Origin of the sequence: Sphingomonas pollutisoli (assembly GCF_029167165.1) — a bacterium.
Classification (GTDB): domain Bacteria; phylum Pseudomonadota; class Alphaproteobacteria; order Sphingomonadales; family Sphingomonadaceae; genus Sphingomonas; species Sphingomonas pollutisoli.
The window spans coordinates 171,010-219,037 of record NZ_JARFNJ010000009.1 but is presented as its reverse complement, the minus strand read 5'-3'; the positions used below and the strand labels follow the sequence as shown (position 1 = coordinate 219,037).

The window sequence follows — 48,028 nt, the reverse complement described above, 5'->3', positions numbered from 1 at the left end:
TTCAAGTGCGCGCGATCAAATCGGAACGCTGCGCGGCATCAGATTGGAATGCCTGCGCGCGATCGTCGGAATCCGCAACAGGCCCAGCGTCGGCCAGGAATAGCCAAGCCCACGTTGCAGGAAGAAGGGCAGAACGTAATTGTTGGCGCCTAGCAGCACATAGCTGAACGCAAAAAGGATAACGCCGGTGACATATCGGGTGGTCCCCAGTTCGCGCATGCGAAACAGACTGCGGTCCTCGCGCTGTTCGTATCGGACGAAGATCAGGAGCGCAGCCAGCGCCAGAATCAGGAAGGCAATGATGATCAGATCGTCGTTATAGAAGTCATAGTAGGAGCGCTGGAGCGCATAGAGGAAAACGAACGATCCCAGCGCCAGTAGCAGGATCTGCCCTGCATTGCTCTGGCTGCGCACGTCGCTCGGCTCGACGTGATTGGGCAGGAAGGAGGCGGCCAAGACGGCGCCGACGAGCGCCAGTCCCCCCAGGATCCAGAACATCATTTGCCAGTGGTCGCTCGTTACCGAAACCGATGCGAGCAGGGGCGCACTCGCTGAGCCGGTCGCCAGCGCCACGGCGAAGACCCGGATACCCGTGAACCGGCCAGGGCCTGGCGCGATATGGCTGATCAATACGCGAGACATCGCCATAAATCCGCCGCCTCCGCACGCCATGATGATGCGGCCGATGCCAAAGGTTGTGGCATCACTGCTGATGCCGCACACCGCCGCCCCGATAATGTAGAGCGCGACCGCGGCGAGCACATAGGAGCGCCAGCCGATGCGCTCGACCGCCCATTGCATCTTCGCGATCACGATGACCGCCACGCAGGCGTAAAACACGCCAATGAGACTATATTCCTCGGGGCTGGCGTCGATTTCGCCCATGATCGGTGCGGCGGCGAAGGCCATCATGCCGGTCTGGAGAAACTCCAGGCAGCAGAATATGGCAACCGTAGCCAATAGTGGAAGGGAAGGGCGCTGCATGGCTTAGCGTTCGCGCGCGCCGCCGACATTGGCGCGGATGATCTTTTCCACCAGCGCATCGGCATCGGCGAGTTCGCGGTCGAAGACCTTGGTACCGTATTGCCTTGCGGGCTTGCCGATCGCGCTCAGATAAGGGCCGGAACGGTCGGTCGTATCGGCGGTTGCCCGCATAGAAAGGCCGATCCGCAGAGGATGGGCCGCGATCTCGTCGGCGCGAAGGCGGACGCGCACGGGAACACGCTGCGTCACCTTGATCCAGTTACCCGTCGCATTCTGCGCGGGCAACAGGGCAAACGCACTGCCGGTACCGGCAGAAAGGCCCTCGATCGTCCCGTGATACACGACATCGTCACCATAGACGTCCGCTGTCAGCGTGACAGTCTGGCCGATGCGCAGGTTCCGGATCTGCGATTCCTTGAAGTTCGCCGTGACCCAGATGTCGGTCAGCGGGACAATCGACATCAGCGACAACCCTGGCGTGATGCGTTGGCCGACTTGCACCGATCGCCGGCTGACCGTTCCGCCAACAGGTGCCGCGATGGTCGTGCGCTTTAGCGCGACATATGCGGTTTTCAGCGATGTCACCGCCGCAAGGACGTCGGGATGCTGGCGCAGCGAGACATTGTCGACCATTGCCCGGCGTTGAGCGCGGGCCGAGCGCGCAGCATCCAGCGCCTGACGTGAATTCGCCAATATGTCGCGGCTGTGGGCAACCTCTTCACCGGTGATCGCACCCACCGACACCAGTTGAAGCCGCCGCCCGAGATCGCTTTGAGCCTTGCGAACGTCATTTTCCCGTGAGGCAACATCTGCGTCTGTCTGGCTAACCTGGTGATATTGAACCCGGGTACCGCGGACCGCCTTGGCAAGCACGGATTTCGCGGTATCAAGAGCAAGTTCAGCATCGGACGCGTTGAGTTTGACCAACGCAGCGCCGGCCGCAACGCTGTCCGTATCGTCCGCGCCGATCTGCGTCACCGTACCTGTAACCTGGGACGTGACCGGGACGAGATTCCCCTCGACATAAGCGTCAGCCGTCCGTTCCTCGAAACGCGTGAGCAGCAGCCAGATCGCAATCGCTGCAACGATTGCGAGCAGCCCCGCGATCAGGATGGGGTTGCGATGGCGCGCGAAGAAGGAAGCACGTGCTTCTTCCCGTGTTTCGGTTGTCATTGCTGGTTCTCTTCGTTGGACGTGTGGCGATCGCCGGTGAGGTTCGGGACGTCGGGGTCGGGAATGAACCCGCCTCCAAGGGCGCGGGAAAGGTTCGCCTGAAGGGAAAGGCCCCGCATCTGGAGTGCCACCAACTGGCGCCGCTGCTGCAGCACCGCGCTTTGTGTCGCGAGCACCTGCAGATAGGTCGCGAGACCCGCTGCATAGCGGTGTCGGACCAGATTTGCGGTCCTTGTTGCTGTAGCAACGGCGTCCTGCTGCTCGGCGAGCCGCCGATCGAGCCAGTTGAGCCCGGTCAGCTGATCGGCGATGTCGCGCAGCGCATCGATGAGGGTCGTGTTGTAGCTCTCGACAGCCAGGTCGTAGGCGGCGTCACTTGCCGCCAAGCCGGCGCGAAGGCCGCCGCCCTGAAAAATCGGTAGGCTGATGGCCGGTCCAATGCCGGCCGTGCCGCTGCTCAAGTCAAAGAAATTGCTGAGACCGAGGCTCTGAAGGCCGACCATCGCGCCCAGATTGATGTTCGGATAGAAACGCGCTTTTGCGACGTCGATCTCCCGGCTTGCAGCCTCGACGCGCCAACGCTGCGCGACAATGTCGGGACGACGTCCGAGAAGTTCCGCCGGCAATCGGGACGGCAGCGCAAATCCCGCAGCGCGGTTCATCGCGGGCGGACTGATATCGCGCCCACGATCGGGGCCTTTTCCCAGTAACGCGGCCAGGCGGTTGCGGTCGAGTTCGATCTGCTCGGACAAGGCCGAGATTTGGGCACGCGCAGCGGGGATAGCGGCCTGCGCCTGCTCGATATCGACCTGGTCGCCCAGTTCCGCCCTTGCCCGGCGCCGGGTGAGGTCGGCTATGCTTTCCTGCTGGCGAAGATAATCCTCTTCGATCGCGCGTTGTTCGAAATTGGTCTGCAAAGACGCGTAGGCTTGCACGATCGCGCTTGCGAGCATCAGCCGTGTCGCCTGACCGTCTATCTCGGCCGCTTTGGTTCGTCCGATCGCCGCGTCGAGCGCGGCGCGGTTCTTGCTCCAGAAATCGAGCTCGTAGCCGACGGCGAGATTGCCTTCATAAACCGTTTGCCAGGTTCCACGGACGGGACTGGGAGTGGTCCCGTTCGCGCTGTAATGATGTTCGACCGTCGACATTGAACCGGAAACATTGGGGAGCAGTGACGCACCCGCTGCGGCCTCCATCGCCTGGGCGGTCCGGACCCGCGCCTCGGCGGTGCGCAAGGTCGGGCTGTCCGCCAGCGCTTCCGCCACGATCCGGTCCAGTTGCGGGTCGCCGAAGGAGGACCACCAGTCCGACCGCGGCCAGGCGGCCGGCGACAGCGCGACATTCCCCAGTGTCTGTTCGGCGCGGAGCCTGGCCGGCTGCAGCGCCGTCGATTGCGGGCGAAGGCCGCCGGTGGAACAGGCGCTCAGGGCCATCGTGGACGCAAGCGTCATGATTGCAGGGAGGCGGCCATGGAGGCGGCCGCATCCTCGAACCAGCTCTCGCCAATCAACACCAAGGGTGTCTATATGAGCATGATAAGACATCGTTCTCAGTTTCTTCTCTTGACTGGATCAGGCCGAGGTCAGGCCCGCCGCTACGATTGAGGCAGCGGCAGCGACCCGTTCTTCTGCATCCAGGCTCGCCGTAAGGAGATGAAGCCAGGAAATCCCGGTCAGAAGTTCGATCGCAGCGTCCATTCGTTTCGTGTCGGTGATCTCCCCGCGATCGGCCGCGCGCTGCAGGATGGTACGCAGGATGCGGCTGCGCCGCTCCATGAAATTGCCACGAAATTCGACAATGAGATCCGGATGAAGGTGGAGTTCGGTCAACAGACTGCGAAACACCTCGCCAGCGCGTGATTCACGCCACCAGCGCCACAGATCCTTGATATGGAGCGTGAGATCGTCCCCCAGGTTTCCGGTGTCCGGCAAGCGAAGAGATGCTTCTCCCGAATGCTCGTAGACATCGCGGATCAGCGCACCTTTGCTGCTCCACCACCGATAGATGGTTGGCTTGCTCGATGCGGCGCGGCGTGCCACGGCATCGAGCGTGAACCCGGAATAACCTTCTTCTTCGAGGAGTTCGGCGGCAGCCTTGAGGATCGCGTCGGTCGCTTCCTGGCTCCGCACGGCTCCGATCGAGGTTCGACTTCTACCGGCCATATCCGAGATCCTTGTGGCCGTATGGCGGTCAGCGCCTCCGGCTTCCGAAAGGATATAGATACTAACGGTATCGTTTGCAAGTGATGGATGGGCGGTTCAGTTTCGATGTCCCTTTGGGATGTCCGTTTTTTCGAATGGCCGACCGAACCTGACCCCCAAAAAGACGGAATCCAACCAGAGGGCCTATCGGCACCTACCGTGGCGCGCCTCTTGCCGCTCAAGTGCATATCCTATACCCCACAACGATACCGTTGGTTTTTATTGGTGAGTCTATGGCCGATTTCATGGTGAATGCCGGACGCTGGACCGTAGCCGGCATCTTCGTCCTTGCGGGATTTGCGCATTTTCCCCAATTCGGGCCGCTGCGCGATGCGATGGCGCAGCGCGGTATTCCATTCGCCGCGGCGGTTCTGAGCGCCGGGTCTGTCTTCCAGATCGTGGCCGGCGCTATGTTCGGCTTCGATGTAGAGCGCCGCTGGGCAGCCATTGGCCTGGTCGCCTTCACCATCGCTTCGTCGCTGATGATGCTCGATTTCTGGAACCTCCAGGGAATGGAGAAGGAGCGTGCGCTCGGTGCCTTCATGAACAACATCGCCTTGTGCGGTGCCCTCTTGGCCATCGGCTTCGCGGTGCGCTGAGCCGTCGCTCATCCATCGTCACGGCCACAGGGATTAGCGAAGTATTCTAGCGGAAAAAGCAGGGTAGCACGACCAGCGCAGTCCGTATTTCCATACCGCCCAGCGTTTGCCGCAATCCTGATCATGCAAGGTGTGTGGACCCGCAACAGCGCTCACAATCTTCTCGGTGCCGGAAACGGGTTGAGGGGCGCGCTAGGGCAATTGAGATCCCCGCGTTCGATGCCGATGGCCACGCCGCTATCCATACGGCAGACCGGCTCCAGGATCGCGGAGACGCCATTCCGGCGGTGTTCCAATCCCTATTCGACAGGTTCGATGGCCCCCACCAGATAGTTGAGGACGGTCTGCACAGCGAGCGACCGGTAACGCTGGGGGCTGCTGACGATCCAGGCATCCGCCTGCTCCATCGGATAGTCCGGCAACAGACGGATCAGGACGCCCCGCTCCAGATCGGCTTCCAGCATGAAATCAGGCAGCAGTGCAATGCCATGGCCGAGGCGCGCCAGTTGATGGGCCACCAGCATATTGCCCGCCGCGATCGTCCATCGCATCGCGCATTCCCACCCTCCATCGAAGCGCCACGTATTGAGCGCTGCGCTGGTTACAATGGCGTTGTGCGCGGCAAGATCTGACGGTGCCACTGGCGTGCCGGCCCTTTCGAGATAGGTATGCGACGCCACGAGCACGCGCCTGACCAGGCATAACCGGCGCGCCACCAGATCGCTGTCATCGAGCGCACCCATGCGGACTGCAAGGTCAATGCCGTCACTGACGATGTTGACGCGCCGCTCCGTCAATCTCAACTCGATCTGCACATCGGGATAAGCACCGGTTAGCTTGGCGAGGTGCGGAGCGACAAGATACTGTCCCAGTGCTGCTGTGGTCGTCAGCGAGACACGCCCTGCCACGAGCCGTTCTCGTTCCGCAATAGCCTGCGCGGCATTGTCCGCGGCTGTGATCGAAGGCTTCGCCATATCATAGATACGCCTCCCTTCGTCGGTCAGCGAGAGTGCTCGGGTCGAGCGACGAATCAGCGAGGTGCGCAGCAACAGTTCCAGATCCGCCAGCCTGCGGCTGACCGTCGACTTGGGCAAGCCCATTGTCCTGGCGGCAGCTGTGAAACTGCCTTCATCGGCAATGGTCACGAGCAGGGCGAGATCATCGAGCGAGGGCTTCATTGTTCTGAAAATGGAACATTATCGTCCCGTCTGCAAATCTTATCGGGACAGTCGGACGGGCGTATATCGGTGTCAACGCAATGAGGGAGATATCCCGTGATCCAGTTTTCACCCGTCTATACGCCGACACTGGCCCGCCGTGGTGCCGTGTTCTCGGCTCGCCAATATCCTCGCCAGGCTTTTGAGAACCTTATCGATCCTGTGCTCAACATCGACTGGTTCGAGATGAGCGGCCCGACCTTTCCGCCGCACCCGCATGCGGGCTTTTCCGCTGTCACTTATCTGTTCGCGGATTCCCCCAACGGCTTCATCAACCGCGACAGCATGGGTGATGTGCAGGATATTCATCCCGGCGGGCTGCACTGGAGCCGGGCCTCGCGCGGGATGATGCATGAGGAAACCCCGGTTCCCGGCGCGGGACCGGTGCAGGGATTGCAGATCTTCATCAACCTGCCCGCCGCCCGCCAGGCCGATCCAGCCGCCGCCTTTCCGGTCCCGGCCGGTCTGGTCGAAAGCCGTTCCGGCCCTGGCTGGGAAAGCCGCGTCGCGGTCGATGGAACGACGCTGGGTGAGGCCGTTCAGGCTCTCCCGTCTCCGGTTCGGATCGAGGAAATCGCGTTGGCCCCATCAGCGACGCACGACATGGACGTGCCCGAAGGCTGGGGCGGCGTCCTCATCGTGCTGGAAGGCTCGGTGGTGATTGGCGAAGAGACACTCGCCTCCACCCAGGCGATCGGTTTCAGCGCGGACCTCGATGATCGCTTCCCGATTACAGCCGGCCCGGCTCCGGCCCGTATCGCTGTGATCTCCGGCGCGCAGCTCAGGCAGCCGGTCTTTGCTTTTGGCCCGCTCATGCTCGCCAGTCCGTCAGCGCTCGATGAAGCGCGTCGGCATGTCGCCGCCCTCAGCCTGTAACCTGCTGATCCCACTGTTCCCACCACCCAAGCACCATCGACCGGCGTTGCCGCCCGACAATTTCCGAACGTAAAGGAACTTTGCAATGACTACCCCCAAAACCGCCAACTACTTCACCGCCGAGGATTCGGCGCTTCTCCTGATTGATCATCAGGTCGGCACGATGCAGCTGATCAAGAACATCGACAGCGAATTTGCCGGCAAACAGGCGATCGCCCTCGCCAAGATGGCCAAGATCCTCGACATGCCGGTCGTGATCACCTCCAGCCAGGAAGACCGTGCCCAAGGTCCGATCATGCCGGAAATCGCCGAGATTCTGCCCGAAGCCCACGCGGCGCGGGTCAAGCGCCCGGGCGTCGTCAATGCCTGGGCCTATCCCGACTTCCGCGATGCGGTGCTGGCCACGGGCCGCAAGAACCTCATCATGGCGGGCGTGACCACGGACGTCTGCCTGATCTTCCCGGCGATCGACGCCGCGCTCGAAGGCTTTGGCGTGCAGGCCGTGCTGGATGCGTCGGGATCGCCCAGCGATCTGTCCGAGGAATTCTCGCGTCAGCGCATGCACGACGCGGGCGTGGTGCTGACCGCAACCAATACGCTGATGGCGGAAATCGCGCAGGACTGGTCCACGCCCGCCGGGCAGCAGCTCATCACCCTCCTGTTCAGCGATGTGTTCCCGGCCCTTGGCGCCGGCATCGCATAAGTCGCAAACAATGGCCTGTGGACCGAGGCCCATTGCGCTTCGGTTTACAGGCCGGAAATCTGAGGGCCCACGGCAAGGGGACGCCTGTGTATCATCGTCGTCAGTTCATCGCCTTGTCGACCAGCGCGGTGCTGGCGTCCGGCCTGCCGCGCATTGCGCTCGCTGCCGAAGCTGTTGTTCCGTTGTCGGCCACGGCGATCACTGATGTGTTCGGGCACGGCTTGCGCCTGATCGGCGTGGCGCTGGAATATGCTCAGCCGATCGGCGGCCTTGCACTTTCCCGCGATGATGTGTCGGTCGAGGGGCGGACAGTAACCAATGTGCTGAGTTCCACGACCACCAATCCCGCGGATGCCGCGCCATCGGGCAGGTTCGTGATCATCCTGCTCGATCCGGAGGACGAAGGTGCGCGCCTCTATGCCACGCACGGACGCGAGGTCGTCCGCGCCGAGCGTGCCGCGAGGGTCAACATCAGTGGGCGGCAGATCGACACGAGCACGGTCAACAACCTCGTGGTCGATGATTTCCGGCCGCTCGCCTTCACCGACCCGCAAAACGGCATCGTGCTGAAATATAATCTCTTCGTCCCGCGCGACTATGACCCCTCGAAGCGCTATCCGCTGGTCAACTTCATGCACGATGCATCGGCCACATCGGGCATCGTCGATACGACGCTCATCCAGGGACTGGGCGCGGTGATCTGGGCAAGGGCGGAGGAGCAGACGAAGCGGCCCTGCTTCGTGCTGGCGCCGCAGTTTGACGTCGCGGTTGTCAACGACCAGTCTCAGGCGACCGCGCATGTCGACACCGTCAAGCGCCTCATTGAGACGCTCGCGGCCGACTATCCAATCGACACCGGCAGACTTTACACCACCGGCCAGTCCGGGGGCGGGATGCTGTCGATCGCGATGAACATCAAATATCCGGATTTCTTCGCCGCATCGCTGCTGGTCGCTTGCCAGTGGGATGCCGCGCTGGTCGGCCCGATGGCGGACGACAGGCTCTTCATTATCGTCGCGGAAGAGGATGCCAAGGCCTATCCAGGGCAAAACGCGATCACTGCGGAGCTGGAACGGCTTGGCGCGCGCGTGAACAGAGCGGTCTGGAACGGGCGCTGGTCGGCGGCGGAATTCGATCAGGCTTGCAGCGCGATGATCGCGGAAGGGGCACACGTCAACTACGTCATGCTGAAGAAGGGCACGGTGATCCCGCAGGGCGTCGACACCGGTGGCGCGGCCGGACATATGAACACATGGCCGATCGCCTATACGATCGACGGCGTGCGCGCTTGGCTCTTCGCGCAGGCCAAGACCTGACAGGCTAAGTCCGCGCTCCGAAGGCCGCATTGGCAAGGCGCCGGTCGCGATAGTCTGTCCGGCGTGGTGCGTCGCGTCGCGGTGAGGTGGCTCACCTTTGCCACCTGCAAACATGCATCCCTTTGTAATTGCACTATCGACAACCAGTGTCTCTATGTGCAAATACCTGAGAGGTAAATGGGAGCGAGTTTCGACTCCGCCTCCGCAATCAAATTTTTCCCGACCGGGCTCGATAGAGGGGATATCTGTGGCAAAAGCTCCGACTGCGCACGCTTCGAACCCGAGCGCCACGGCTGATCGACCTTTGCCCCGGGACCACAACCGTGAGCGGCCTGACCTCCCCGAGGCCTATAAGGCGACCAAGGAAGAGCTGCTGGAATTCTACCGGCAGATGGTCCTGATCCGCCGGTTCGAGGAAAAGGCGGGGCAGCTCTACGGCCTGGGTCTCATCGGTGGCTTCTGCCATCTCTATATCGGCCAGGAAGCGGTCGCGGTCGGCATCCAGTCGGCGCTCGAGCCGGGCAAGGACAGCGTCATCACCGGCTATCGCGACCATGGCCACATGCTCGCTTACGGCATCGATCCCAAGCTCATCATGGCCGAACTGACCGGCCGTGCCGCCGGAATCTCGAAGGGCAAGGGCGGGTCGATGCACATGTTCAGCGTCGAGCACAAATTCTACGGCGGCCACGGCATCGTCGGTGCGCAGGTCTCGCTCGGCACCGGCCTGGGCTTCGCACATAAGTATCGGGGCGACGGTGGCGTGTGCGTCGCCTATTTCGGGGACGGCGCGGCCAACCAGGGCCAGGTCTACGAAAGCTTCAACATGGCCGAGCTGTGGAAGCTCCCCATGATCTTCGTCATCGAGAACAATCAGTATGCGATGGGTACATCGGTCAGCCGTTCCTCGGCGGAGGACCAACTCTATCGCCGAGGCGAGAGCCTTCGCATTCCCGGTTTCCAGGTGAACGGCATGGATGTACTCGCCGTGCGGGGCGCGATCGAGGAAGCGCTGGTCTGGGTAAAGTCCGGCAAGGGGCCGATCCTGCTGGAGATGAAGACCTACCGCTATCGCGGGCACTCCATGTCTGACCCGGCGAAGTACCGCTCTCGCGAGGAAGTACAGGAGATGCGCGACAAGTCCGACCCCATCGAAAGCGCGAAGAAGTATCTGGAAGCCGTCGGCGTCAGCGAGAACGAGATCAAGAAGCTGGATCAGGATATCCGCCGCATCGTCGGAGAGGCGAGCGATTTCGCGGGATCCTCGCCCGAGCCGGAAGCTGGCGAACTGTATACCGATGTGCTGGTGGAGCAATATTGATGGGTGTCGAAATCAAGATGCCGGCCCTCTCTCCGACGATGGAGGAAGGCACGCTGACCAAATGGCTCGTGAGCGAAGGCGATGAAGTGAAGTCCGGCGACATCCTTGCCGAGATCGAGACCGACAAGGCGACGATGGAGTTCGAGGCGGTCGACGAAGGCGTCGTCGGCAGGATACTGATCCCGGAAGGTACCGAAAGCGTCAAGGTCGGCACCGTGATCGCCACCATGGCGGGCGAGGGAGAAGAAGCGCAAGCCGCTCTGCCGGCCGTGCCCAAGACGCAAGAAAGCGCGCCACCCGCCGAGCCTGAGGCCGCTCCGGAGGCGCTCGTAAAGGCGGAATCCGGCACCTTCAAGCTTGCGAGCGAGGCCCGCGCGCAGGTGGCCGATCCCGCCATTCCTGAAGGCACCGAATTTGTGAAGACCACGGTGCGAGAGGCGCTGCGCGACGCTATGGCCGAAGAGATGCGCAGGGACGACCGCGTTTTCGTGATGGGTGAGGAAGTCGCCGAATATCAGGGCGCCTACAAGGTGACGCAGGGTCTGCTCGAGGAGTTCGGCCCGCAGCGTGTGATCGACACGCCGATCACCGAATATGGCTTTGCCGGGGTCGGCACCGGCGCGGCGATGGGTGGCCTGCGTCCGATCGTCGAGTTCATGACATTCAACTTCGCCATGCAGGCAATCGACCACATCGTGAACTCGGCGGCCAAGACCAATTATATGTCCGGCGGCCAGATGCGGTGCCCGATCGTGTTCCGCGGCCCAAATGGCGCGGCTAGCCGGGTCGGCGCGCAGCATTCGCAAAATTACGGCCCTTGGTATGCGGCCGTGCCCGGCCTGATCGTGATCGCGCCATATGATGCGGCCGACTGCAAGGGTCTGCTGAAGGCCGCGATCCGCAGCCAGGACCCGGTCGTGTTCCTGGAGAATGAGCTGGTCTACGGCCGCAGCTTCGACGTGCCCAAGATTGACGATTATGTCCTGCCGATCGGCAAGGCACGCATCGTTCGCTCGGGCAAGGATGTGACCCTGGTCAGCTATTCGATCGGCGTGGGCGTCGCGCTCGAAGCCGCCGAGACGCTGGCCGGCGAGGGGATCGACGCGGAGGTCATCGACTTGCGCACCCTGCGCCCGCTCGACACGGTTACGGTGCTGGAGAGCCTGAAGAAGACCAACCGCCTGGTTGTGGTGGAAGAAGGCTGGCCGACTTGCTCGATCGCGTCGGAAATCGCCGCCGTGGTCATGGAGCAGGGCTTCGACGATCTCGACGCTCCGGTGCTGCGCGTCACCAACGAGGACGTGCCGCTGCCTTATGCCGCGAATCTCGAGAAGGCGGCTCTGATCGACGCCAGTCGCATTGTCGTGACCGTTAAACTGGTTTGTAACAGGCGCTGACGCATGGCGATCGACATCCAGATGCCCGCACTTTCTCCGACTATGGAGGAGGGGACACTATCGAAATGGCTGGTGAAGGAGGGGGATTTGGTGAGGTCCGGCGACCTCCTCGCCGAAATCGAGACGGACAAGGCAACGATGGAGTTCGAGGCGATCGATGAAGGCACGATCGCGAAGATCATGGTGCCCGAAGGTACGGACGGCGTGAAGGTCGGGACCGTCATCGCGGTGATAGCGGAAGAGGGCGAGGATTCGTCACTCGCCTCGGCACCGAAACCCGAGGTGAGGATGGAAGCAGCACCGAAAGCCAGGGCTGCTGCACCCCAGGCCGATCCGATCCCGGTCAGCAAGTCCCAAGGCGGCCGGATGAAGGCCAGCCCGCTCGCCCGTCGCCTCGCCGAGCAGAAGGGTGTGGATCTCGCCTCGATGACGGGCTCCGGCCCGAACGGCCGCATCGTCAAGGCCGATATCGACGGCGCCAAGCTGGGCGCCGCCGAGACGGCCGCCAAGGCCCCGGAAGCCGCGCCTGCTGTCGCCCCGGCTGCCGCTGTACTCGCTCTCGCGCCCGCTGCCCCACAGGATTTCGGAAGCCCGCACGAAGCGGTGAAGCTCTCCAACATGCGCAAGACCATCGCCCGCCGCCTGACCGAGGCGAAGCAGACGGTGCCGCACATCTACCTGACCGTCGACATGCAGCTCGACAATCTCTTGAAGCTGCGCGGAGAGCTGAACGCGGCTCTCTCGGCGCAGGGCGTCAAGCTGTCGGTCAATGACCTCCTTATCAAGGCGCTGGCCGCTTCGTTGATGCAGGTGCCGGAATGCAACGTGCAGTTTGCCGGCGACACTCTGCTGAAATTCAGCCGCGCAGATATCTCTGTCGCGGTATCGATCCCCGGCGGCCTGATCACCCCGATTGTCATCAACGCCAACATCAAGGGCGTCGGCGCCATCGCGACCGAGATGAAGGACTTGGCCGCGCGCGCCAAGGACGGCAAGTTGAAGCCCGAGGAGTATCAGGGCGGCACCGCGAGCCTCTCCAACATGGGAATGTTCGGCATCAAGCAGTTCGCGGCGGTGATCAACCCACCACAGGCGATGATCATGGCGATCGGCGCCGGCGAGAAGAGACCCTATATTGTCGGAGACGCACTGGGCGTCGCCACGGTGATGAGCGCAACCGGCAGCTTCGATCACCGTGCAGTTGATGGGGCAGATGGCGCCCGGCTCATGCAGGCGTTCAAATCCTTCGTGGAAGCGCCCATGGGGCTGTTAGCCTAGGCTGGATTTCTTCTTTGGCAAAATCACAGTCATGGGCGGGTTATTCCAGGTGCGGTGCGTACGCCGTTATAGATATCAGGACGATTACGTCCTTCTCTGACGGCCAGTAGTTCGATGCGATCGCCGTGGCGCTTAGAGCCCGGAAGGCAATGACTGACGACTCAGAACCAATCCGGTCAGCACAGGCAAGCGAATTCGACGCTTCCATCCAAGCGACCAGCCAAAGCGCGGTCCAACAGCTTCTTGATCTGCTGGAGATTGAATATGAGGCGCTGCTGACGCGCCTCTCGGCGCATCTTCGCTCCCAAGAGGCCGCAGCCGAAGCGCTCCACGATGTCTATGTGAAGCTGAGGGCCGAGCCGTCCATCGGCGACGTCCACAACCCACGCTCCTACCTTTACCGGATGGCTGTCAATCTCGCAATGAACCGGCGTCGGAACGACTGGCGCTCGGTGAACATGGACAATGCCGAGCTATCCGAATTTCCGGATAGCGCCCCGGACCAGGAATCTGCTGTCCTCGCCATGGATGAGATGGGTCGGGCTCTGCAGGCGCTTCATGCTCTCCCGATCAGGCGCCAGGCGATTTTTTTGGCCAAGTGGCGCGACGAGAAATCGCAGGCAGAGATCGCCGCAGAGTTCGGTTTGCACAAGCGCTCGGTTCAAAAGGAACTCGTTCGCGCGGAAACCCATCTGCGGAAGATTCTGCGTCGCCCGATGCGGCCGGTCTGACGGGGCCCGATCCCCGATCGGCTGATCGGCGGTCCTTGTGGAGCGGCCTGGCACCCAACTCAGACAAAAAGTGGGGCGCCTTTTGGCTCGCCAGTGTGTCCTCCCATTGGGAATAGTAGGGCTTCCCCCTTCGAGCGCGCGATGGGTCACGTCATCGCGTCTCGCGGTGGTGGCCGATGGGGCAGAGCGCTGAAGTTCCCGGCGCAAGCAATCTGCCCTGCAACCCATTGGGGGTCGCCATGGCGGCTTTTGGAAGTGCGAGTGGGCGCGCGACGCCCTGCGCTCGACCGGCACAGGCCAAAGTACATTCAATATCAGCTACGCGGCAGAGGCATTTCAGTGAGCGGCGGGCGGGCGCGGCCCGCAGCCAGCCGATGCTTGCTCCCTGGCAGGTCAGCCTCGCCATGCGAACGATGCGCCGCAATCTCAGCGGCCCGATCTCGATCTCTCAAGTAGCATCTCTGTGCAAATTGTCGCTTTGCTACTTCGTGCGAGCCTTCACGAACACAGTTGGGATCGCCCCTTATGCCTGGTTCGTGCAGCAGCGCATCATGTGGGCAAAAGCCCTCTTGGCAGATACAGCGTTGCCTTTGGTGCAGGTCGCGTTGGAATGCGGATTTTCCGACCAAGCTCACTTCACCAAGGCATTTGCCAAAGCGTCCGGCATCACGCCTGCAAAATGGCGTCGCCAGATCTGCACGTCCTGATTCTCGGCCGCGCCAGCGACCGGTCGATATGATGACGTTTGGTGGCTGTCACGCTACCGTCCGCCCGCCTAGCATAATGCTCAGCCCTTCCTTTTGCTTTCCTCTCCGAGCAGTTGCACAGCGATTGGCCAAGGCGAGCAGGGCAGAGTGATGCTCAGGGATTGAAGTCGAACCTTCACTTCAGAGCCGGACGGTGGCTCCGATCCTGATCATGCGTGGCTCGACCGTGCGGCTGTGAATGCCCTCCACGCCGTCCAGGGGCTCGCCGGGAAGGCGTGACGCATAATAGTAATCGGCATCGGCGCGGGCGGTGTCGAACAGGTTGAGCAGTTCGAGATCGACATCGATCGGTCCGAAATGGCGCCCAACACGCAGGTTGACCACCGTTGTCGCGGGCGACCGCACGCTGTTGTCTTCGATCAGCGCATGGGCCCCAAGATAGCGCACGCGAACCGCGGCATTGAATTTCTCGAAGGCGGCGGTCAGTCCGAACTCGCCTGCCGACTCCAGCGCATTGGGGATGTGATCGGCGCCGGAGGCATCGACGAAGCGGGCATGGTTGGTGGCATAGACGCCGTCGATCGTCAGCCACCGGGTCGCCCTGATATTGCCGACCAGCTCGAATCCGCGCCGGTGGCTGGGGCCGGTCGGCGTGACGGTGCCGTCATCGCCCGAATAGATGAGTTCGCTCGACGAGCGGCTCCACCAGTGGGTGAGCGAGAGGTTGAACGGCCCGCGCTCGAACCGACCACCCACTTCATAGCCGGTCGCTCGGGCAAAGGCGGGCGTGGCGTCCTGCGGTGTGATGATTCCGCGAATGGCGTTCGAGTGGAAACCTTGTCCGTAATTGGCATAGAGCGCGATGCTCGGCGTCACCGTGATGTTCGCGCCCAGTTTTGGGGTAACGATCGTGTCCTGCGCTGAGCCTGCGGACGCGTCGCCGCCGCGGGCAACGGTGCGGAAGGCAAAATGATCGGCCCGCGCGCCGGCGAGCAGTTTGAGGGGATCGATCGGGTTCCAGTTTGCTTCGACATAGCCGCTCACCGACGTCTCGGTGGCATCGACCAGGCTGCGTGTTTCGAGCCGGAGGCCTTGCTCGGTATGGTAGAGGCCAAGGCCGTCGATCTTGTCGGTCTGGGCATCGACCCCGACCGTCAGGCCGAGCCGATCGGTCAGCGTGACGCGCCGCGCGACACGCCCGCCAAAGGTCCAGCGATCCTCGGCCTGTTCGAGCTCGTCGCCATGCACCGGATCGTCGAGGAAGAAGGTGAAGTTCGACAGCAGATCGAACCTGTAGTGCTGGGCATAAGCGGTCAGCGTCCACTCCTTGCCGGTGATCCCGATGTTGAAGACCTCGCGATTGGTCGAGCCGCGCAGATAGGGATCGAGCGTGCCGAAGCGATCATCGAGGATCGTCCCGATCGCGCGGACGGGAATCTGCTCGGTCGGCCGCCAGCTTGCGTCGTAGATCGAGAGGCTGGCGCGTAGCGTGCCGAGCGGTGTTTCCTGGCTATATTTGCCGAATGTGCTGACATGGCGCAGATGCTCGGCAAGTGCCCATGGGCCGTCATTCGCGGTGAGATCGGCGGCAAGGAGCATCGTGCCTGACGCCAGGTTGAACGAGCCGCCTCCCGCCGCCCGCCGATAACCGTAGCTACCCGCGGTGATTGTCGCGAAAGGATGGTCGAACCGATCCTTCGTTTCGAGCGATGCGGCACCAACGAAAGAGAAGTCGCCATCGGCGGCGCGATAGGGGCCTTTGCGATAGCCGATGTGATCGACCGTCTCGGGGATCAGGCCGTTGAGATCGAGATAGCCGTGCCCGTGCGCCTGGCTGCGCAGGTTGAACGGCATATTATCGACCGCGATGCTGAAATCGGTCCCGTGATCGAGATTATAGCCGCGGATCAGATATTGCGCGGCCTTGCCGCCGCCGGAATGCTGGACGGCGATCATACCCGGCACGGCTTCGGCCAATTCGCTGGTGCGAAGAATAGGGCGCGTCAGCAGTTCGGCACCGCTTACCGCGCCCTCGCTCGCCGATTCCGCATGGCCAATCTTCCGATCGGAGCGCGCGGTGACGACGATATCGCCGGCTTGATCATCAGCGATAGAGGCGGGCGCTTCGGTGATCGTTCCCACCGACGCGCCCGACGCCAACAACAGTGCCACCATCCCCACCCCGCCCATGCCGTCCTCGCCAATATGCTGCACCTGCTAAGACATGATATATCGTATCCTTTAAGTCCACTTATTTCGGGCGGGGGCGACTTTTCTGCCGATGGGGACCTGGCGCTTGCAGGATCAAGTGTAGGCAATCCAGCCGCGCCAGGCCATACCCACGTAGAAGACCTCCAGTTGCTTGAAGCCGCTTCATTCTCGCCGGCGGACCGGCGGCGCGCATCGTTTTCTCCTGCCGAAGGCGTGCCGCCGAATGTGCTCGCCCGGTCAAGCATGACTAGATCCGGGTGGGGTTTGGCAGGCCCGCATAGATGGCGGCGGCATCGAACGCGAGATCGGTCTCGATTTGCCGGACGCGGACCGGGTCCGCGCCCTTGACGGTGCCCATGTCGATCTCGCGATAGAAACAGGACCGGAAGCCCACATGGCAACTTCCCGGTCCGTTGACACGAACATGGAGAACAAGCGCATCCTGATCATCGTCGACGAGGATGCGCTCGACGGTCTGGGTGAAGCCGCTATGCTCGCCCTTGCGCCAGATTGCCTGACGGCTCCGCGACCAGAAATGCGCTTCGCGGCTGTGAAGCGTTCGCGCGAGAGCCTCGGCATTCATATAGCCAAGCATCAGGATCTCGTGGCTCTTCGCGTCGACCACGATGGCCGGGAGGAGGCCATCATGGTCAAACCGCGGCGCCAGCTCATCGCCCAACTCCACCTGCTCGATCGAGCGGCGTTCTGCAAAGAACGAGGCGAGAGAAGCGGCCGTCACGCCGCTTCCTCCTGGCGGCGCCATGCCGGAAACGGATCAGCCATCCGGGCAAAGTCGCGGGGCTCGAAACGATCGTCCGCGCCGACAAGGCAAGCGTCGAGCCGGGCACGAATCACCGCTTCGTCCATGACATCGGCCGCGCCGATGAAGACCAGCTGCTGACGGCGATCGCCATAGGCCGCATGCCAGTTGGCAGCGATGAAGGCTTCCCATTCCTCGCCCTGCGGCCAGCGCTGCCGCGGTACCGAAGCCCACCAGCGGCCGAAGCCCAGGGTGCGCACGAGCGCGCCCGCCTGGCTCAGCTCGCCGACCCAGTCCGGGCGCGTCGCCAGCCAGAAGAAGCCCTTGGCGCGCACCACGCCCGGCCAGCTCTGGTTGGTGAATTCATGGAACTTCGCCGGATCGAAGGGCCGCTTGTCGTGATAGGTGAAGCTGCGGATGCCGTAATTCTCGGTCTCCGGCACATGGTCGGCAAAGCCGTTCAGTTCTTTGAACCAGAGCGGGTGCTGCTGGGCGCGCTCGAAGTCGAACAGATCGACGCCGAGCAGCTGGTCGAGCGGCGCGCGCCCGAAATCCGTCTCGATGATCCGTGCTTCGGGATTGAGGCCGTGCACGATGGTGAGCGCATTGCCCAGGGCCTCGTCGGTCGCCGTGGACACCTTGTTGAGGACGACAATATCGGCAAATTCGATCTGCTCGACGAGCAGGTCGACCAGGGCGCGCGTATCGCCGTCGCCGGCCGTTTCGCCGCGATCGCTGAGGAAGTCGTGACTCGAATAATCCCTGGTAAGCTGGGCGGCATCCACCACCGTCACCATGGCGTCGATCCGCGCCAGATCGCCCAATGAAAAGCCTTCTTCGTCGCGAAAGTCGAAAGTGGCAGCGACGGGAAGGGGCTCCGAGATGCCGGTCGATTCGATCACCAGATGGTCGAAACGCTTCTCGCCGGTCAGGCGCTTCACCTCGGTGATCAGGTCATCGCGCAATGTGCAGCAGATGCACCCATTGGTCATCTCGACCAGCGTCTCTTCGGTGCGGCTCAATTCCACGCCGCTCTCGCGCAGGAGCGCGGCATCGATGTTCACGTCCGACATGTCGTTGACGATGACGGCCACCTTGAGACCGGCACGGTTGGCGAGGATGTGGTTGAGGAGTGTCGTCTTGCCAGCGCCGAGGAAGCCGGAGAGGACGGTGACGGGAAGTCGCGAGTCTGCCATGGAAGTCACTGCTTTCATTGATTGCATGAATGATATGTAATGATATATCGTCTCTCAATAGGCCGACGCGGTCAAGCAGACTCGACACAAAGAGGATCAGATCATGAGATATTTGAGCAAGACAGCCGGGGCGGGCCTTCTCGCCGCCGGCCTTTTTCTCGCCCCAGCGGTGTCGGCCCTGTCGCTTCAGGCCCCGCCGGTCAAATCCGACGGCTCCTCGACGCTCGCCGATCCCGATGAGTCGGTCGAGCGCATGGCCGACCAGCAGCGACCGACCAATGGGCGGTGGCGCTTGCGTGCCTTCAGCGACAGTTCGATGGATGCGCGGGATGCGGTGCGCTCGCAGGCGAGCGATAGCCGTGTCTTCAGACCGTTCCGGTGAGAGAAGCAATGCGGAGGCGGTTGACGTGAGTCGTCGGGAGGCTCTTGGCCCCCGCCTGTCCAGGCTGGACCGGTGGGGGATCGTCATCTCGAGCGCCTGCCTGGTACACTGCCTGGCGCTGCCGTTTGTGATCGCGCTTCTTCCCGCGATCGCATCCTCGCTTCCGCCCGATAGCTGGGTCCATCCGGTCCTGATCGGGTTGGCGTTGCCCGTGACGGGTGCCGCTCTCTGGCGCGGCTACCACTTGCACAGGCGCACGAGACCCGCGCTGATCGGCCTCGCTGGACTCGGTCTCATCGCCTCCGCACTGCTCGCGAGGGGTGGTCTGGCAGAGCCGGCGCTGACCGTGTTGGGTGGTCTCCTGGTTTCAGCGGCGCATATCCTCAACTGGCGAGGCCATCATGCTGGACCGGCACATCAACCATAGTTGCGACCGTGCGTGGTGCCGGGGCGGTAACTTGCGGGAGGGTCCCTGTTGCTTTATAGAGGATATGATATATCGCATCTTAGAATGAGAGCGGGTCAATTCAGCAAATCATGTTCGGCTGTCGCAGTGGCCGGATTGGTCGCGTCGGCGTCCGGAGCATCCCTTGCCGCTCCGGCGCTGCGCTTGCCGCTGCGCGTGGACGGCGCCAACGCCGCACATTCCGGACCCGCAATCGTGGTGCTCTGGGCGACCTGGTGCGCGAGTTGCATCGGGGAGCTCAAGCGTTTGCCGGCTCTTGCGGCTGCCGCGAGGCCGCTCCCGGTTGTGACGCTCGCAATCGATCCGCCGCAGCGAGCACGACGGGCCATGGAACAGGCGGGGCTCGATACGCGCAACGCATTTGCCGATCCTGGTGAGCCTGCGGCGGTGCTCGCCAAATGGGGCGGAACGGCGCTGCCGCTCGCGGTCGCGATCGATGCGCATGGCAAGGTCTGCGGCCGAAAGCGCGGCCTGCTTGGCAGCGATCAGATGAAGCAATGGGCCAAAGCATGCTTGAGCTGAGCGATCTCGTGGCCGGCTATGGTCGCCGCTCGCTGGCGAAACTTGGGCACTTGCAGGTGAAAGGCGGCGAGGCAGCATTGCTGACCGGACCTTCCGGCTCAGGCAAGACGACATTACTGCTCGCCATTGCTGGGCTGGCCGACGTGATCAAGGGGCATGTCCAGGTCTCGGGGCGCGATATGGCGACCTTGCAGGCGCGCGAACGCGACCGCCATCGCGGGCGGCATATCGGTATCATCTTCCAGGATCTCCATCTGGTGCCGGGTCTGAGCGCGCTCGACAATCTGCTGCTGGCGCCGTTTGCCAGCGGTCAGCGGCAGGATCGCGTGAGGGCCACCGCTTTGCTCGAGAGCCTTGGCCTTGCTGACCGTATCCATGCCCGCGCGGAGACGCTCAGTCGCGGTGAGGCGCAACGCACGGCGATCGCGCGCGCCATGCTCATCGGACCATCGCTTATCCTTGCCGACGAGCCGACAGCCAGCCTTGACGATGAATCCTGCGAGGCTGTGTTGACGCTGCTGCTCAACGCCACGCGCGAGAGCGGGGCTGCGCTGGTGATCGCGACCCATGATGCCCGTGTGAAAGTGCGCATCTCCAACATTGCCATGGCGGAGGCCGCATGAACGCCGCCAAACTCGCCTTTGCTTCCGTCCGCCGTAAGCCGCTCGGATGGGCCTTTCATCTTCTGTCGCTGGCGCTGGGCGTAGCCGTGGTCGTCGCCTTGCTGGCGATCGATGATGGCCTTGATCAGCGCTTCGCCCATGATCTGGGCGGCATCGATCTCGTTGTCGGCGCCAAGGGAAGCCCGTTGCAGGTCATCCTGTCCTCGGTGTTCCAGCTCGATGCGCCGACCGGCAATATCCCGATTGCCGTGCTGGCGCGGCTCAAGCGCAACATGTTGGTCAAGGCGGCCGTTCCGGTCTCGCTCGGCGACAATATCGGCGGCTACCGGATCGTCGGCACAAGCCCCGACTATGCAGGGCTCTATGATGCGAAGCTCGGGGGCGGACGCTGGTGGAGCAAGCCGTTGGAAGCGGTGCTGGGCGCGGAGGTTGCGCGGGAGGAAAAGCTGAAGATCGGCGATGTGTTCGTCGGCGAGCATGGGCTGGCGCGGGGAGGGGAGCGCCATGAGCACAGCCCCTATCGCGTGGTCGGTATATTGGCGCCCACAGGTGCGGTGATCGACCGGCTTGCCCTCACCGACACGGCCAGCGTCTGGAAAGTGCATGAGCATGAGAATGCCGAGCATGCCGCCGCAGTCGCGGCCGAGACGGTCGAGCATGAAGGACCGGACAGCTATCCGGCGGTCGGGCAGGAAGTGACCTCGGTCCTGGTCCGTTATCGCTCGGCGATGGGCGCACTCATGATCCCTCGTCTTCTCAAGAACGAACCGAATGTCCAGACCGCCGTGTCCGCTGTCGAGATGATGCGGCTCAACAGCTTGCTCGGCACGGGGAGTTCGGTCCTGCGCGGCTTCGGCATCGGTCTGCTTATCCTCTCCGGCATCGGTTTCTTCGTGGCGCTGCTGTCCGCCGTCCAGGAACGACAGCGCGAGCTTGCGCTCTTGCGGGCGCTGGGCGGCGGGCCGGGTCTGCTGCTGCGGCTTGTACTGATCGAAGCGCTGATGCTGGGGCTCGCCGGAGGCCTGCTCGGCTTGGCAATCGGTCGCGCCGCAGCCCATGTTGCGGCCACGATTGTTGCACGGGGCGGAGGGCCAGCCCTTGCCCTTCCTCCGGTGGGCATGCGTGATGCGGCAATCGTCGGTGCCGCCGTCCTGCTCGCCGGTGTGGCTGCACTGTCCCCGGCGCTCTCCGCCTATCGGTTGCGGCCGGCGCAGGTGCTGCGCGCATGAGGACTGGCCGCGCGCTGGTGCCGGTGCTGGTATGGCTGATGACCAGCGCGATGACGCTGGGTGGCATGGCGCCTCGCACTCCGGGCACGCTCGATCATGAAGATGATCTGCGCTGGGTCTTCTTCCACGACGCGCGCATCACCGCCGACGAGGCCAAGGGCGAGTATCGCGCGACGTTCAGCCCTTCCCTTGCAAAGATGGAAGGCCGGAGCTTCAGCATCACCGGTTATATGCTGCCGATCGAACCCAGCACGCACTCGGCGCATTTCGTGCTGACAAGGCGTAGCGCCGGCTGTCCCTTCTGCCCGCCCAATGAGCCGACCGAGGCGATCGAGATCTTTGCGGCGGCGCCGGCCGATTATCGCCAGACCCCTGTCACCGTCGAAGGCCGTCTCCACCTGGTCGCGCGCAGCGAGACCGGCCTTTTCTATCGTCTCGAGCGCGCGAAAGTGAGTTGAGTCCATGACCCGAGCCCTGCGTCTGCTGCTTCCCTCGCTCATCCTGATCATCCTGTCTTCGCCCGTGGCGGCGCAGTATCAGGAGGACGGCGAGCGCTCATCCCAGGCCAGGCTGCCTCAGGGGCGCTCGCCGCTCTGGGCAACGCTCCGCCAGACAAAGATCGGCGTCAACGAAGCGCAGGGCCTGTTCACCGCCAGCTATCCGGCCCCGGTCAAGGCACTGTCGGGCAAGACGGTCAGTCTGGCCGGGTTCATCATGCCGCTCGACGCGCAGACCCGCGGCACGCATTTCCTGCTCTCCAAATACACGCCGGTCTGTTCCTTCTGCCCGCCGGGCGAGCCGAATGAGGTGATCGAGGTGCGCACCGCGAAGCCGGTCGCCTTCGTCCAGAAGCTGGTGACCGTGACCGGCCGGTTCGCCCTTCAGAACAACGGCGAGCAGGGGCTCTTCTTCCAGATGGCCGGCGCGACAGTGCAGTGATCGCATGGCCGAGAAGCTGGTGATTTCCCGCCCGCCCGGTCACCGGGAACGCCACGCGCTCGGGCTGCACCCGCAAATGGGGCGGAACGCCGCCGCGAACTTGCTGGGATTGGAATAGCCGACCGACAGGGCGACATGCGTGACCGGCATCCCATCGTCGAGCAGTGGCTTGGCCCGTTCCATCCTGCGCTGTGTGAGATACGAGCGCGATCGCTGGTCGCTGCGGTTGTTCAGCGAAGACCTGACCAATGTGCGCCGTTTCAGCGGCCTGGCGTTCGACAATCTCGCCTTCGGGGCGGATGGTAATCACTATGGCCCGCTGGAGGCGCCGCGCGTCATCGGCGCGGAACTAGAGAGGAAGTTCTGAGAGCCGGCCGACGTGCAGACCGCATCTCTCAGGCCTTGCTGCAATCCCGGCATTGGCCGTGCACCTCGATCACCGGATGCTTGACCCGGAAACCGTCCCGCGAGGCGGCCTTGCGGACGGTCTGGCCGGTCTTGTCATCGTCGATGTGCGTCGTCGCGCCGCAATCGTCACAGACGAGGAAGATGCAGTCGTGGATGCAGCCCGGATGGTCGTTGGCGAGATAGGCATTCCGGCTCTCGACCCGGAGCGCCAGGTTGTGCGTTACGAACAGGTCGAGGATGCGGTAGATACTGTTGGGCGCGACACGGCGGCCGAGCTCCCTGCCCAGGCGCTCAGCAATATCGTAAGCGCTGGCCGGCTTGGCGAAGCTTGCAAGAACCTCGAAGGTCTTGCCGCGCATCTCCGTCCACTGCTCGCCACTGGCGAGCAGGACTTCACGAGCGGCTTCGGCCAAGGGTGCGCCCTGCTGCTTGAGATGAGAATGATGTGAATTACCCATGACTTTATATGGGCGGCCTAACGGCCCGTCTCAAGATGATTGCCGATGGGTCGTTGGCCGGACGGCAGTTTGCCCGCTTGCAAATGGCAATACCGGCAAGCGCTATGGCGTATCTTGCCGAGCTTGGGAGACGCGTTCCTCCCGGCCCGGATTGATCACCAGGACGAGACGCCGCGTGCCGCTTGCCGCGATCGGCGGCGAACGGTGGATGATGGCCGTGTCGGGCGCCCAGAGCCGGCCCTTGAACAAGCCGACATGTCCGGTGCTGACACAGTTGATAGCGAGCGCTGAGGACGGCGCGCCCGCAGCATGGGCTGCCGCATCGGTCTGGCCAAGCCATTGCGTGCCCGGTCCTGCATAGGTGGTGATGAGACGCGCGGTCACATAGTCCGCATGGAATCGGCGGCACGCATCGTCCTCCACGACCTCGAGGCGGATCACGACATGGTCTTCCTCTGCGATCTTCGCGAGCTGCCGGGCGAGAGCCGCAATATCGTCCGTGAGGGCTTCGCGGGCGAGATGTTCGGGATAGCCGGCCTCGCGCAAGCCATCGCGAACGTCGTCCTGGAGCATATTGACCGACGTCTCGAAACGCAGATCCTCGATCGCGCCAAGGTCGACATTCGCGATCCAGCCCGCAAAGCTTTCAGGCGTCCGGCGTCGCCAGATAGCGAGCGTGATCGCGGGGGTGCGGATTGCGCTCAGGATCGCCGGATGCGTCCCGAAGACGACATGCGGGACGCTCTTGGATGGCGCTTGCTGAAGATCGGCTGCCATGGCCTGAATGAAGCTCATCGCGCGGAGAGGGCCTTGCTCAGCCCTGCCGCGAAATCCGCGCCATGCGGCACCTGCGCCGTCGAGGCCTTCAGCGTGTCGCCGATGGGCTCGGCGCGCCCGCCAAGGCAGGTCTCGAGGAAGTTCTCCGCGATCCCGTTGAATGCGATATTATTCTCTGGCCGGGCGAAGCCGTGGCCCTCGTCCGGGAAGAGAACATAGGTAACGGGGATATTCTTGGCGGCCATTGCCGTGACGATCTGGTCACTCTCGGCCTTGTTGACGCGCGGATCATTGGCGCCCTGGCCAATCAGCAGGGGCCGCACGATCTTGTCGGCGCTGTTGAGCGGCGACCGCTCGACGAGCAGTTTGCGGCCAGCTTCGGTGGTCGGATCCCCCATCCGCTTGTAGAATTGCTGTCGACCCGCTTCCCAATAGGGCGGGATGGTCTTGAGCAGGGTCTGGAGATTGGAGGGCCCAACGATATCGACCCCGCAAGTGAAGGCCGTCGGCGTGAAGGCAAGGCCGGCAAGCGTCGCATAGCCGCCATAGGATCCGCCCATGATCGCGACCTTCTCGCGCGTTGTCACGCCTTGGCCGACCGCCCAGTCGACCGCATCGAGCAGGTCATCCTGCATGCGCGTGCCCCATTGCAGGTTGCCTGCACTGGTGAAGCGTTTTCCGAAGCCGGTCGAGCCGCGATAATTGACGGAGAGGACTGCATAGCCGCGATTGGCGAGCCACTGATGCTCGCCGTCATAGCCATAGTCGTCGCGGGCCCAGGGACCGCCATGGACGAGCAGCACCATCGGCACGGGATGATCGGCCTTGCCGTTGCCATCCACATCGGCCTCTTTGGGAAGAGTTAGATAGGAGACGAGCGTGAGGCCATCGCGCGAGCGGATCTCCTCGGGATGCATGGCGGCCAGAGGTGCGCCTTCGAGTTCGGGGCGGGAGACGAACAGCCTGGTGAGCGTTCGCGCCTTGCGGTCGAATAGATAGGATGCGGAAGGCGCCACCACCGGATCGACCGCAACGATCCAGCGATCGTCGGCGCGCGTGCGCGAGGTCACGATCGGCTCGCCCTTGAGCTGGACACGCAGCCAGTCAAGATCTGCGCCGATCGTGGGGTCGATAGCGGTCCACTCGTCCTTCAGATAGTCGATCGAATAGGCCTGTATGCTGCCGGTTTCGGGATCGGCCATGACCCCGCCGATATCCGCCCTGGGATCGCTGGCGATCAGCGTCATCTTCCCCGTCGTGACGTCCTGCGCGAACAGGGCGGCGGTGTCGCGATTGCGGGAATCGGTCCAGTAGAGCGTCTTGCCATCGGTGGTGAAGCCGGCCGGGCCGGTTGTCAGGCCGTCATCGAGACCGACCGAAACATAGGGGCAGGGATCGACCTTCGTGCCCGTGACGTGGAAATAGTCGGTGCCGCCATCCTCGCGCTCCTTGCTGGCGATCCGCAGGGCCAGGCTCTCGTCGGCGATGAAGCCGGCATAGCCATTGTTCTGGAGAACGAGGCTCAGCTTCCCGGTCCTGAGATCGAGGCTGTAGACATCGTGCCAGCGCGGATCACGGTTGTTGAGCCCGACGAGGATGCGGCCAGGGACATGATCGCTGGTCGCGACGATCTCGACCCGCGTTTTTTCAAAGGGTGTGAGCGCACGCTGCCCGCCCGAGACCGGATCGACGCTGTAGAGCAGGAAGTTCTCGTCACCGCCCTTGTCATTGACGAACAGAATCTGCGAGCTGTCCGGCGCCCAGAAATAGCTGCGGATCGGCCTTGCCATCTCGGCGGTCAGGGAACGGGCATTTGTCGGATCGCCGAACGGCGAGACCCAGATGTTGAGCACGCCATCACGCGGCGCGATCCAGGAAATCCATTTGCCGTCGGGGCTGAGCCGCGCCTGCACCTTGCTCGGGTTGCCGAACAGGCGCGCACGCTCGATCAGTGGCGGAAGCGTCTGGGCCGCAAGAGGGATGGGGGTTGCGGTGGCAACCAGGGCGCACAGAGAAAGGCCGGTGAGCAGACGCATGAAGGATATCCGTGAGCAATGATGACTTGTCTGCCGGCATCAGTAGGATATGATGTATCATATCGCAAGTTGTTGCCGTCGAATGCATCGGACGGCTCATCTTCAGGCCCGTCGATCAGGAGTGTTCCCGATGAAGCTTTCATTGTTCGCGTTGATTCTGGGAGCCTGCGCGTCCGTCGCCGCAGCGGCAGAGCCAGGTGTGCTGGTCGATGGGGCAGGGAAGGGGATCGGCACTGTCAGCGTGACCGAGACGCCGCGCGGCGTGCTGCTGCGGGTCGAGGCGCGGGGCCTTCCGCCCGGCTGGCATGGAATGCACTTCCATGAGAAGGCCAATTGCAGCGACGCGGCCTTCAAGAGCGCGGGCGCGCATGTCCATGCCATGACGCCGGTGGTCCACGGCTTCCTTGTCGCCGACGCCAATGATGCAGGCGATCTGCCCAACCTCTATGTCGCGCCGGATGGGACCGCGACCGTCGAACTCCATTCGACGCTGGCGTCGCTGACCGGCAGCGGCGGCCGTCCGGCGCTCAAGGATGCCGATGGCTCTGCCCTCGTGATCCACGCCAATCCCGATGACTACAAGACCCAGCCGATTGGCGGGGCAGGCGACAGGATCGCCTGTGCGGTCATTCCCTGAACGCCCACTGCTAGCTCTCCTTACGACCCTCTCCGAAAGACCTGATATGAACCAATTCGACATGTGCCGTTCGTATCCATTCGGGAGGCTGGCGTGAGCCTGATCCTGTCCGGTGCGTCGTCGCTGATCCCCGTCTCGGTTCTCACGGGTTTTCTCGGCAGCGGGAAGACGACTGTGCTTAATCATCTGGTGCGCGATCCGGCCATGAGCCGCGCGCTCGTCATCATCAACGAGTTCGGCGCGATCAGCCTCGATCACGACCTGATCGCGCGCACGAGCGAGGACCTTGTCGTGGAGATGATGGGCGGCTGTTTGTGCTGCACTATCCGGGGCGATCTGCTGCGCACCTTGCGCGATGCGCCATTCCGTTTTGCGCGCGACGGCGTCTGCTGGTTCGATCGGCTGGTGATCGAGACAACAGGCCTCGCCGACCCGGCGCCGATCCTGCACACGCTGATGACCGACGATCATCTCCAGACCCTCTATCGCCTCGATGGCGTCATCACGACCGTCGATGCTGCGACGGGCATGCGTTCACTCGACACGCAGCAAGAGTCGGTCAAGCAGGCGGCCGTCGCCGACCGGATCCTGCTCACCAAGACCGATATTGCGTCCAGCATGGACGTCGATGCACTGGAGAAGCGACTGGGGGGGCTCAATCCCGCCGCCCCCATCCTTCGCGTGACCAATGGGATGATCGAGCCCGCGCGACTGTTCGATGCGGGCCTCTACAATCCCGCGATCAAGAGCGTCGATGTCCAGCGCTGGCTCAATGCCGAGGCGTTCGAGCCTGAGGCTCATGATCATCGTCGCCATCACGGCCACGACCATGGACATGACCATGACCACGGACATCATCACCACGATGACCATCGTCATGACGTGAACCGTCACGACGATCGTATCCGGGCGGTCTGCCTGACGTTCGAGAAGCCGCTGAAGGATACCGCGTTCGATCGATGGATCAGCATCCTCACGACCTTCAAGGGCCTCGACGTGCTGCGCATCAAGGGCATCGTCAATATCGAGGGGCTGGACAAACCATTGGTCATTCACGGCGTCCAACATGTCCTGCATACGCCGGTCACGCTCGACGAATGGCCGAGCGAGGATCGCCGCACGCGCATGGTGTTCATCGTGCGCGACATGGACGAGGCCGACCTTCGCGGCACCCTCATGCTCATGACGATGGGGATCGAGCAGTTTTCACTGGACGGCATGAGCGGAGTGGATCTGCCAGTGGGCCGAGGTTCGATCTGGGATAGGTCTCCAGTGCCGCTTATCGGCAACTGAATCTTGTCGCCTGAGCGACTTCAGCCAACAATATCTGGATGGCACTGGCCGGGCCTTTGAAAGAAGCTATTGGCCGCATAGCACGAACACGCACGCTTGGTTCGCAGACTATCGGGACAGGCAGTCTCGTTTTCCGTTGGGAGGTTCCAGTTCGACCCAATTCGGATGTCGCGCCCGGAACGCGGGTGCGGGTTATCCGACCATGCTCACTTTACCAAGGTGTTTGCCAATGCATGCGGCATCACTCCTGCAAAATGGCGTCGCCAGATCTGCACCCGCAGAAACTCGGCGGCCTTCACGGGCAGATCTCTCATTCATTCCTTTCACCATCCACCCCCCGGGCAGCCGCACGGCGATTAGCGAAGGCGAGCAAGGCAGGGTCATGCTCAGGCCGATTCCAGCGCGCAGAATCGCGCAGAACCACCACATCCTCAAGGTGGGTCAGGAACGTGTAGACCTTATTGACGATGTCGATCATCAAGGCCTTCATCTCCGTATCGGAGATTCGAGAAGCCTGGGTCCACGGGATCTCGCCATAGGGCGTGACCACCTTCACATCGCTATAGTCACCGATCAGGCTGTCCGGCACGGTGCCGGCATGGATTTCTTCGAGCCGAGTATTGCGGACGCAATGTTCCACGAGTGCCAGCGCGACCCTGCGCAGTGCTTCGTCAGGCACTTTCTCTTCGGGCATAAAGTCCTCCCGCCCCCGGCATTGAAAGCATCGGTCTCCTCAATTCCGGGAGGGCCCCCTGGTGCTTTAAAACTGTGCGCGCAGCTCCGACAGCCTCTCCTGGCAGAGTTCGTTGACGATCGTACCAAGCACCTCAACCCGCTCGGAGAGGAAGGCGAATTCCTCTTCCGTCATCTTGAAATGCTCGGAATGCCTAGCCTTCACATAGGCATCCTTGAGCTTGTTGAAATAGGCTTCATGCTTTCGTGTCTCCCTTGGCCAGGCATCCACTAGCCGCGCGGAAAGCGTTTCAGCGCGCGTCCGGAGGAATTTGATGTTGTGGCTATAGGGCGTGTAAAACGTATAGACGAGCAGAACGCAGTAATAGAGACGCTCGCACGCCTGCTGAAGGTTGTAGGCCGCGTCCGGAAATTGCTTATTGTCGTAAGCGAACTGATAAAGCATCCTCGACGATACGGCGAGGTCGAACCACTGGTCGAAATATTCTTTCGCCATGTCATAGGCTTGTTGCGGCGTCTTGGGCTTGGGCTTGTGCAATTCGCTGTTGTCGACTTGATACAGGGCGATGCCGTCGCGCGCGATGTCCATGAAGAAATATCGTCCATGGGCCAGACCGTCATTCACCTCCTGCAGAGTATGCACGATGAAATTGACGGGTGTGCGTAACCGGTTGAGGATCATGGTCTCCCGGTCGAGGCGCTCGGCCGCCTTTTCCCAATATTCAATCTGGTCCGTCAGTTCCTTCTGATTGACGATGATGAGCAGATCGAAATCCGATCGGTAGCCTCGCTTGGTATGAGGCTCGTGCACCCAGCGCCCGGTCGCATAGGAGCCGTAGAGAATGATCTTGAGGATGCGGCCGAGCTTCCGAGCGCCGGTCGGTTCGCCATGGGCATCCTCGAACTCCTCGAAGAGGATCTGGACGACCCGATCGAGTTCGCGTCGCTTGTTTGCCGGAAGGTGATCGAGTTCTGTTTTCATCGTCTCATCGTCATTCTGGTCAGGTGAGCGGGAAACGGGCTTGCTCGTCTTCCCATGGATTGAAGATCACGGCGCCGCTGTGCCGTATATCCTTGATGTTTCGCGTCACGAGGAAGAGGTCGTGTTCGATCGCGGTTGCCGCGAGCAGCGTGTCGATCACCGGCGGGGCCTGCCCGGTCCGCCGCTTTACCTCACCCGAAATTGCGCCCCAACGGTAGACGATGGCGTCGTCGACGGAGAGTAGCCGGTCGCTAAAGCGTTCAGCGAGGGCGTCGCGGGCAGCGATATAGCGCGAACGATCCGGATAGTCCGGCTCAAGGTTATGGATGCTCTTGTCATACTCCGCGAGTGCCAGCACGCTCAGGAACATCCGGTGCTCGGGTTGCGCCGTTGCCCACGCCTTGACACTCGGCGCACCGTTCGGGTTCGCCACTGCAGATAGGACATGGGTGTCCAGCAGCCAGCCTTTCACAGGGCGACGTCCCGCCCGCGGTCGATCTCGCGCTCAAGGTTGAGGCCATCGAGTCCAAGGCTCTCGAGGAACGGAACGAAAGCAGGCTTGCCCGCATCGTTGGGCAGAAGCCGGTCGAGTTCGTCCACGCTCATCACAACCACGGCCTCCCGGCCGCGGACCGTGACACGTTGCGGTCCCTCGCTCTGGGCGCGTCTGACGACCTCGCTGAATCGGGCCTTGGCATCCTCGAGTTTCCAGGTGCTGCCAGGATTGGACTTGTGGGGGGCGCCCTTGTGAATGACTGTGCCCATCTTGCATTCTCCTGACTAGCTAGTCAGATATAGCCTTTCCGTCCAGTCTTCACAAGTCGAACTCTCTCTTCATTGACTGAGTCAGACGTATATATTCGCGCCGACCGAATGGCTCTTCCGCAGCCTCTCATTGTGCCGCCTCCCGATAGCCCGCCGATCGATCGGTCAGTCTTTCTCCTCCTCACGTCCAAGAGTTTGCCGGCAAGTTCCTCCAACGTGAACGGTTTGGTTAGGAAATACGTGCCGGCATCGACTGTACCGCTATGGTCTTGGTATTGCGCATCTGACCGGTGGCGGTAGCGGCTTATGTGTGCGTACGGGCGCCAAGGCACTGACATGCGCCGAGGACTATTTTGGGAATATCACTGATCTTTCCCGACGGCGAGGTTTGGCCGATTTTGGGAACGGCCAGGTTTCAAGGAACGTGAGCGACCTGCTGCCGTTGGCGTACGCCTTTCAATCCGCCATCCGTCTCAGATCTGTCATGCCGATCGCCCAACCGACCGATCACCGCGACGGGCGACGCACATGCCAAAGATAGACCGGGAGACCTGCCGCCACGATCGCTATGCTCGCCAGCGCGCGCCAGGGCGTGGCGACCAGCGTATTCACGAGCAGGAAGCCGGTTCCGGCCAGAAACAGGCCGGCGACCAGAGGGTAGGCTGGCACGCGATACGGGCGCGGCGCGTCCGGAAAGCGCCGCCGCAGCACGAAGATCGCCGCCACCGCCAGGCCGTTGAAGACTAGCAACATGAACACGATGATGTCGGTGAGCGTGTCGAAGCTTCCCGAAAAGGCAAATCCGATCGCCACGGCGCCCAGCGCCAGGACGGCCCGGCCGGGAACCCGTGTGCGCGGCGAGATGACCGACAGGGTGCGCGGCAGCAACCCGTCGCGCGCCATCGCGAAGGGCAGGCGCGACACCGCGAGGAAGGTGGAATGCAGCGCGCCGAGATTGGCCGTCAACAGGCCGAGGGTGAGCAGCCAGGCGACGCCCGCGCCGAAGAGCGTCGTCATCACGATGCCGGCAACGGACGCGGATTCGGGCAGGTTCGCGATATCCATGGGACTGAGCGCAAGGAAATAGCCGAGATTCACAAGAAGATAGAGGCCGATAATCAACATGCTGGAGCCGATGATCGCGCGCGGAATATTGCGATCGGGATCCTCCACTTCCTCGGCCACCATGCTGAGGTCGTTCCAGCCATTATAGGCCCATAAGGCTCCGATCATCGCCGCGCCGAAGCCGGAAAGGCCGAGCCGCGCGGTCTCCGGCACGCCCGCGCACGCACCATGTCCTGCGTCGATCGTAAGATGGGAGACATGAGCTCCCAACAGGAGCCCGGCAATCCCGATGCCCGCGACCAGCGCCACCTTGAGGGCGGTGACGATGCTCGCTACCCAGCCGTTCGCCCGCACCGGCGCAAGGTTGAGGAGCATGCGGGAGCCGATCGAAAAATGCCAGAAAACCGCCGCGAAGGCGAGAAAGCCGGTGCATTGCACGGTCGAGATCGGGCCGGAGTCATAGCCCGCGAGTCCCGCTAATAATATTGCGAATGCTTCGCAAATCTCCATTGTTGCCTTGTATGGTACAGTGTTCATGACGGGCGATCGATCAGGCAGCGATCGGCAGGATCAGCGACGACGCCATTTGTTGTAGTTCCGACCTGCGCCGCACTCCGGTCTTTTCATAAACCCTCAAAAGATGGGTTTTTACCGTGCTTCGCTCGACGCCAAGCTGGGCGGAGGCCTCCGCGACCGTTTTCCCGCCGGCGATACAGTCGAACACGCGCGATTCGGCGGGCGTCAGGTCGAACAGAGCGGCCACGATCTCTGTCGGCGCGACGAACGGCGTGCCGGTATGCGCAACAAAGATCGCTACCACCGCGCGCGGCGCCAGCGCGGTGCCCTGGCGCAGCGGCAGGACGTGGAGCGCGCCGTTCGCGCCGCCGTCGCGCCGCACCGGGATGCCCAGCCCCTTGCGGCCGAGTGAGCTGATATCGTTGGCGGCGCGTTCGATAGCGATTTCCAGCGCGTGGGTGACAGGCCGAGTCGCGGCGCCCAGCACGCCGCCTTGTTCATGGATCAGATCGCCACGCTCCAGCATCCGACGCGCCGCCGGATTGGCATGGACGATGCGCATCAGGTCGTCGGTCAGCAGGACGGGAACGCTCAGCGTGTCGATCGCCGCTTCGAATGTCGCCTTGGCGATCGCCGACAAATCGAGCATGCGATTGATCGTGGCAGCGCGCTGCAAATGCGGAATAAGCAGGCGGACGATTTCCACCTCACACTCGCCAATCGGACCAGCGTCGACATTGCGCCCGAACGCCAGCGAACCCAGCGCGTCGGCATCTCTCGCCAGGCCGATGGCGATCACGTCGTTCAGGCCCTGTGGCTTGCCCCATTCCAGAGTGTAGCGGTTGGTCGATCGCTCAAAATCGACGGCGATCGGATTGATCCGTGACAGCACTTGCGGCTCACTGATGGGCAGCGCCATAACGGCATCGACACCGCCCCATTGCTCCATCACGTCGGCGGCATAGCTGGGTATCCGGTCGATATAATGCTGGGGAATGTTGGTCGCGACGTTCACTATGACTTGGCCGCTCGGCATCTTTTGCAACGACAGCGTCGAGTTCGCGCAGTTCAACTCAGTGCGGATCGCCTCCATCGCGATCGGCCAGCGCGTGGTGTCGATCGCCGCGTCATAGATCAGCCCGATCAGGTGCGAGAGACGACTCGGGTCGATCCATGCTTCCACAGCTTGCTTCCAATCGCGTAATCGGCCCGTCATCGTATCACTGCGGTGCAGCATGAGCCATATCAGCTTTCGGCCGACGCGGCTTCGATGGTTCGCGCCTTTCAGGCAAGAAAACATCAAGCCTCCACCAAGTGGTGGACGCGCGGGAAAATCGGCTTCCCTACGATGGGTCACGCCGAAGCGCCTTGTCCAGACTATCGGCAGCCCAAAATCTGTTCGGATGTGTGCAATGCAATATCGTAGGCGCTTCACGCAAACTACCTCGCAAGATCGCGAACGAATGTTGATGGCGCGTCTTATGGAGATCACGCGAGCGGCGACGCATCTCCCATCAGGTCTCGATAGTGACGGGAACGAAGCCTGATGCTGCTTGCACAGGAGGAAACGCCAGCGGCTGAAACCGAGCCGTCACGCGAGACCGACCTCGCCACGCCGCCTGCGGCGAGTTATTCCTTTTCCGCCGGGATGATCGACCGGCTAGCCCGGCTGGATATCGCGCTGGCGTTCACCTCCTACCAATCGGGCCTGCTCTACATGCTCGGCTCCCACCCCGAATTTGGACCGCAACTTCATCAGTCGGCGGTGCCCAAGCCGATGGGGCTGACCGCCAGCGGGGGCGCGCTGATCCTCGCGGGGGAGTCCACGATCGCCCGCTATCGCGACGTACTCCGGCCCGGCGAGCGCATCAACGCCACGTTTGACGCCTGCTACATGCCGCGCGAAACTTGGCTGACCGGCGGGCTGGACGCGCATGATGTGGCGGTGGACGCGGACGGACGCATCCTGTTCGTCAACACCGCCTTCAATTGTCTCGCGACGCTGTCGCCGGTGCACAGTTTCGAACCCGTCTGGCGCCCACCCTTCATTTCCGCGTTGGTGAATGAAGACCGCTGCCACCTGAACGGGCTGGCGATGGACGCCGGGCAGCCTGCCTTCGTCACAGCCGCCAGCCGCTCGGATACGATCGACGGCTGGCGCGACCGGCGCGACGGCGGCGGGGTAGCGATCGACGTGGCGAGCAGCGGAATCGTCTGCACCGGGCTGTCCATGCCGCATTCGCCGCGTGTCCACCGCGGCCGGCTGTGGCTGCTCAATTCCGGTACGGGCGAGTTGGGCCAAGTCGCGAGCGACGGCCAATTCGAGCCGGTCGCCTTCTGTCCCGGCTTCACGCGCGGACTCGCCTTTCACGGCAATCTCGCCTTCGTCGGACTATCCAAGCCGCGCTACCAGCGGTTCGAAGGGCTGCCGCTCGACCGGCGGCTGGCCGACGCGGATTCGGAAGCCTGGTGCGGCATCCAGGTGATCGACCTCGACAGCGGCGCGTGTGTCGACTGGTTCCGCATCGATGGCGGGGTCGCCGAAATTTACGACGTCACGCTGATCGCCGGGCATCGCTGCCCGATGGCGGTCAGCCCCAGCTCGCCCGACGCGACAACACTTCTCACCTTCACCGATCCACCGTCCAGCCGCCCGTCGGATTAAGCGCGGTCAAGCCAGCATTGGGGGTAGCATGAACAACCGTAATCGGAAGATTTCGCGTGGACAATTGGCCGCGAGCGCTTCGGCCATCATGACCTTCTTTGGCGGCTATGGCAGGGCGTTCGCCCAGAGCGCTTCGAACTGCACGCTCCAGTCCGATGGGACGACCTATCTCTGCTCGGGCGCGGCGACGACGACGCAGACGATCACGCTCGACGGCACCAAGGACAAGATCACCACCGCGCCGGGTTTCAGCATCGACACCACCACTGGCGACGCCATTGCGCTCAACGAGCCGAGCACCGGTTCCTTCAGCTCCCTATCGCCCAGCTTCACTGACGAGAATCACTCGTCGATCAGCGGCCAGCATGATGGCATCCTCCTTTCCGCGCCGGGCAACTTTCCCACCCGCCTCACGATCACCAGCAATGGCACCATCACCGGCAAGACCGGGGACGGGATCAACGCCAGAATCATGGGCAGCAACAGAAATCTGGGTATTTCGATCAACGCCGCCGATGTCAGCGGTGGCCAGAACGGCATCAACGCTTACGGTGCCGGCGCCGGCGGCGTTTCGATCACCACCAGCGGCCAGGTCGTGGGCACCGGCGCCAGCGGCATCTATGCCGGGCTGTACAGAGGCGCCACGGGCAACATCTCCATCCAGGCGGCGGACGCCAGCGGCCACTCTTACGGCATCGTTGCGATCAACCAGGGGACGGGATCGACGACGATCACGGCAACCGGCGCCGTCAGCAGCGAAGGCGCCGGGGGCGGCCTCAACCGCAGGGACGGGGGCGGCTCCATCATCAGCGATCTGGGTCCGGCGGCGATCGCGGGGGTGAACTTTTCCAACGGCACCGATCTGACCATCACCAGTTCAGGTCCGATCAGCGGCAGCGGCAATGGCATCCTCGCGATAAACAACGGGACCGGAGCGACCATCGTCACCGCATCGGGAAGCATCACCACCCAGAACGGGGCCAACGGCATCGGCGCGTTTGCCCGGAGCGGGTCGCTGGATGTCCATCTCACCAGCACCGGCAGCCTGACGGGCGGAACCCTCTTCGCAGTGGGCAGGGGTGGGCCTATGACCGTCACGATCGACGGGCCGATCACGTCCGATATAAACAACAACGTCAATCCGATATTGGTCGCTGCTATCCAATATGGCAGCAGCAGCGATCTGACCGTGACAGTGAATGCCTCGCTGCTCGACAAGAGCGGCAAGGGAATAGGTGTCCATGTCGGGAAGGAGCCGGGCAATACGGGCACCGGCGACACCACGCTCACCATAGCCGAGGGCGTCACTGTCGATGCCGGACATGGCATCACCGCCGACGGCCGGGGGACGGGAACCCTCACCATCACCATCGACGGGACGGTGATCGGCCGCGACATCGACAGCGTCAGCGGTGGCACCTATGCCCCCGGAACCGGCGTGGGCATCGATTTCAACGGCTCTACCGACAGCGCCACCGCGCTGCATCGGCTCACCGTCAGCCAGTCGGGCAGTGTGTCGGGTGGCATCTTCGGTGCCAGCCTCGGCGGGCAGGCCGGCCCCGTCGAAATCACCAACGCCGGCGCGATCAGCGGTGGCATTCTGATGGGCGCAAGCGGGGACAGCACGAGCCAGGTGACGGTCACCAATACCGGCTCGATCGCCGCGAGCACCAACAGCGGGCGGCAAAAGGGCGTCGCCATCGCCCTTAACGGATCGGCGGCGAATGTGGTGAACCTGCAGGGCGGATCGGTGACCGGCGATATTCAGGTGTTGGGCGCCAGCGGCACCAGCAAGCCGGCGACGATCAACTGGACCGGCGGTTCGCTGGCCGGCGGCATCCGCCTCAGCAACGATCTCGGCGCCATATCACCCCCGGACGCGACCGGCCTTCCCGGCAATGTCGCCAACCTGACCGGACTTTCGGCGGCCGATCTCTCCGCGACGACGCAACTCCAGGGCGGCTTCCTGGACACGCTGAACCTCAACAACGTCACGCTGAGCGGCGGCAACGTTACCCCCGGCGCCGGGCGCGGCATCTCCATCTTTGGGTGGAAAGCCATCAACCTCACCAACGACAGCGCGCTGACCCTGACCGGCTTCTTGGACGCCCCCGGCTTTGGAACCGGCACACTTTCGGTGGATGCGACATCGACGTTGAATGCCGGCAACGGCGTGAATCCGACACTCGGCCGGCCCGACGATGCAAGCTACGTCTTCAATATCGTCAATGCCGGCACCCTCAGCCTCGCCAACGGCAATTTGGGCGGCAATCATCTGACCGTGGCCGGCGCATATACCCAGGCGGCGACGGGCAACCTGATCATCGGCGTGACGCCAACGGCGATCGACCTCCTCACCGTCCGGGACCAGGCCAACCTTGCGGGAACGGTCACTTTCGCCTGGGCGCCCGGCACCTATGTGGAAGGCACGCGGACATTTCTCCACTCGAACGCGCTCACCGGCCAATTCGGGACCGTCGCGGCGGCAAGCGGCACCACCGCGCCAACCGGATTCGCCGTGAGCGTCGGCTATACCAGCCAGGACGCCAATCTGGTGCTCGGCACGCCAACACCTACTCCCACGCCGACACCAACGCCAACGCCAACGCCGACACCAACACCAACGCCAACGCCAACGCCAACCCCGACACCCACGCCTACTCCGACCCCAACCCCGACGCCTACTCCGACACCCACGCCGACGCCGACGCCCACTCCAACGCCAACTCCGCCAGTGGTGGTGGCGCCGGTCGACGCCAAGCTTTTCAGCGAGCAGCTTGCTGGGTTCCTGGCGAGCAACGAGACGCGCGCTATCGAACTCCTCGGCCGTACCCAGCCGGACAGCGGCGGCAACAGCTTCTTCAACCCCGATATCGGCGACGCGCATCGCGCCCGCGTCTGGATGGAAGGCACTGGTCACACGCTGGGCGCGGGTTTCCGGGCCAGTTCAGTCGGCATGCAGTTTGGCGGCGACGTGACCGTGGGTGCTTCCGGCCGGATCGGCGCGGCGATCGCCTATGAGCGGTCATGGCTGAACGACGATGCCGGCGGCGGCGGGCGCGGCGATTCGATCCACGCCAGCCTCTATGCGTCGCAACCGCTCGGCCCGGTCGGCATCTCGGCGGTGTTCACCTATTCGCACGCCTGGAACAAGACGCACCGCCCCACCGGCGTCGGCACCGCATCGGCCGACCGCGACCTGACCGGATTCACCGGTGGCGTGCAATTGTCGGCGCCGATAGCAGTGCGCGGCGCGCTACTGACCCCGGCGATCGGCGTGCTCGCCACACGCGTCGAGGCCGATGCGTTCCGCGAGACCGGCGGCGGCCTTCCCGGCTTTGCGGTCTCCGGGCTGGACTACGACAAAACCTTCGTCTCGCCCTTCGCCTCGCTCGGTTTCTCTTACGCCTTGACGGCGCGCGGCGGCGTCACCTGGGTGCCCGAGGCCGAGATCGGCTATCGCCGCAGCGATGTCGCCGGGGGCGCGTGGACAACGCTGGTGTCCGACGACGGCACGCTGTTCGCCGGCAATCGCGCAGCGCTCGACAAGAATGTCGTCCGCGCCGGAGCGGGCCTGAGCGCCCACCAGGGCCGCTGGACCGCCTACATCAAGTATCGCGCTGAAGTGTCGAACGGCTGGACCGATCACAGCGGCGCGATCGGCCTGCGCCTGGCGCTCTGATACATGAGGGACCAAGCCGCTGCCGTCGCGATGCCGGGCCGGACGAGAGCGGGCGGCGGGGGTCATGCCGGCCAGCATCTGGAAGTGGCGTTCCCCGAACCCGCCATGCTGGCGAAGGACAAAGGGAAATTGCGCATCCGGTCTTTCCACGGCACCGGCGTCCCGCCGGAGAAGAAATGACACACGGAGCGGCCGCGCCGGTTCGGGAGGATGTGCGATGAAACTCGAATGCTTCCTTTATCCCGGCTGGCAACCCCGCATCCGAGCCGCGTCCCGGCGGCGGGTGTGGATGGACGAGACTCCCGAATCCTTTGCTTATCGCTGCTTGCCTCTCGCCATCGCCAACGCGCATGGATGGGAGATTGGCAATGCGGTCGGCTTCTCGGCACGCTGGACCGGCGGACGTGATGTCCGCGACGTCGAGATTTTGCTCGACGATCCGAAACGGGGGGCGATCGAAACGCCGGTTTCGCTGTTCGGGCAAGGCACCCTCACTTTCCATGTCGCCGGACTGTTCCGTACCGAACCGGGCTGGAACCTTTGGGTGGGCGGCCCGACCAACCAAGCCAAGGATGGCATCGCGCCTTTGTCCGGTGTGATCGAGACCGACTGGTCGCCTTACAGCTTCACGATGAACTGGCGCTTCACGCGGCCGAACCATTGGGTTCGTTTCGAGCCGGACGAGCCGATCGCCTTCTTCTTTCCGGTCCCACGCCATGCCATCGAAGAAACGGAAGCCAGCTTCCGTTCCATTGAGGATGTTCCCGACCTCAAGACGATGTTCGAGGCGTGGAGCGTGTCGCGCGATGCTTTTCACCGGCAGATGCAGGAAGCGCCGCCACGCGATCCCGCCGACAAATGGCAGAAGCTCTATTATCGTGGCGTGCGGCCCGATGGGCAGCCCGGCGCGCCGGACCACCAAGCGAAGCTCCGCCCGCCCGAGTTCATCGACCGGACCAACGAGACAGGAAGGGGCGGACAATGACAACGTTGGGATGCGCCAAAGCGCGGCGGGACTTGTTGAAGCGAACCTGAAGGGAGGCAAGCTTGATCAGGGTTGTTTGTTGAAAAGGGGCATGTCATGCGCAAGCTACTTCCGGGCCTCGTTCTGCTCGGCGCGATCACCTTGGCCTCGCCTGCATTGGGGCAGGCCACGACCCGTGCCTGCGGAGTCGAGGAGACGGTTGGGCCCGCGTGTCTGCTGTCCAGACGAGAGTTCCCGTCGCTGCCTTCCGGGCCTCTTTACTGGCATCTGGATCGTTTCGCATCGAAGGACGCCGCCGAGCGGACTGCGATAACGACGAGCTCGGTAGTCGAGGCTTTCGGATCCGTCTGGCTATTCACCATCGAACGCCAGGCCTGGCGGCCGAAAAGCGGCAAGCATGTCTCCAATGTGGGGCCGCTCCCCGTACAACCCGCTTCAACCTATGCGGCCGAATATCTACGATCTATCTTCAGTCCCGGCATGACCGCGCCGCTCCACGTCCATTCCGGCCCGGAAGCCTTCTACGCGGTGAGCGGCGATACCTGCCTCGAAACCCCCGACGGTATCCAGTTGGGGCGCGGACCCGGCAACAGCTTGTCCATTAAAGGAGGGCCGCCCATGCTGCTGATGGCGATCGGAAAGATTCCCCGTCGCGGCTTTGCATTGATACTGCACGACGCCAATCAGCCGCCCACGACCTTGGTCCACGATTGGCATCCACAAGGCCTCTGCGATCGGCAGCTTTCAAGTGAACAAGCCCGATAACAGTCTTGCCCTGACTATCTTTGGCGGAAATTCAAACTGACCTGCTACCAGCCGCCTATAGGTTGGACACGAACCACGCGATGAAGGCGACCACTCCTGCAAGGGCTAGCGCAAGGATCGCTCGCACGATGGGAGGGTCTTTAGCGGAAACTTTCGCAGGCCAGGGGAGCGTCAAGGCCCGAAGCGCCGATACGAAGGCGGCCGTTGCGCCCGCCACACGTACCCAGTCAAGTTGCACCCAACGGCGCGTCATCGCTATGGACTGCGCGTCCGTAATAGTATCTTTGGGTGAACCGATGCCGTGATAGTATAACGCCGCGTTCATCGGCCAGAACGCGAGGACCGTGAGTACGAGCAGTATCAGGATGCCAATAGAAGGTAAGCACAAGAGCCAGCGGTAGCGCCACGGCGTCTTCCATCCCGCAGTAAGGGCGCCGAACCCTGCGATCAACATTGCCGCCGAGAACGGGATGAAAAATACGCCCGTGTCCACGGGCCAGGCCTTGCCGTATGGCATCATTGCCAATGACGTGGGAGGGTGGGCGCTCCAAGCTCCGGCGAGAACGAGAAGGTCGAACAGCTTCGCCCCGACCAAGGGCCCGCCCACCAGCGTCGCCAGCCAGAGGAATGATTTGGTTATGCGTTCCCTGTTCATCAATGTCGCTTCCTAACGTGCGCAGAGCGCCGAGCCTGACGGTTAATATCACCATCGTGAAGTTGTCTTAAAACCGTCGTTCCGCGTTCCATCCTTGTCGTAGGTCGGACTATCCGCAAGGTAACGCGAGTCCCATCTCTGCATAATATTCTAGGTGCGGCGGCCAAGCCTATACGACGCACCAACCACAGAACGGATCACCTTGTCCGGCATGGCCTGCGTCGCTGCGCTGATGAAAAGATCGCCGCTGCAGTGCCCGGGAATGATATAATCGGGGTTGATCGATTGCATCAGAGCGATCGTCTCAAGTGCTTGCGCTTTGGTCTGCGGGGGCACCAGGTGGAATCCGCCGACGATCGCGTGCACGCGATCAATGCCGGAGACTGCTTGCGCTCGCCGCACGGTGTTGATGATGCCACGATGACTGCAAGAGCCTATGACAACCAGACCGCGCCCGGCGACGTTGAACGCCGTACCAAGCTCATGCACTGCGTCATCGACAATGAAATCGACATCGCGTTTGGATGGATCGAGCAACGCACGATTGCAATTTTGTCCGGGGAGCATAGCCGTCGGCACGCGGGGTCGCTCGCTTGAGACGTAGGCAATCTCGCCGGTAGTGAAAGCTTGGCCGGCTACAACCTTGGCGTCGCCTGAAACAATGAGGTTGATTCCCGCCCTTGAAAGCGCCGGTCGGTCGATTGCTCCAAACGATGATGCTCCAGGCTTCGTACCCCGCAGACGCGCGCAGAAAGCCTCCTCGCCTCCTATAAAAAGCGGCGTGCCCCTTCGGACAAGCCGGGTTGCAAGCAGCCCGTCCAAGCCACCGAAGTGATCATAGTGGCCATGGCTCAATACCATCGCGTCCAAGGTCTCTGGCCGAACGCCCAGCAACCCGAGATTATTGATCAGAGCCCGTGACGTATAGCCAAAGTCGACAAGAATGTTGCGCGGCGTGGCGGCGGGAGCCGCGCTGCGTGCGAGCAGCGAATAGCCCCATTCGGCGATATAAGTCGCGTGGTAGTCGGGAGCGGGTATGGGCGCGGAGACGCTGATATCGAAGCGTTCGAAGTCGGCGGCAAAGACGTTGGCGAAGTTGTCGACGACGATGGAGAGTTCCAAGCTGTCGACCGTGGGAACGGTGAGGAGGCCAGCAGCAATACTTTGCGGGAGACCTGCAAAGGATGCGACGCCAAATCCAAGCACTGCGCGACGACTCAGCTCCACGGCGTTCCCCCAGCCTTGCCCTGCAAAGACTTGCCTCTCAAATGCGCCAGATCGACGCGACCCGCGTCAACCGAACGGTGGATAAACCTTGTCATGCCGCAGCGCAGCGATAACGATGTACGGTCACGGCGCAGGGACAAGGTGATGACGACGGCACAGATCGATCCGACGCGACTCTCTGAACTGATTGGGCTGATCTATGACGCGGCGATCGACACCACGCGCTGGCCGATCGCGATGGAGGCGATCCGCGCCGAGTTGAACTGCGCCAACTCGGCGCTGACGTTGCAAAAGATGCCTAAAGGCGAATTCCTGGTGAACGTCGCTACCAATATTCCGCAACATTATATCGAGCGAATGACAGATTATCCCGCCGATGTGCTCGAGCTTTGGGGAGGCGCGGACGTGCTGATTGTGCAGCCGATCAGCGAGCCGCTCATCTTGTCAAGAATCAACCCAATCGCGACCAATTACGAGCGATCGACTAATCGCTACTCATTGGAATGGGCAAAGCCGCAGGGGCTGTCCGACGTGATCGCAATCAGCCTTGCCCGCGACGTGGAGGCCTTGGGAGCGATAGCGTTCGCAAGACATGTCGATGCGGGTCCGATCGGCGAGCGTGAGGAGCAAATTGTCCGCCTGCTTATTCCACATTTGCAGCGCGCGGCGACGATCAATCGGATGCTCGATTTGTCGGCGATCGCGAAGGCGACATTCGAGGCGGCGATCGACACGCTTACGATTCCAGTGCTGCTGGCAGACGATCTCATGCAGATCGTCTATGCCAATCCGGCGGCGCGACGAATGCTGGAGCGGGGAGACTTGATCCGCGAACAAGACGGGCGGCTCAGCGCGGCCACCAAGCCGGTGACGCGGGCGCTGGAGGTCGCGGTTGAGCGCGCTGCCGCTGATGTCGGCACGTTAGGCCGCAGTGGCCTCGGAATTCCTGTACGACGCGAGGGTGGCGCAATCGGCGCGGTGCACGTGCTGCCGTTGCGCCAAGGCGCAGCTTTGGCGCCCCGTGCGGTGGTGGCGATCTTTGTCGCCCATACCGGCACCGCGTTTGTAGCCCCGACCGAGATTGTCGCTGCATTGTTTGCGCTGACGCCGGCGGAGTCGCGGGTGTTCGACCATATCGTCGCCGGTCAGACCGTGTCCGAGACCGCCGCGGCATTGGGAGTCGAAGCGAGCACGGTAAAAACCCATCTTTTGAGGGTTTATGAAAAGACCGGAGTGCGGCGCAGGTCGGAACTCCAACAAATGGCGTCTGCGTTGAGCCTGCCGATCGCTGCCTGATCAATGGTTATCTGGACACCATAGCCGAGCGAGCACTTGCGCTTACGGGCCGTATCAGCGGCAATGGTCGCAAATTGAAGTTTAGGGCTGGCTTGCAATCCGCGTCGCCGTCATCGCCTTATTCCGAACAGCAACCCGCTCTCATCGTTGTAGCTGCGCTGCGGCACAGCAACCCTCATCCACCTTTCGGTGGACGCGCGCCATGATGAATTGCTCCATTCGAGAGGCAGCAGAGAATCGAGATCGCGACCCATCCGGATTGCCTGTCCGATCAAATGAAAAGGGCTTCGTCGACGATCAATCAATTCCGGCTTCCGACCTCGCGGCGGCCAGCGACAGGGGGAGGGCCGAGTGCAATTTGCGAAAATGGGGACTTGTCAATGAAGACCACATCCGGGCTTTGGATCCCCTTGCTCGCTGTCCTGTCCGCGACCGCCACGGCGCAGCCAGGGAATAGACAATCGACCGCCGATACGCCCCCCAAAGCGCCAACGGTCGCTGTTGTGGATCGCGATTTCGGCCTGACCCTGCCCGATCCCTATCGCTGGATGGAAGGGCTGAACAATGCCGAGTTCGACACCTGGCTGAAGGCACAGGGCGAGTATGCGCGCGCGCGGCTCGACGCGCTGCCGAGCCTGGCCGCATGGCAGCAACGCCTGAAGCAGGCCAGCGCCGCGACACGCATCAACCGTTCACAGAAGCTCGCGGACGGGCGCGTATTCTTCATTCGCGCGGAAAGCGCGAACCCCGGCACGCTGTTGGTACACGAAGCAGATGGCCGCGAGCGCGTGCTGCTCGATCCCGCGAGCCTTGCCACCGGGAAAGGTCCGGTCTCGATCACCCAATATTCGCCTTCGCCGGATGGCAGCCTCGTGGCGATCGACCTCGATCGTGGCGGCAGCGAGATCACCCGCGTGCAGGTGCTCGACGTCGCGACTGCGGCATGGCGGCCGGACGCGGTCGAGCCGGTGTGGGGCGAGTTCGCCGTCGATTGGCTGCCGGACGGTAGCGGCTTCACCTACACCCAGATCGCGCCCGAAAACGAACGCGCCGATGACGACCCCGTCCAGAACATGCGCGTGCGGCTGCACAAGATCGGCGCGCCGACGGAAAGTGATGCGCTGCTGCTGAAGGCCGGCAGCAATCCCAGCCTGCCGCTGACAAGCCGCGAGATGCCGGAAATTCAGTTCGTTCCCGGCTCGAACTGGGCAATCGCCGCGATCGGCGGCGCGCAACCGGAACTGCGGCTGTACGTCACGTCGCGATCCGAGGCGCTGAAACCTGACGCGACATGGTATCCGATCGCCGACTATGCGGACAATGTGCAGAACTTCGCGGTTCACGGCGACGCCCTGTACCTGGTGTCAATGAGGGACCATCCGAACGGCCGCGTTCTGGCCATCGACTTGTCCAGACCGGGCGCCTCGCTCGCCGGCGCGCGTGAAATTCTTGCGGAATCCGGCGAGGCGATCTTCCATGGCACGGGCACCCTGGCCGCCGCGCGCGATGCGCTTTACGTGGACCGCACGATATCGGGCATCGATACGTTCCTGCGCGTCGGCTACACGAGCGGCAAGGCCACCGCGATCAAAACGCCGTTCGCCGGGGGGGCGCGCGGATTCACCGCCGATCCGGCTGCGGACGGATTTCTTGTCGCGCTGGACGGCTGGACCATGCCCCGCACGATCTACCGTTATGATGCGGCCGGGACAACGCTGCGCGACCTGAATCTCACCGCGACCAGCCCCGGCGACTATAGCGATCTCACCAGCACCGAAACCGAAGCGGTCAGCGCCGACGGCACGCATATCCCGCTCAGCATCATCCATCGCAAGGACATCAGGCTCGACCGCAGCCACCTCACCCTATTGTTCGGCTATGGCGGCTATGGCGTCAGCGTGGCGCCCACGTTCAACTACCAGTATCTGCTCGAATGGGTGAAGGCCGGCCATGTGTTCGCGGTCGCGCACGTGCGCGGTGGCGGCGAGAAGGGCGATGCCTGGCACCGCGCCGGGCAAAGCGCGAACAAGCACAGGGGCGTCGAGGACATTCTAGCGTGCGCGGCCGAACTGGCGCGGCGCGGCTACACCACGCCCGCGCGCACGGCGCTGGAGAGCGCGAGCGCCGGCGGCCTGCTCGTAGGCGGCGCGCTGACGGTGGCGCCGGACAGGTTCGGCGCCGTTTTCATCCAGGCGGGGATGCTGAACCCGGTGCGCCTGCTCGCCGGGATCAACGGCGCCAACCAGATCGCGGAGGTTGGCGATCCGCGTACCGACGACGGCCTGAAAGCGCTGGCCGCGATAGACCCGTACCAGCACGTGAAGGACGGCGTCGCCTATCCGGCCGTGCTGCTCGCCGTCGGCCTGAACGACAATCGTGTTTCGCCGTGGGAAACCGGCAAGTTCGCTGCACGCCTGCAGGCGACCTCGACCAGCGGCAAGCCGGTGTGGCTTCGCACCGACGGGGCGGCGGGGCATTCCGCCGGGGGCACGTCGCTGTCCGGCCAGGCAGCAACTTGGGCAGACGTGTACGCCTTCCTTGAAGCGCAGCTTGGTCGGCCGGGGAAGTAACGATGAAAATGCTTTCGACCCTCGACGACCGCGCGCGGCCCCGCCTTGCCGGCTCCGCTATCCTCGGCCTCGCCTTTCGGCATGAGTCCTGGGCGCCACGGCCGCGAGGTCGCCTCCGGAGTGCCGGCGGCGCGGAGGTAGGTCGCGGCGGCGGTGGCGCTTGGGGGGACGATGATCGTGCCGGACAGCGCCTCAACCTGGCGACCTATCGCGGGGAGCAGGGCTTCTCGGGATCGCTCGTTGGCCGCGTCAGCCCGAAAGTATACATCAATGCCGGCGTCGGCGGATCGATGGTGCGCGGATCGACCGCCGGGCGCGTCGGCATCAGCTTCGGCCTGTAGAATGTCGATGAAGACGCTCAGAAACCTTGCGATAGCGCTGGCCGTCGGCGGGGGCCTCTTCATGGCATTGATCTTTGCCGAGGCCAGCACGCCGGGCCTCGATTTCGGGGCGACCAAGTTCATCCTGCCGATGGTCCTCGGCTCGGGATTGTTCACCGGCCTGAACGCGCTGGCGCGCAATCGCCGGATGCCGGTGGCGAACGATGCCCGAAAGGCGGAGTTGCTCGCCTTTCCGCCGAGGTCGGGGGCCGGCTGGATCGTCGTGATGCGCGACGGGCGGAAAGCCGCGGGGTCGATCGGCTTCGACGTGTCGGTCGATGATGCGGTGATCGCCCAGCTGATGCCGAAGCGCTTCACCATGATGGCATTGCCGGCGGGTGCGCACCGCCTCTTTGCCGACATTCCCGGCAACGCCGGCACCTCGACGGTCGTACCCAGCGAGATCGATGTGGTGGAGGGCGGTATCACGATCTTCGCGATCCGGACGTCGATGGGGCTCGTGCGCGTCTCGATCCGGCTCGATCCCGTCGCCGACACGCCGGAGGCGCGCGCTATGCTCGCCCGGATGCTGTTGGTGGAACCCGATCCGGCCCAGCCATGAACGCGACGCCGGACCAGTTCATCCTCCAGGTTCTGTCGGCGGCACTGCCGCTGTTGCTCCTCGCGACCATCGCCATCGTCGTGATTCTGGGCAGGCGAAGGATGAATAGATCGCCGATCGCGCCGCCCGAGATTGCAGCGGACGGGGTGCTGACCGTACCGGTACGCGCACTTTATCTGCGCCGCGCGGGTATCCTGGGCGGCGTATCGCGCAATAGCATCAATCCCCGCTTTGCGATCACGCCGGACGGTATCCGCTTCAAGGTGTTTCGGGAAACCCGGCTGCCCTTTTCAGCCATCGATCACGTTGAGGTCCGTGAATGGTTTGGCCGCCTGCTCCTGCTATTCGTCAACGCCGCAAATCCCCGTTTGCTCAGCGTCGATGTGGGGAACCGCGCCACCGCCAAGTGCGTGCTGGATGCGCTGCCCCGTTCCATCGCGCTGACGCCCGAAGCGGCGACGATCCGCGATGGCGTGCCGGCCGCGGGGACATCGGGGCCGAACCTTTTTCGGGGGCGATTCTGGTGACGATCGATATGGGCGGATTGCGCCCCATTTGCTGTCGCGCAGCGGCGTGACAGATTAGCCAGATGGCATCAGCTCAGCGCCCGAAACTCCATTGGCAATCCTCCGTATCGCTTCCCGGTATCCTGTTCGTTATCGCTGTCGCTTCAACATTGATCGTGATCTGGACCACGGTGCTGCCGATGATCGATGGCGAGGCATGGTCCCGTCACGCTGGCCACCTGCCATTGATCCTGACCCATGTATCAGGTGGGGT

General features: G+C 63.0%; 50 protein-coding genes (1 of these 50 cut by a window edge). 30 read left to right on the top strand and 20 right to left on the bottom strand.

What is annotated here, in order from left to right; all coding sequences use genetic code 11:
- Positions 1-15: 15 nt before the first annotated feature.
- From PX554_RS19690 to PX554_RS19675, 4 genes are all read right to left on the bottom strand, one after another.
- Positions 16-984 (bottom strand): MFS transporter, encoded by a 969-nt coding sequence (locus PX554_RS19690; RefSeq protein WP_275504180.1) that lies wholly within the window; start codon positions 982-984, stop codon positions 16-18.
- A 3-nt stretch (positions 985-987) separates the two neighbouring features.
- Complete coding sequence (locus PX554_RS19685; protein ID WP_275504179.1) at positions 988-2,157, bottom strand: HlyD/EmrA/EmrK family protein; 1,170 nt, start codon at positions 2,155-2,157, stop codon at positions 988-990.
- On the bottom strand, positions 2,154-3,590 hold the full coding sequence (locus PX554_RS19680) for an efflux transporter outer membrane subunit (RefSeq protein WP_275504178.1): 1,437 nt from the start codon (positions 3,588-3,590) through the stop codon (positions 2,154-2,156). The genes PX554_RS19685 and PX554_RS19680 overlap by 4 nt, the downstream gene beginning before the upstream one ends.
- 138 nt (positions 3,591-3,728) lie before the next feature.
- On the bottom strand, positions 3,729-4,319 hold the full coding sequence (locus PX554_RS19675) for a TetR/AcrR family transcriptional regulator (protein ID WP_275504177.1): 591 nt from the start codon (positions 4,317-4,319) through the stop codon (positions 3,729-3,731).
- Positions 4,320-4,591: 272 nt separating this feature from the next.
- Here PX554_RS19675 and PX554_RS19670 point away from each other — a divergent pair, with 272 nt between their 5' ends.
- Entirely contained in the window at positions 4,592-4,957 is a 366-nt protein-coding gene (locus tag PX554_RS19670) for a DoxX family protein (protein ID WP_275504176.1), read from the top strand.
- A 299-nt stretch (positions 4,958-5,256) separates the two neighbouring features.
- Here the strand turns inward: PX554_RS19670 and PX554_RS19665 are convergent, their stop codons facing one another.
- Entirely contained in the window at positions 5,257-6,135 is an 879-nt protein-coding gene (locus PX554_RS19665; RefSeq protein ID WP_275504175.1) for a LysR family transcriptional regulator, read from the bottom strand.
- 96 nt (positions 6,136-6,231) lie between these two features.
- Here PX554_RS19665 and PX554_RS19660 point away from each other — a divergent pair, with 96 nt between their 5' ends.
- The 8 genes from PX554_RS19660 (at position 6,232) to PX554_RS19625 (ending at position 14,503) form a co-directional block, all read left to right on the top strand.
- Entirely contained in the window at positions 6,232-7,050 is an 819-nt protein-coding gene (locus tag PX554_RS19660) for a pirin family protein (protein ID WP_275504174.1), read from the top strand.
- Positions 7,051-7,135: 85 nt separating this feature from the next.
- On the top strand, positions 7,136-7,753 hold the full coding sequence (locus PX554_RS19655) for an isochorismatase family protein (RefSeq protein ID WP_275504173.1): 618 nt from the start codon (positions 7,136-7,138) through the stop codon (positions 7,751-7,753).
- Between the two features lie 86 nt (positions 7,754-7,839).
- Positions 7,840-9,069, top strand: a complete 1,230-nt coding sequence (locus tag PX554_RS19650) for a PHB depolymerase family esterase (protein ID WP_275504172.1) — start codon at positions 7,840-7,842, stop codon at positions 9,067-9,069.
- A gap of 304 nt (positions 9,070-9,373) precedes the next feature.
- Entirely contained in the window at positions 9,374-10,390 is a 1,017-nt protein-coding gene (gene pdhA / locus PX554_RS19645) for a pyruvate dehydrogenase (acetyl-transferring) E1 component subunit alpha (protein WP_275504171.1), read from the top strand.
- On the top strand, positions 10,390-11,787 hold the full coding sequence (locus tag PX554_RS19640) for a pyruvate dehydrogenase complex E1 component subunit beta (protein WP_275504170.1): 1,398 nt from the start codon (positions 10,390-10,392) through the stop codon (positions 11,785-11,787). The genes pdhA and PX554_RS19640 overlap by 1 nt, the downstream gene beginning before the upstream one ends.
- Before the next feature lie 3 nt (positions 11,788-11,790).
- Positions 11,791-13,065, top strand: coding sequence for a pyruvate dehydrogenase complex dihydrolipoamide acetyltransferase (locus PX554_RS19635; RefSeq protein ID WP_275504169.1), 1,275 nt, complete (start codon positions 11,791-11,793; stop codon positions 13,063-13,065).
- Positions 13,066-13,214: 149 nt separating this feature from the next.
- Entirely contained in the window at positions 13,215-13,796 is a 582-nt protein-coding gene (locus tag PX554_RS19630) for an RNA polymerase sigma factor (protein WP_275504168.1), read from the top strand.
- A gap of 374 nt (positions 13,797-14,170) precedes the next feature.
- Positions 14,171-14,503 carry a helix-turn-helix domain-containing protein gene (locus tag PX554_RS19625; RefSeq protein ID WP_275504167.1) on the top strand — a complete coding sequence of 111 codons (333 nt, stop codon included), beginning with the start codon at positions 14,171-14,173 and terminating at the stop codon, positions 14,501-14,503.
- A 180-nt stretch (positions 14,504-14,683) separates the two neighbouring features.
- On the opposite strand, the gene PX554_RS19620 is transcribed toward PX554_RS19625, so the two are convergent.
- The 3 genes from PX554_RS19620 to PX554_RS19610 all read right to left on the bottom strand — a co-directional run bounded on the left by PX554_RS19620 (position 14,684) and on the right by PX554_RS19610 (position 18,688).
- Positions 14,684-16,717, bottom strand: a complete 2,034-nt coding sequence (locus PX554_RS19620) for a TonB-dependent receptor (protein WP_275504166.1) — start codon at positions 16,715-16,717, stop codon at positions 14,684-14,686.
- A 244-nt stretch (positions 16,718-16,961) separates the two neighbouring features.
- Complete coding sequence (gene hisI, locus PX554_RS19615; RefSeq protein ID WP_275504165.1) at positions 16,962-17,477, bottom strand: phosphoribosyl-AMP cyclohydrolase; 516 nt, start codon at positions 17,475-17,477, stop codon at positions 16,962-16,964.
- Positions 17,450-18,688, bottom strand: coding sequence for a GTP-binding protein (locus PX554_RS19610; RefSeq protein ID WP_275504164.1), 1,239 nt, complete (start codon positions 18,686-18,688; stop codon positions 17,450-17,452). Before PX554_RS19610 ends, hisI begins: the two co-directional genes overlap by 28 nt.
- 85 nt (positions 18,689-18,773) lie before the next feature.
- On the opposite strand from PX554_RS19610, the gene PX554_RS19605 reads away from it, so the two are divergent.
- The 7 genes from PX554_RS19605 (at position 18,774) to PX554_RS19580 (ending at position 22,831) form a co-directional block, all read left to right on the top strand.
- The gene (locus PX554_RS19605; protein WP_275504163.1) at positions 18,774-19,052 is read left to right on the top strand and encodes a hypothetical protein; all 279 of its coding nucleotides are present in this window, start codon (positions 18,774-18,776) and stop codon (positions 19,050-19,052) included.
- On the top strand, positions 18,949-19,479 hold the full coding sequence (locus PX554_RS26705; protein WP_420833468.1) for a MerC domain-containing protein: 531 nt from the start codon (positions 18,949-18,951) through the stop codon (positions 19,477-19,479). The genes PX554_RS19605 and PX554_RS26705 overlap by 104 nt, the downstream gene beginning before the upstream one ends.
- A 183-nt stretch (positions 19,480-19,662) precedes the next feature.
- Positions 19,663-20,040 carry a TlpA family protein disulfide reductase gene (locus tag PX554_RS19600; RefSeq protein WP_275504162.1) on the top strand — a complete coding sequence of 126 codons (378 nt, stop codon included), beginning with the start codon at positions 19,663-19,665 and terminating at the stop codon, positions 20,038-20,040.
- Positions 20,041-20,048: 8 nt separating this feature from the next.
- On the top strand, positions 20,049-20,663 hold the full coding sequence (locus PX554_RS19595; protein WP_275504161.1) for an ABC transporter ATP-binding protein: 615 nt from the start codon (positions 20,049-20,051) through the stop codon (positions 20,661-20,663).
- A complete protein-coding gene (locus PX554_RS19590) occupies positions 20,660-21,892 on the top strand; it encodes an ABC transporter permease (protein WP_275504160.1) in 1,233 nt (410 codons plus the stop codon). The genes PX554_RS19595 and PX554_RS19590 overlap by 4 nt, the downstream gene beginning before the upstream one ends.
- Positions 21,889-22,350 carry a DUF3299 domain-containing protein gene (locus PX554_RS19585; RefSeq protein ID WP_275504159.1) on the top strand — a complete coding sequence of 154 codons (462 nt, stop codon included), beginning with the start codon at positions 21,889-21,891 and terminating at the stop codon, positions 22,348-22,350. Before PX554_RS19590 ends, PX554_RS19585 begins: the two co-directional genes overlap by 4 nt.
- A gap of 4 nt (positions 22,351-22,354) precedes the next feature.
- Positions 22,355-22,831: a DUF3299 domain-containing protein gene (locus PX554_RS19580; RefSeq protein ID WP_275504158.1), complete on the top strand. Its 477-nt coding sequence runs from the start codon at positions 22,355-22,357 to the stop codon at positions 22,829-22,831.
- A 39-nt stretch (positions 22,832-22,870) separates the two neighbouring features.
- On the opposite strand, the gene PX554_RS26700 is transcribed toward PX554_RS19580, so the two are convergent.
- The gene (locus PX554_RS26700; protein WP_420833470.1) at positions 22,871-23,065 is read right to left on the bottom strand and encodes a helix-turn-helix domain-containing protein; all 195 of its coding nucleotides are present in this window, start codon (positions 23,063-23,065) and stop codon (positions 22,871-22,873) included.
- On the opposite strand from PX554_RS26700, the gene PX554_RS19575 reads away from it, so the two are divergent.
- Entirely contained in the window at positions 22,971-23,198 is a 228-nt protein-coding gene (locus PX554_RS19575) for a hypothetical protein (RefSeq protein WP_275504157.1), read from the top strand. The two genes, PX554_RS26700 and PX554_RS19575, sit on opposite strands and share 95 nt — an antisense overlap.
- Positions 23,199-23,226: 28 nt before the next feature.
- Here the strand turns inward: PX554_RS19575 and PX554_RS19570 are convergent, their stop codons facing one another.
- The 3 genes from PX554_RS19570 to PX554_RS19560 all read right to left on the bottom strand — a co-directional run bounded on the left by PX554_RS19570 (position 23,227) and on the right by PX554_RS19560 (position 26,510).
- Positions 23,227-23,697, bottom strand: coding sequence for a Fur family transcriptional regulator (locus PX554_RS19570; RefSeq protein ID WP_275504156.1), 471 nt, complete (start codon positions 23,695-23,697; stop codon positions 23,227-23,229).
- Positions 23,698-23,799: 102 nt separating this feature from the next.
- On the bottom strand, positions 23,800-24,492 hold the full coding sequence (locus PX554_RS19565) for a DUF1826 domain-containing protein (RefSeq protein ID WP_275504155.1): 693 nt from the start codon (positions 24,490-24,492) through the stop codon (positions 23,800-23,802).
- The gene (locus PX554_RS19560) at positions 24,489-26,510 is read right to left on the bottom strand and encodes a S9 family peptidase (protein ID WP_275504154.1); all 2,022 of its coding nucleotides are present in this window, start codon (positions 26,508-26,510) and stop codon (positions 24,489-24,491) included. The genes PX554_RS19565 and PX554_RS19560 overlap by 4 nt, the downstream gene beginning before the upstream one ends.
- Before the next feature lie 130 nt (positions 26,511-26,640).
- Here PX554_RS19560 and sodC point away from each other — a divergent pair, with 130 nt between their 5' ends.
- Together sodC and PX554_RS19550 are read left to right on the top strand one after the other, a co-directional pair.
- Positions 26,641-27,147, top strand: coding sequence for a superoxide dismutase[Cu-Zn] (gene sodC, locus PX554_RS19555; protein ID WP_275504153.1), 507 nt, complete (start codon positions 26,641-26,643; stop codon positions 27,145-27,147).
- 93 nt (positions 27,148-27,240) lie between these two features.
- Positions 27,241-28,440 carry a CobW family GTP-binding protein gene (locus PX554_RS19550; protein ID WP_275504152.1) on the top strand — a complete coding sequence of 400 codons (1,200 nt, stop codon included), beginning with the start codon at positions 27,241-27,243 and terminating at the stop codon, positions 28,438-28,440.
- 310 nt (positions 28,441-28,750) lie between these two features.
- Here PX554_RS19550 and PX554_RS19545 read toward each other — a convergent pair whose 3' ends face one another.
- From PX554_RS19545 to PX554_RS19520, 6 genes are all read right to left on the bottom strand, one after another.
- Positions 28,751-29,134: a hypothetical protein gene (locus PX554_RS19545; protein ID WP_275504151.1), complete on the bottom strand. Its 384-nt coding sequence runs from the start codon at positions 29,132-29,134 to the stop codon at positions 28,751-28,753.
- A 66-nt stretch (positions 29,135-29,200) separates the two neighbouring features.
- A complete protein-coding gene (locus tag PX554_RS19540; RefSeq protein WP_275504150.1) occupies positions 29,201-30,115 on the bottom strand; it encodes a HEPN domain-containing protein in 915 nt (304 codons plus the stop codon).
- 19 nt (positions 30,116-30,134) lie between these two features.
- Positions 30,135-30,587 carry a type II toxin-antitoxin system VapC family toxin gene (locus PX554_RS19535; protein ID WP_275504149.1) on the bottom strand — a complete coding sequence of 151 codons (453 nt, stop codon included), beginning with the start codon at positions 30,585-30,587 and terminating at the stop codon, positions 30,135-30,137.
- Positions 30,584-30,880: a type II toxin-antitoxin system Phd/YefM family antitoxin gene (locus tag PX554_RS19530; RefSeq protein WP_275504148.1), complete on the bottom strand. Its 297-nt coding sequence runs from the start codon at positions 30,878-30,880 to the stop codon at positions 30,584-30,586. Before PX554_RS19530 ends, PX554_RS19535 begins: the two co-directional genes overlap by 4 nt.
- A 507-nt stretch (positions 30,881-31,387) precedes the next feature.
- Positions 31,388-32,383 (bottom strand): APC family permease, encoded by a 996-nt coding sequence (locus PX554_RS19525; protein ID WP_275504147.1) that lies wholly within the window; start codon positions 32,381-32,383, stop codon positions 31,388-31,390.
- Between the two features lie 112 nt (positions 32,384-32,495).
- Positions 32,496-33,761, bottom strand: coding sequence for a helix-turn-helix transcriptional regulator (locus tag PX554_RS19520; RefSeq protein WP_275504146.1), 1,266 nt, complete (start codon positions 33,759-33,761; stop codon positions 32,496-32,498).
- Between the two features lie 246 nt (positions 33,762-34,007).
- Between PX554_RS19520 and PX554_RS19515 the strand changes: the two genes are divergently transcribed.
- The 5 genes from PX554_RS19515 (at position 34,008) to PX554_RS19495 (ending at position 40,558) form a co-directional block, all read left to right on the top strand.
- Entirely contained in the window at positions 34,008-35,126 is a 1,119-nt protein-coding gene (locus PX554_RS19515) for a TIGR03032 family protein (RefSeq protein WP_275504145.1), read from the top strand.
- A gap of 88 nt (positions 35,127-35,214) precedes the next feature.
- Complete coding sequence (locus PX554_RS19510; protein WP_275504144.1) at positions 35,215-38,808, top strand: autotransporter outer membrane beta-barrel domain-containing protein; 3,594 nt, start codon at positions 35,215-35,217, stop codon at positions 38,806-38,808.
- Between the two features lie 3 nt (positions 38,809-38,811).
- Complete coding sequence (locus PX554_RS19505) at positions 38,812-38,988, top strand: hypothetical protein (protein WP_275504143.1); 177 nt, start codon at positions 38,812-38,814, stop codon at positions 38,986-38,988.
- Positions 38,989-39,025: 37 nt separating this feature from the next.
- Positions 39,026-39,793, top strand: coding sequence for a DUF6065 family protein (locus tag PX554_RS19500; RefSeq protein ID WP_275504142.1), 768 nt, complete (start codon positions 39,026-39,028; stop codon positions 39,791-39,793).
- A gap of 96 nt (positions 39,794-39,889) precedes the next feature.
- Complete coding sequence (locus PX554_RS19495) at positions 39,890-40,558, top strand: hypothetical protein (RefSeq protein ID WP_275504141.1); 669 nt, start codon at positions 39,890-39,892, stop codon at positions 40,556-40,558.
- Between the two features lie 55 nt (positions 40,559-40,613).
- On the opposite strand, the gene PX554_RS19490 is transcribed toward PX554_RS19495, so the two are convergent.
- Both PX554_RS19490 and PX554_RS19485 read right to left on the bottom strand, forming a co-directional pair.
- On the bottom strand, positions 40,614-41,213 hold the full coding sequence (locus tag PX554_RS19490; RefSeq protein WP_275504140.1) for an anthrone oxygenase family protein: 600 nt from the start codon (positions 41,211-41,213) through the stop codon (positions 40,614-40,616).
- 150 nt (positions 41,214-41,363) lie between these two features.
- Positions 41,364-42,440 (bottom strand): MBL fold metallo-hydrolase, encoded by a 1,077-nt coding sequence (locus tag PX554_RS19485; protein WP_275504139.1) that lies wholly within the window; start codon positions 42,438-42,440, stop codon positions 41,364-41,366.
- A 144-nt stretch (positions 42,441-42,584) separates the two neighbouring features.
- Between PX554_RS19485 and PX554_RS19480 the strand changes: the two genes are divergently transcribed.
- From PX554_RS19480 to PX554_RS19455, 6 genes are all read left to right on the top strand, one after another.
- Positions 42,585-43,736, top strand: coding sequence for a helix-turn-helix transcriptional regulator (locus PX554_RS19480; protein ID WP_275504138.1), 1,152 nt, complete (start codon positions 42,585-42,587; stop codon positions 43,734-43,736).
- A 380-nt stretch (positions 43,737-44,116) separates the two neighbouring features.
- On the top strand, positions 44,117-46,306 hold the full coding sequence (locus PX554_RS19475) for a prolyl oligopeptidase family serine peptidase (RefSeq protein WP_275504137.1): 2,190 nt from the start codon (positions 44,117-44,119) through the stop codon (positions 46,304-46,306).
- A 2-nt stretch (positions 46,307-46,308) separates the two neighbouring features.
- Positions 46,309-46,647, top strand: coding sequence for a hypothetical protein (locus PX554_RS19470; RefSeq protein ID WP_275504136.1), 339 nt, complete (start codon positions 46,309-46,311; stop codon positions 46,645-46,647).
- A 61-nt stretch (positions 46,648-46,708) separates the two neighbouring features.
- The gene (locus PX554_RS19465; protein ID WP_275504135.1) at positions 46,709-47,248 is read left to right on the top strand and encodes a hypothetical protein; all 540 of its coding nucleotides are present in this window, start codon (positions 46,709-46,711) and stop codon (positions 47,246-47,248) included.
- Positions 47,245-47,775, top strand: coding sequence for a hypothetical protein (locus PX554_RS19460; RefSeq protein ID WP_275504134.1), 531 nt, complete (start codon positions 47,245-47,247; stop codon positions 47,773-47,775). The genes PX554_RS19465 and PX554_RS19460 overlap by 4 nt, the downstream gene beginning before the upstream one ends.
- A 62-nt stretch (positions 47,776-47,837) precedes the next feature.
- Positions 47,838-48,028, top strand: the beginning of a protein-coding gene (locus PX554_RS19455) for a DUF2306 domain-containing protein (RefSeq protein ID WP_275504133.1). Its footprint extends 454 nt past the window's final position; only the first 191 of its 645 coding nucleotides appear in the window; it begins with the start codon at positions 47,838-47,840; its stop codon lies off the right edge, out of view.

Bases quoted from the DNA above. Each gene is read 5' to 3' on its own strand.
- PX554_RS19690 (WP_275504180.1), bottom strand. From the start codon at position 984: ATGCAGCGCCCTTCCCTTCCACTATTGGCTACGGTTGCCATATTCTGC.
- PX554_RS19685 (WP_275504179.1), bottom strand. From the start codon at position 2,157: ATGACAACCGAAACACGGGAAGAAGCACGTGCTTCCTTCTTCGCGCGC.
- PX554_RS19680 (WP_275504178.1), bottom strand. From the start codon at position 3,590: ATGGCCCTGAGCGCCTGTTCCACCGGCGGCCTTCGCCCGCAATCGACG.
- PX554_RS19675 (WP_275504177.1), bottom strand. From the start codon at position 4,319: ATGGCCGGTAGAAGTCGAACCTCGATCGGAGCCGTGCGGAGCCAGGAA.
- PX554_RS19670 (WP_275504176.1), top strand. From the start codon at position 4,592: ATGGCCGATTTCATGGTGAATGCCGGACGCTGGACCGTAGCCGGCATC.
- PX554_RS19665 (WP_275504175.1), bottom strand. From the start codon at position 6,135: ATGAAGCCCTCGCTCGATGATCTCGCCCTGCTCGTGACCATTGCCGAT.
- PX554_RS19655 (WP_275504173.1), top strand. From the start codon at position 7,136: ATGACTACCCCCAAAACCGCCAACTACTTCACCGCCGAGGATTCGGCG.
- PX554_RS19640 (WP_275504170.1), top strand. From the start codon at position 10,390: ATGGGTGTCGAAATCAAGATGCCGGCCCTCTCTCCGACGATGGAGGAA.
- PX554_RS19635 (WP_275504169.1), top strand. From the start codon at position 11,791: ATGGCGATCGACATCCAGATGCCCGCACTTTCTCCGACTATGGAGGAG.
- PX554_RS19630 (WP_275504168.1), top strand. From the start codon at position 13,215: ATGACTGACGACTCAGAACCAATCCGGTCAGCACAGGCAAGCGAATTC.
- PX554_RS19625 (WP_275504167.1), top strand. From the start codon at position 14,171: ATGCTTGCTCCCTGGCAGGTCAGCCTCGCCATGCGAACGATGCGCCGC.
- hisI (WP_275504165.1), bottom strand. From the start codon at position 17,477: ATGGCGCCGCCAGGAGGAAGCGGCGTGACGGCCGCTTCTCTCGCCTCG.
- PX554_RS19610 (WP_275504164.1), bottom strand. From the start codon at position 18,688: ATGAAAGCAGTGACTTCCATGGCAGACTCGCGACTTCCCGTCACCGTC.
- PX554_RS19605 (WP_275504163.1), top strand. From the start codon at position 18,774: ATGAGATATTTGAGCAAGACAGCCGGGGCGGGCCTTCTCGCCGCCGGC.
- PX554_RS26705 (WP_420833468.1), top strand. From the start codon at position 18,949: ATGGGCGGTGGCGCTTGCGTGCCTTCAGCGACAGTTCGATGGATGCGC.
- PX554_RS19590 (WP_275504160.1), top strand. From the start codon at position 20,660: ATGAACGCCGCCAAACTCGCCTTTGCTTCCGTCCGCCGTAAGCCGCTC.
- PX554_RS19585 (WP_275504159.1), top strand. From the start codon at position 21,889: ATGAGGACTGGCCGCGCGCTGGTGCCGGTGCTGGTATGGCTGATGACC.
- PX554_RS19580 (WP_275504158.1), top strand. From the start codon at position 22,355: ATGACCCGAGCCCTGCGTCTGCTGCTTCCCTCGCTCATCCTGATCATC.
- PX554_RS19570 (WP_275504156.1), bottom strand. From the start codon at position 23,697: ATGGGTAATTCACATCATTCTCATCTCAAGCAGCAGGGCGCACCCTTG.
- PX554_RS19565 (WP_275504155.1), bottom strand. From the start codon at position 24,492: ATGAGCTTCATTCAGGCCATGGCAGCCGATCTTCAGCAAGCGCCATCC.
- PX554_RS19560 (WP_275504154.1), bottom strand. From the start codon at position 26,510: ATGCGTCTGCTCACCGGCCTTTCTCTGTGCGCCCTGGTTGCCACCGCA.
- sodC (WP_275504153.1), top strand. From the start codon at position 26,641: ATGAAGCTTTCATTGTTCGCGTTGATTCTGGGAGCCTGCGCGTCCGTC.
- PX554_RS19545 (WP_275504151.1), bottom strand. From the start codon at position 29,134: ATGCCCGAAGAGAAAGTGCCTGACGAAGCACTGCGCAGGGTCGCGCTG.
- PX554_RS19540 (WP_275504150.1), bottom strand. From the start codon at position 30,115: ATGAAAACAGAACTCGATCACCTTCCGGCAAACAAGCGACGCGAACTC.
- PX554_RS19530 (WP_275504148.1), bottom strand. From the start codon at position 30,880: ATGGGCACAGTCATTCACAAGGGCGCCCCCCACAAGTCCAATCCTGGC.
- PX554_RS19520 (WP_275504146.1), bottom strand. From the start codon at position 33,761: ATGTTTTCTTGCCTGAAAGGCGCGAACCATCGAAGCCGCGTCGGCCGA.
- PX554_RS19515 (WP_275504145.1), top strand. From the start codon at position 34,008: ATGCTGCTTGCACAGGAGGAAACGCCAGCGGCTGAAACCGAGCCGTCA.
- PX554_RS19510 (WP_275504144.1), top strand. From the start codon at position 35,215: ATGACCTTCTTTGGCGGCTATGGCAGGGCGTTCGCCCAGAGCGCTTCG.
- PX554_RS19505 (WP_275504143.1), top strand. From the start codon at position 38,812: ATGAGGGACCAAGCCGCTGCCGTCGCGATGCCGGGCCGGACGAGAGCG.
- PX554_RS19500 (WP_275504142.1), top strand. From the start codon at position 39,026: ATGAAACTCGAATGCTTCCTTTATCCCGGCTGGCAACCCCGCATCCGA.
- PX554_RS19495 (WP_275504141.1), top strand. From the start codon at position 39,890: ATGCGCAAGCTACTTCCGGGCCTCGTTCTGCTCGGCGCGATCACCTTG.
- PX554_RS19490 (WP_275504140.1), bottom strand. From the start codon at position 41,213: ATGAACAGGGAACGCATAACCAAATCATTCCTCTGGCTGGCGACGCTG.
- PX554_RS19480 (WP_275504138.1), top strand. From the start codon at position 42,585: ATGACGACGGCACAGATCGATCCGACGCGACTCTCTGAACTGATTGGG.
- PX554_RS19475 (WP_275504137.1), top strand. From the start codon at position 44,117: ATGAAGACCACATCCGGGCTTTGGATCCCCTTGCTCGCTGTCCTGTCC.
- PX554_RS19470 (WP_275504136.1), top strand. From the start codon at position 46,309: ATGAAAATGCTTTCGACCCTCGACGACCGCGCGCGGCCCCGCCTTGCC.
- PX554_RS19465 (WP_275504135.1), top strand. From the start codon at position 46,709: ATGGCATTGATCTTTGCCGAGGCCAGCACGCCGGGCCTCGATTTCGGG.
- PX554_RS19460 (WP_275504134.1), top strand. From the start codon at position 47,245: ATGAACGCGACGCCGGACCAGTTCATCCTCCAGGTTCTGTCGGCGGCA.